Below are 56,320 nucleotides of genomic sequence, written 5' to 3'. Positions count from 1 at the left end.
GGCTGAACATCTTCTGAAATGCACCCTTGAGTCTTTTGCTGAAGTATTTGTAGGCAACAGCGGTTCAGGCCGTTATCCTGATAAGTTGGGGGCCAACCGCCTCAAACAGAGTGGAACCGCGCTAAAGCGTCTCTGTCATTTGACAGAGACGCTTTTTCTATTTTAAAACAATGAATTCTGATCGTATTAGTTGGATTTATACGCAAAATGGATAAAATGAAAGGAGTGAATGGTGTGTTCAAAAGGATTCGTGAAGATATTGATACTGTTTTTGATCAGGATCCCGCAGCCCGTTCTTCTTTTGAAATCATTCTGACTTATTCCGGGCTCCATGCGATATGGGCATATCGGATAGCCCATTGGTTTTATAAGCGAAAAATGTTTTTTATTGCCCGGGCAATATCTCAGATTGCTAAAGTGCTGACGGGGATCGAAATCCATCCTGCAGCTAAGATCGGGCGCCGCTTCTTCATTGATCATGGAATGGGTGTGGTCATCGGAGAGACATGCGAAATTGGTAATAATGTGACGGTATTTCAAGGGGTTACCCTTGGCGGGACTGGTAAAGAAAAAGGGAAGCGTCATCCGACACTTGAAGATAATGTACTGATTGCAACAGGTGCGAAAGTGCTCGGATCGATTATTGTTGGAGAAAATTCCAAAGTAGGTGCAGGTTCAGTCGTTTTAAAAGATGTACCCGCCAACTCAACAGTTGTCGGAATTCCGGGTAAAGTCGTGATCAGAGACGGCAAGAAAGTCCGCAGAGATCTGGATCATCAGGATATGCCAGACCCGATCTGGGAACGGATTCGAACACTTGAAACAGAACTGGCATTTGTGAAAGACCAGCTGAAGAAAGAACGCGAAAGGAGCTCACAACCATGAGCATTCAAATGTATAACACTGTAACAAGACAGAAAGAACCATTTAAACCAATTGAAGAAGGTAAGGTTTCGATGTATGTATGCGGACCAACCGTCTATAACTATATTCATATCGGGAATGCGCGTCCGCCGATCGTATTTGATACGGTACGCCGCCACTTGGAATACAGAGGGTACGACGTCAATTATGTCTCCAACTTTACAGATGTGGATGACAAACTGATCCGCGCAGCGAATGAGCTTGGTGAAGAAGTGCCTGCAGTCGCAGAGAGATTTATCGAAGCTTATTTTGAAGATGTTGGTGCGCTTGGGTGTGCACGTGGAACAGCTCACCCCCGTGTAACGGAAAACATTGAACTGATTGTAGAATTTATCCAGTCTTTGATTGAGAAGGATTTTGCTTATGAATCAGGTGGGGATGTTTACTACCGCACAAGAAAGTTTGATGGATATGGTAAGCTTTCTCACCAGTCGATTGATGAACTTCGGATTGGTGCAAGAATCGAATCAGATGAGCGTAAAGAAGATGAACTGGACTTCGTTTTATGGAAAGCGGCGAAAGAAGGGGAAATCTCATGGGAAAGTCCATGGGGACAGGGGCGTCCGGGTTGGCATATTGAATGCTCAGCGATGGCGAGAAAATATCTTGGGGATACAATTGATATCCATGCAGGCGGACAGGACCTGGCTTTTCCTCACCACGAAAATGAAATTGCCCAGTCAGAGGCATTAACGGGTAAAACGTTTGCGAATTACTGGCTCCATAACGGCTATATCAATATCGATAATGAAAAAATGTCGAAGTCACTCGGCAACTTTGTACTTGTGCATGACATTTTAAAAGAAGCGGATCCGCAGGTATTGCGATTCTTCATGTTGTCTGTCCATTACCGTCATCCGATTAACTATAATCGTGAGCTGCTCGAAGCTGCCGGAGCGGGACTTGACCGAATCCGTACTGCATATGAAAATCTGAAGCACCGCAAAAATGCCAGCTCAGGTTTAACTGACAATGATGCAGAGTGGATTGAGAGAGTAACTGCTAAGAAAGAAACGTTTATCAAAGAGATGGATGATGATTTCAATACAGCGAATGCGATCTCTGTATTATTCGATCTTTCAAGTGAAGCCAACCTTTATTTAAGAGAGAAGAATACATCTCCGGAAGTAATTGATGTATTTACTGATACATTGAAAGAACTTTCAGGGGTTCTTGGTATAGAGATGAAAGAGCAGGAAATGCTTGATGAAGAGATTGATGAATTAATCCGGAAGCGCGAAGCAGCACGGAAGGACCGTGATTTTGCTACGGCGGATGCGATTCGTGACCAGTTAAAAGAAATGAATATTATTCTTGAGGATACAAAGCAGGGTATCCGCTGGAGAAGAGGATAACAATGGATTATTCACCTCCACTGGACCCTAAACAGTTAAATGCATTAGCGCTTGCTTATATGGGGGATGGGGTCTATGAACAATACGTCAGACACCATCTTCTCGTGACGGGCACAATCCGCCCGAATGCACTGCAGCGTGAAGCGATCCGTTATGTGTCGGCAAAAGCCCAGGCTTCAGTATTGCATAAGATGTTTGCTGAGGAGTTGTTTTCTGAAGAAGAAATGGCGATTATCCGTCGTGGTCGCAATGCGAAATCCGGCAGTATTCCAAAAAATACGGATGTGGCAACCTATCGTTACAGTACAGCATTTGAAGCTGTGATTGGTTACTTATATTTAACAGAGAATAAAGAACGGATGGAACAAATTATATTGAAAGCCATTTCCATGATTGTGGAAGAGCAGAAAGGAGCCGGACAATGAGTGAAGAATTTATTGGCGGAAAGAATCCAGTGCTCGAGGCGCTGAGAGCTGGAAGGGAAATTAATAAAATCTGGATCGGTGAAGGTTCTCAAAAAGGGCAGATGCAGCAGGTGATTCAACTGGCCAAAGAAGCGAATGTACTCGTTCAGTTCGTACCGAAAAAGAAAATAGATCAGTTATTAGATGGGCAGCACCAGGGTGTAGTTGCATCAATTGCAGCGTATGAGTATTCGGAAATTGAAGATGTTTTCTCTTTTGCTGAAAAGAAGGGTGAAGATCCTTTCGTGCTGATTTTGGACGAGCTTGAAGATCCGCACAACCTCGGTTCAATTATGAGAACAGCCGATGCGGTTGGTGTGCATGGGATTATCATTCCGAAAAGACGCGCAGTCGGGCTTACAGCAACAGTAGCAAAAGCATCTACTGGTGCAATCGAGCACGTGCCGGTTGTGCGTGTAACGAACCTTTCGCGTACGCTTGATGAGTTGAAGGATAAAGGGTTATGGATTGCTGGAACTGACGCCAAAGGCAGTGAAGACTACCGGCGTTTTGACGGTACCATGCCTGTTGGTCTGATCATCGGCAGTGAAGGTAAAGGGATGAGCAGAATCTTACGGGAGAAGTGCGACTTTCTCATCCACTTACCAATGACCGGTCATGTGACTTCGCTGAATGCATCCGTTGCGGCAAGTATCTTAATGTATGAAATTTACCGTCGCCGTCATCCGCTGGAAGGATGACGGCGAATGAAAAACGTATTGCTCGTCGATGGCTATAACATCATTGGAGCATGGCCTGAGCTGACCGAATTAAAAAGCCACGACCTTGGTTCTGCACGTGACAGGCTGATCGAAATGATGGCGGATTACCAGGGTTACACGGGGCAACGCGTAATAATTGTTTTTGATGCGCAGTTTGTCGAAGGCATGTCTAAGAAAATGTATAACTACCGCGTGGAGATTATCTTTACGCGGAAAAATGAAACAGCTGATGAGCGGATCGAGAAACTTGCAATTGAACTGAATGACATACGGACCCAGGTCATCGTAGCGACGAGTGACTTTACGGAGCAGTGGGCTATTTTCGGCCAGGGAGCACTCAGAAAGTCAGCCCGCGAACTTTTAATTGAAATGAATCAGATTGAAAAGAAAATTTCTAAAAGAATTGAAAAAAACCAGTCAGACCGCCCTGTATCGAAGATTCCGATCAGTGATGAAATCGCCGAAATATTCGAAAAATGGAGACGCGGAAGCAAATGAGTGGTTGACGCTTAAAAATTCTGTAAAGTATAATATTTCTATCTATTTGTTTCACAGAGTCGGGGGGATCCATTTGAACGCACATACTCACGCGCCGGAACGGAACTTATTCAGCGGAATGGAAGACGACAAAATCATTGAACAGATCCACAGTGGTAACAGTGATGCGCTTGATTTTCTCATCAACAAGTATCGTCACTTTGTCAGAGTAAAAGCCCGTTCTTATTTTCTGATCGGTGCTGACAAGGAGGATATTATTCAGGAAGGAATGATTGGCCTTTATAAGGCGATACGGGATTATAAAGGTGATAAGCTTACTTCCTTCAAAGCATTTGCTGAGCTGTGTATTACCCGCCAGATTATCACTGCGATTAAAACAGCAACCCGCCAAAAACATATTCCACTCAACTCCTATGTTTCATTGGATAAGCCGATGCATGATGAGGAATCAGACAGGACGCTGATGGATATGATCTCACCGGCTAAGCCGACAGATCCGGAAGCACTGGTGATTCACCGGGAGGAATTCAGTAAGATCGAAAGCAAGGTGGCAGAATTGCTCAGTGATCTTGAAAGACAAGTGCTGTCTCTCTACCTGGATGGTCAATCTTATCAGGAAATCTCTGAAGAATTGGACCGTCACGTAAAATCAATTGATAACGCACTCCAGCGCGTGAAAAGAAAATTAGAACGCTATCTGGAGGCACGGGAATTGACTTTCTGACGTGAATGCTATATTGACATGGTTTCCAATGAGTGTTATTTTTTAAAGGATGTACATCCTGAAAAGGAATGAACAATATGACGACAAAAACGATTCTTGCCTGTACAGATTGCGGTTCCCGTAATTACTCGGTTCCTTCAAATGCAAACAGGCAGACCGATAGATTAGAAGTTAAAAAGTTTTGCCGCTACTGTAACGCCCATACTGTCCACAAGCAGACGGTATGATGGCCTGTCCCTGGCAGGCTGTTTGAAATAACACTGGTTGGAGGGTACGTCACCATGAGTAAAATCAGCAACTTCTTTCGTAATGTTGCTTCAGAAATGCGCAAGGTCAGCTGGCCGCGACGTAAAGAACTAACAAAATATACTGTTACAGTTTTATCGACAGTCATTTTTGTTGCAGTATTCTTTTTCGTTGTAGATATGGGCATTGATGCGATTATTAACTGGATTTTATAATCGCCTTTCCTTTCGCACCTGATCAACATTTCGTGTACAATAGCAGAAGACACGTAAAAGCCCGTATAACGGGTTTTTTCATTGTTTAAAACGATTTTGGCAGATAAGATGACAGTCAGATAGATGCGTTCAAATGAAAACAGGCAAGTGCCTTAAAAGAGGAGGAATTCCTTCGTGGAAAAGAATTGGTATGTAGTTCACACATATTCCGGTTATGAGAATAAGGTGAAAATGAACTTGGAAAAACGAGTTGAGACAATGGGAATGCAGGATAAGATATTCCGCGTTGTCGTGCCGGAAGAGGAAGAAACTGAAGTCAAAGATGGTAAAGTGAAAACGGTAAAGCGTAAAACATTCCCTGGTTATGTACTTGTAGAAATCGTCATGACTGATGATTCATGGTACGTCGTACGTAATACGCCGGGCGTAACCGGCTTTGTCGGGTCATCAGGCGGTGGCGCAAAGCCAACACCACTTTTACCGGAAGAGGTAACGCAGCTGCTCAAACAAATGGGCATGCAGGAACGCACAATGGACGTGGACTTCGAACTTGGTGAAAACGTAACGGTTAATGAAGGACCATTCGCTAACTTTGCCGGCGTGATCGAAGACATCGACGCAGATAAAGGGAAAGTAAAAGTACTTGTAAACATGTTCGGCCGTGAAACACCAGTTGAACTTGAGTTCACACAAATTACGAAGCTTGATTAGTAAAAATTAAAGTAGATTTTCTTTGGTAGCGGGACTGTTTTTTCGTAACTCAGCTGAACCTCTTTCGGGAGGGCGGAGTAGATAAGGGACGTTACTACTCACGAAAACATGTTTGATTGAGAGATTCTATAAAACCTATAGTTGTTTTTGCGCAGCTGATGATCGTAGCGTAAGGCGGCGACTCCTGTGGCAGGAAGGGACAGATGAGACAATCATGGCAAAGCCTGATGGCTCAGCGCCCGGCCACGGAAAGCGTCCGCCTGAAGTGGAGATCATCAGCCAAATTTACAGACCAGCACTAAAAGAAAACCCGCTTATTTAACGAATTTCCTTAAAATATAAAAAGAACGTCTTGAATTATGATTTGAAAGATGGTAACATCTTTTAAGTCAGTATGTCTCAATAGAGAGACTGAACTAACATTTTATATTCTTTATATAAAAGAATCAGTTTTGAGTGGGAGGGCAAAAACAACCGCCCTATTACCACATCACGGACTTAAGGAGGTGTGTCTCGTGGCTAAAAAAGTTATTAAAATGGTAAAGCTTCAAATCCCTGCTGGGAAAGCTAATCCAGCTCCGCCGGTAGGTCCTGCATTGGGTCAGGCTGGTGTAAACATTATGGGATTCTGTAAAGAGTTCAACGCTCGTACAGCTGATCAAGCTGGTCTTATCATCCCTGTTGAAATTACGGTTTTTGAAGACCGTTCATTTACATTCGTTACTAAAACTCCGCCAGCTGCAGTTCTACTTAAGAAAGCAGCAGGAATCGAGTCAGGTTCTGGTGAACCAAACCGCAACAAAGTAGCGGCTGTCAAACGTGACAAGGTACGTGAAATCGCGGAAACAAAAATGCCTGATCTAAACGCAGCTGATGTTGAATCAGCAATGCGCATGGTTGAAGGTACTGCTCGAAGCATGGGGATTACGATTGAAGACTAATTGATTGTTTGTCTTGGACAGGGTTGCGAAGCTGAAGAACTTTCACTCGCAACCCTTATTCGTGGGAGGTTATTCCGCTAAAACCACATTAGGAGGAACTTATAATGGCTAACAAAGGTAAAAAGTATCAAGAAGCTGCAAAGCTTGTTGACCGCTCTGTAAACTACACAGCAACTGAAGCAATTGAGCTTGCGCAAAAGACAAGCACTGTAAAATTCGATGCAACGGTGGAAGCAGCATTCCGTCTTGGTATCGACACTCGTAAAAACGATCAGCAGATCCGTGGAGCAGTTGTACTGCCAAACGGAACTGGTAAAACGCAAAGCGTTCTTGTTTTCGCTAAAGGCGAAAAAGCAAAAGAAGCTGAAGCGGCTGGCGCAGACTACGTTGGAGAAGGCGACCTTGTTCAAAAGATTCAAGGCGGCTGGTTTGATTTTGACGTAATCGTTGCAACACCTGACATGATGGGTGAAGTTGGTAAACTAGGACGAGTTCTGGGACCAAAAGGCCTTATGCCAAACCCTAAAACAGGCACAGTTACATTTGATGTTGAAAAAGCTGTTAATGAAATCAAGGCTGGTAAAGTTGAATACCGTGCTGAAAAGTCTGGTATCATTCACGTGCCAATCGGTAAAGTTTCATTTGACCAGGAAAAGCTTGTTGAAAACTTCAATGCAATTTTTGATGTTGTTCAGAAAGCTAAGCCATCTTCATCTAAGGGAACTTACATGAAGTCAGTAGCAGTAACAACTACTATGGGCCCTGGAATCAAAGTTGACCCATCATCTGTAACAGTAAAAAAATAATTCTTGAATTTTATTGACACAATATGAGAATGTCTGATATGATGTTCTCTGTTGTGAAATTATATATTCATTTGTACCGTAGACAGCAGGTGTCTGTAAGACTTAATTTCCTGCCGAGGTCATGACGATTAAAAGGATTCTCTTTTACTTGAAATGATACGCCTCTATGTCTACTTTCCGGCATAGAGGCTTTTTAGTGATCGGAACGGTATAGGTGACGCCTACAGCAAATAATACAGGAGGTGTTAGGATGAGCAGTATTATCGAGCAAAAGAAACAGCTTGTTACAGAAATCCAGGAAAAACTTCAATCAAGCGCAGCATCTGTGATTGTTGATTACCGCGGACTATCTGTTTCAGAAGTAACTGAGCTTCGTAAACAGCTTCGTGAAGCAGGCGTTGAGTTCAAGGTATACAAAAACTCAATGACTCGCCGTGCGGCAGAAGCTGCTGGTCTTGAAGGTCTTGATGAAAGCCTTACAGGTCCTAATGCAATTGCATTTTCTTCTGAAGATGTTGTTGCACCAGCGAAGATTCTTAACAACTTTGCGAAAGAGCACGAAGCACTTGAACTTAAAGCGGGTGTGATCGAAGGATCTGTTGCTTCACTTGAACAAGTGAAAGCTCTTGCGGAACTTCCATCACGCGAAGGTCTACTTTCAATGCTTGCAAACGTTCTTTCAGCGCCTATGCGCGGATTCGCAATTGCAACTCAAGCGGTTGCAGATCAAAAAGAAGAACAGGGCGCTTAATTCCCTGTTAACCGGATAGCAATATCCAACCCAAACAAAAACATTCCACGAGGAGGAACTATATCATGACTAAAGAACAAATGATCGACGCAATCAAAGAAATGACAGTTCTTGAACTTAACGACCTAGTAAAAGCAATCGAAGAAGAATTCGGCGTATCTGCTGCTGCTCCTGTAGCTGTAGCTGGTGGCGGAGCTGGAGAAGCTGCTGCTGAACAATCTGAATTCGATGTTGTTCTTACTGAAGCTGGAGCTCAGAAGATCAAGGTTATCAAAGTGGTTCGTGAAATCACTGGTCTTGGCCTGAAAGAAGCTAAAGAAATGGTAGACAACACGCCTAAAGCTGTTAAAGAAGGCGCTTCTAAGGAAGAAGCTGAAGAGCTTAAAGCTAAGCTTGAAGAAGTTGGCGCTGGCGTAGAAGTTAAGTAATTTTGTCCTAAGAGAAAGTCCGCTTGAAATATAGCGGGCTTTTTTTATCGAAAAAGAAGAAGGGTGGGGTGGTCGCGATGTCGGATCATTATTACTCAAAGAAGCCTGGAGTTGACAGTAACCCTAATTGGTGGGATTTCACACTCCGCGGGCACAAACTTAAATTTAAAACTGATCATGGTGTGTTTTCAAAAAAAGAAGTAGATTTCGGTTCAAGGGTGCTAATTGAAGCGTTCGAAGAGCCGGTGGTTGACGGTCCGGTACTGGATGTCGGCTGTGGCTACGGTCCAATTGGTTTATCACTGGCTAAAAGTATGCCTGGCAGAAACATTCAAATGGTAGATGTGAATGAACGGGCGCTTGAATTAGCAAAAGAAAATGCGGAGCAGAATCAAATTCGCAATATCTCAATTTATGAAAGTGATTGCCTTGATCAGGTGGAAGAGCAGTCTTTTGCCGGGATTTTGACAAACCCGCCGATCCGGGCTGGCAAAAAAACTGTTCACCGCATATTAGAGCAGAGCGCCGGTAAGCTTGTTTCCGGCGGTGAGCTTTGGGTTGTCATTCAAAAGAAGCAGGGAGCGCCGTCTGCTAAAGCAAAGCTTGAAGAAATGTTTTCGAGTGTGGAAGTTGCAGACAAGAAAAAAGGCTACTTCATCTTCAGAGCAAAAAAGGATTGACCGCCCAAAACGGTTGTGTTACTATTATAAGATGTAAAAATATTAATATCAGTAAGTATGTCCATTTTGTATAAATGGATTGTCCTTTGGGTAATAATGGTTTAAATAAAGTTTTAAAGAATAGAAAATGTGGAGATTTCCCGTTTTCTATTTGTGTTATGTTCGTTTTTTCTTTTTACGAGATTAGCGGACGCTAAAATGCTTGATTTGAGGGGTGAATCAGTTGACAGGTCAACTAGTTCAGTATGGACGACACCGCCAGCGCAGAAGCTATGCGCGTATTAGTGAGGTGCTGGATTTACCGAATCTGATAGAGATTCAGACAGCTTCTTACGACTGGTTTTTAGAAGAAGGACTTCGCGAAATGTTCCGCGATATTTCGCCGATCGAAGATTTTACAGGAAACTTGTCACTTGAGTTTATTGATTACAGCCTTGGTGAGCCTAAGTATTCTGTAGACGAATCAAAGGAGCGTGACGTTACTTATTCTGCGCCGCTGCGTGTAAAAGTTCGTCTATTGAATAAAGAAACCGGCGAAGTAAAAGACCAGGATGTATTTATGGGAGACTTCCCGCTGATGACAGAAACAGGCACATTCATCATTAATGGTGCAGAGCGTGTTATTGTTTCTCAGCTTGTGCGTTCTCCAAGTGTCTATTTCCATGGTAAAATGGATAAAAACGGTAAGAAAGGCTTTGGTGCAACGGTTATTCCTAACCGTGGTGCGTGGCTTGAATATGAGACAGATGCTAAAGACGTCGTACACGTTCGTATAGATCGTACACGAAAGCTTCCTGCGACTGTATTGCTGCGTGCACTTGGTTTTGGTTCGGATCAGGAAATTATTGATCTGATCGGAGACAATGAGTACATCCGCAATACGTTAGAAAAAGACAATACCGAAACTGTTGAAAAAGCGTTATTGGAAATCTATGAGCGTCTGCGTCCGGGTGAACCACCGACAGTAGAAAATGCTAAGAGCCTTCTGCAGTCTCGTTTCTTTGACCCTAAGCGTTATGATCTGGCTAATGTAGGCCGTTATAAAATGAATAAAAAGCTTCATATTAAGAATCGTCTTTTCGGACAAGTACTAGCTGAAACGTTGGCTGATCCTGAAACCGGTGAAATTTTGGCCGAAAAAGGAACGCTGCTTGACCGCCGAAACCTGGATAAGCTGATCCCTAACCTTGAAAACGGCGTAGGTTTCATTACTTTTAACCATGTAGGTGGAGTTGTTGAAGAAGACTTAACACTTCAGACGATTAAAATTCAAGTGCCTAACTCTGAAGAGGGTCAGGAAATCAATGTAATCAGCAATGCTTATGTTGATGACAGTGTGAAGAATATTACAATTGCTGATATTGTGTCTTCGGTCAGCTATTTCTTCAACCTGCTTCATGGCGTTGGATTGACTGATGATATTGACCACCTTGGTAACCGCCGACTGCGTTCGGTAGGGGAGCTTCTGCAAAACCAGTTCCGAATTGGTTTGTCACGTATGGAGCGTGTGGTTCGTGAAAGAATGTCAATTCAGGATACGAATACAATCACGCCTCAACAGCTGATTAACATTCGTCCTGTTATTGCTTCTATTAAAGAATTCTTTGGTAGTTCTCAGCTTTCACAGTTCATGGATCAGACAAACCCACTTGCAGAATTGACGCACAAACGTCGACTGTCTGCACTTGGACCCGGTGGTTTAACACGTGAACGTGCTGGCTTTGAAGTACGTGATGTTCACTACTCTCACTATGGCCGTATGTGTCCGATTGAAACACCTGAGGGTCCGAATATCGGGCTGATCAACTCACTGTCCAGCTTTGCAAAGGTTAACCGCTTTGGCTTTATTGAAACGCCATATCGCCGTGTTGACCCTGAAACTGGAAAAGTGACAGAGCAAATTGATTATCTGACAGCAGATGAAGAAGACAACTATGTAGTGGCGCAGGCGAATGCCCGTCTTGATGATGATGGTTCATTCCTTGATGAAGAAGTTGTTTCCCGTTTCCGCGGTGAAAACACAGTCTTCAAGCGTGACCGCATTGACTACATGGATGTATCTCCTAAGCAGGTAGTATCTGCTGCGACAGCATGCATTCCGTTCCTTGAAAACGATGACTCGAACCGTGCGTTAATGGGAGCAAACATGCAGCGTCAGGCAGTTCCGCTTATGAATCCGGAAGCGCCATTTGTAGGTACAGGAATGGAGCACGTTTCTGCGAAGGACTCAGGGGCTGCTGTTATTAACAAGCATGAAGGAATCGTCGAGCGCGTACAGGCAAATCAGATTTGGGTGCGCCGCTTAACAGATGTTGACGGTAAAGAAACTGAAGGCGACCTTGATAAATACAAACTGCAAAAATTCATCCGATCTAACCAGGGTACATGTTACAACCAGCGTCCAATCGTTGCTGTAGGTGACCGTGTTGATGTAGGTGAAATTCTTGCAGACGGACCATCAATGGAAGCAGGAGAGCTTGCGCTTGGTCGTAACGTTCTTGTTGGTTTCATGACGTGGGACGGTTTTAACTACGAGGATGCTGTAATCATGAGTGAGCGCCTTGTAAAAGATGATGTATATACTTCTATTCATATTGAAGAATATGAATCAGAATCACGTGATACAAAGCTTGGACCTGAAGAGATCACACGTGATATTCCAAACGTCGGTGAAGATGCACTGCGTCACCTCGACGACCGCGGAATCATTCGCGTGGGTGCTGAAGTAAAAGATGGAGATATTCTGGTTGGTAAAGTAACGCCTAAAGGTGTAACTGAACTGACTGCTGAAGAGCGTCTGCTTCATGCAATCTTCGGTGAAAAAGCACGTGAAGTTCGTGATACGTCACTTCGTGTACCACACGGAGCAGGCGGAATCATCCTTGATGTGAAAATCTTCAACCGTGAAGATGGCGATGAGCTGCCTCCTGGTGTGAATCAGCTGGTACGTTGTTATATCGTACAGAAGAGAAAGATCTCTGTAGGTGACAAAATGGCCGGACGTCACGGTAACAAAGGTGTTATCTCACGTATATTGCCAGAAGAAGATATGCCGTATCTTCCAGACGGCACACCAATTGACATCATGTTAAACCCACTTGGTGTACCATCCCGTATGAACATCGGTCAGGTTCTTGAGATGCACATGGGAATGGCTGCCCGCGCAATGGGTATTCATATTGCTACACCGGTATTTGATGGTGCCAATGAGGAAGACGTTTGGGAAACAATCGAAGAATCAGGTATGTCGCGTGATGGTAAGACGGTCCTTTATGATGGAAGAACCGGCGATCCATTCGACAACCGTGTATCAGTTGGGGTTATGTATATGATCAAACTGGCACACATGGTTGATGATAAGCTTCACGCACGTTCAACAGGACCATACTCACTTGTTACACAGCAGCCACTGGGCGGTAAAGCACAGTTCGGCGGACAGCGTTTCGGTGAAATGGAAGTTTGGGCACTTGAAGCATATGGTGCCGCATATACACTTCAGGAAATTTTAACTGTCAAATCAGATGACGTAGTCGGACGTGTAAAAACGTACGAAGCGATTGTTAAAGGTGACAGCGTTCCGGAACCGGGCGTTCCTGAATCATTTAAAGTATTAATTAAAGAACTTCAGAGTCTTGGTATGGACGTTAAGATGCTATCAATCGACGATGAAGAAATCGAAATGCGCGACCTCGATGACGATGACGACATCCATCAGGCTGATGCATTAAACATTGCGCCGGAAACAGAAAGTAAAACTTCTGAAACTGTCGGCACAAAGGAATAATTGTGACACCGGGAATCGACAATAGGGTGAAACCTTTAAACGAAAAGGGAGGTAGGCTCCTTGATAGATGTTAATAACTTTGAATATATGAAAATTGGTTTGGCCTCACCTGACAAGATCCGTTCTTGGTCATTTGGTGAAGTAAAGAAGCCTGAAACGATCAACTATCGTACACTGAAGCCTGAAAAAGACGGTCTTTTCTGCGAGCGAATCTTCGGCCCGCAAAAAGACTGGGAGTGTCATTGCGGTAAATACAAACGCGTCCGTTACAAGGGCGTCGTTTGTGACCGCTGTGGTGTTGAAGTAACACGTGCGAAAGTCCGCCGTGAACGTATGGGTCATATCGAGCTTGCAGCACCTGTTTCTCACATCTGGTACTTCAAAGGCATTCCGAGCCGCATGGGACTTGTTCTTGACATGTCACCACGTGCGCTTGAGGAAGTCATTTACTTTGCTTCTTATGTAGTAACAGAAGCAGGAGACACTGCGCTTGAAAAGAAACAGCTTCTTTCTGAGAAGGAATACCGCGCGTACCGTGAAAAGTACAGTGGAAAATTCCAGGCTGCTATGGGAGCCGAAGCAATCCGCAAGCTTCTTCAGGACATCGATCTTGATAAAGAAGCGGAATCACTGAAAGAAGAATTAAAAACTGCACAGGGACAGCGACGCACAAGAGCGATCAAGCGTCTTGAAGTAGTGGAATCTTTCCGTAATTCAGGAAACCTTCCTGACTGGATGATTCTCGATGTATTACCTGTCATTCCGCCGGAAATTCGTCCGATGGTTCAGCTTGATGGTGGACGTTTCGCTACATCTGACCTGAACGACCTTTACCGCCGTGTGATTAACCGTAATAACCGTCTGAAGCGTCTGTTAGACCTTGGTGCACCAGGCATCATCGTTCAAAATGAAAAGCGTATGCTGCAGGAAGCTGTAGATGCGTTAATCGATAACGGTCGTCGCGGACGCCCTGTTACAGGACCGGGTAACCGTCCACTAAAATCTCTTTCTCATATGCTGAAAGGGAAGCAGGGACGTTTCCGTCAAAACCTTCTTGGTAAGCGTGTTGACTACTCAGGCCGTTCCGTTATCGTTGTTGGACCTAGCCTGAAAATGTATCAGTGCGGTCTGCCGAAGGAAATGGCGCTTGAACTGTTCAAGCCTTTTGTTATGAAAGAGCTTGTAGAACGTGGCCTTGCCCATAACATTAAGAGTGCGAAGCGTAAGATTGAACGTGTTCATGATGAAGTTTGGGACGTTCTCGAAGATGTAATTAAGGAGCATCCGGTTCTTCTTAACCGGGCACCTACACTTCACCGTCTTGGTATCCAGGCTTTCGAACCAACATTGGTTGAAGGTCGCGCGATCCGTCTTCACCCGCTCGTATGTACAGCTTATAACGCTGACTTTGACGGTGACCAAATGGCGGTTCACGTACCGCTGTCATCTGAAGCGCAGGCTGAAGCCCGTCTTCTTATGCTTGCTGCACAGAACATTCTTAATCCGAAAGACGGGAAACCAGTTGTTACACCGTCTCAGGATATGGTACTCGGTAACTACTACCTGACATTAGAGCGTACAAATGGCGTAGGTGAAGGTACAGTATTCCACAATGCGGATGAAGTCCTTCTTGCATACCAGAATGGATATGTTCACCTGCACACGCGTATTGCAATTTATGCAGGCGCAGTGAACAAGCCATCATTTACGGAAGAACAGAGTAAGAAACTTCTTCTGACAACAGTCGGGAAAGTCATCTTTAATGAAATTCTTCCTGTAGAGTTCCCTTACATTAACGAACCGACAATGGAGAACCTTGAGGTGAACACACCTGATAAATACTTCGTTGATCCAACTGTAGATGTAAAAGAACACTTTAAAAAAGCTGAACTGGTAACACCGTTTAAGAAAGGTTTCCTTGGAAGCATCATTGCTGAAGTCTTCAAGCGATTCCACTTAACGGATACATCCAGGATGCTTGATAGCATGAAAAACCTTGGATTTAAGCACTCAACCCGTGCAGGTATTACAATCGGTATCGCTGATATCGTGGTACTTCCTGAGAAGCAGGGAATCCTTGACGATGCACAATCAAAAGTTGATAAAGTTCAGAAGCAATTCCGTCGTGGTCTGATTACAGAAGAAGAGCGCTATGAACGCGTCATTTCTATCTGGTCAGCAGCGAAGGATATTATTCAGGACAAACTGATGCTGACACTTGACAGTCTGAATCCGATCTATATGATGAGTGATTCAGGTGCCCGTGGTAACGCATCTAACTTTACGCAGCTTGCCGGTATGCGTGGTCTGATGGCCAACCCGGCTGGACGAATCATTGAGCTTCCGATCAAGTCAAGTTTCCGTGAAGGTCTGACAGTACTTGAGTACTTCATCTCCACGCACGGTGCACGTAAAGGTCTTGCCGATACTGCACTGAAGACAGCCGATTCAGGTTACCTGACTCGTCGACTTGTTGACGTAGCACAGGATGTAATCGTCCGTGAAGAAGATTGCGGTACTGACCGTGGTCTTCGAGTAAGCTCACTAAAAGACGGCACAGAGGTAATCGAAGCGCTTGAAGAGCGTCTAGAAGGCCGTTATTCAAACCAGACAGTCAAGCATCCTAAGACAGGTGAAATCTTCGTTCAGCGCAATGAGCTGATTACAGAAGATATTGGCCGTCAGATCATTGAAGCTGGTATTGAAGAAGTGTCAATCCGATCTGCATTCACTTGTAACACGCGTCATGGCGTATGTGAGAAGTGTTATGGTAAAAACCTTGCGACTGGTGAAAAAGTTGAAGTCGGCGAAGCAGTCGGCATCATCGCAGCCCAGTCAATCGGTGAGCCGGGTACACAGCTTACAATGCGTACATTCCACACAGGTGGTGTAGCAGGAGACGATATCACACAAGGTCTTCCACGTATCCAGGAAATTTTCGAAGCCCGTAATCCGAAAGGTCAGGCTACGATTTCTGAAATTGACGGTGTGATTACTGAAATCACTGAAGGAAAAGACCGACAGCAGGATATTACAGTAAAAGGTGAAGTAGAAACGAAAACTTATTCTGCTCCTTATACTGCACGTGTGAAAGTGACGGTTGACGAAGTGATCGAACGCGGCCAGGTTCTGACAGAAGGTTCAATTGACCCTAAAGAACTGATCAAGGTGCGTGACGTTGCAGCCGTTCAGGAATATCTACTGAAAGAAGTACAAAAAGTATACCGTATGCAGGGTGTTGAAATCGGTGATAAACACGTTGAAGTAATGGTTCGCCAGATGCTTCGTAAAGTACGTGTCATTGAAGCTGGTGAAACAGAACTGCTGCCGGGATCTCTGCTTGATGTACATCAGTTCATGGAAGCAAACGCTCAGGTTCTGCTTGATGGTAAGCAACCGGCCACTGGTCGTCCGCTTATCCTGGGGATCACAAAAGCATCTCTTGAAACAGAGTCATTCCTTTCTGCTGCATCATTCCAGGAGACAACTCGTGTCCTGACAGACGCAGCAATTAAAGGGAAGCGTGATGAACTGCTTGGACTGAAAGAAAATGTTATTATCGGTAAACTTGTTCCAGCCGGAACAGGTATGCAGCGCTATCGTCAGGCTGAAATTGTGAGTGAAAAACGCCCGGAAGCAGAACCAGTTTCCGTGGAATAGTTTCAAGTCTGTGAAAGCATAAAAGGTGGCGCCTGAATGGCGTCACCTTTTTATCTGCTAGATATTAAATGAAGCTTAGTATTTTTTGTTTAATATCGTAAGTTGATTGTAGTGGGGACGGAGGCTCACCGCCCGGGGCATGAAAGCGCAGTCCTCCACGCAAATCAACGGTGGTTCCCGGATACTTGATGATGACCATCTATCTTTATAAAACATCAGGATAATTTACAAACTTTGTTGACAACCTATCGTTGAGATGATAATATATTCAAGGTTGCTACTAATTAACAACCTGTTACTTTGGAGGATATGATTATGTCTTATGAAAAAGTATCACAGGCTAAACACATCGTTGTAGGATCCAAGCAAGTCGTAAAGGCACTCAAAGCAGGGTCAGTCAGGGAAGTCATCGTTGCAGACGATGTCGACTCTCATGTTGTTGACCGGGTGCTACTCACCGCTGAAGAGATGAACGTAAACGTAACCCATGTGGATTCAATGAAGAAGCTGGGCAAAGCGTGCGGGATCGAGGTTGGTGCTGCTGCGGTAGCCATTACTATGTAAACATGTTTTTGCAGCAGAAGTTGCAAGGACTTTGTTTTTACCCTAAAATGAACCACCTGGATGTGTGGGCTTAAAATATTAAGGAAGGGAGGACATAAACATGCCTACTATTAATCAATTAGTGCGTAAACCACGCCAATCAAAGGGCTCAAAGTCTGACTCACCAGCATTGAACAAAGGTTATAACAGCTTTAAGAAAAAAGCGACTAACCTTTCATCACCACAGAAGCGTGGTGTTTGTACTCGTGTTGGTACGATGACACCGAAGAAGCCGAACTCGGCACTTCGTAAATATGCTCGTGTGCGTCTTACAAACCAAATCGAGGTTACAGCATACATTCCTGGTATCGGGCACAACCTTCAAGAACACAGTGTTGTTCTTATTCGCGGAGGACGTGTAAAAGATTTACCAGGGGTACGTTACCACATCGTACGTGGTGCGCTTGATACTGCTGGTGTAGATGGACGTCGTCAAGGTCGTTCACTATACGGAACTAAGAGACCAAAAGACAAAAAGTAATCAACTGATAATAAAGAAATTATTTTCCTATGAAAGGAGGAAATCACATGCCTCGTAAAGGTGCAGTTACAAAACGTGATGTTTTACCGGATCCGATTCATAACTCGAAGCTGGTAACTCGTCTAGTAAACAAAATCATGATTGACGGAAAGAAAGGTACAGCTCAGCGTATCTTATATTCTGCTTTCGATATCGTTCAGGAACGTTCTGGGAAAGATGCTCTAGAAGTATTCGACCAGGCGCTTAAGAACATTATGCCAGTTCTTGAAGTACGTGCTCGCCGTGTCGGCGGTGCGAACTATCAGGTACCGGTTGAGGTGCGTCCGGAACGTCGTACTACACTTGGACTTCGCTGGTTAGTTAACTATGCACGTCTTCGTGGAGAAAAGACTATGGAAGAGCGTCTTGCTAATGAAATTCTTGATGCAGCAAACAACACTGGCGCTTCAGTTAAGAAGCGTGAAGATATGCATAAAATGGCTGAAGCAAATAAAGCATTTGCTCACTACCGCTGGTAGGATTCAGCTTTTTGTTACACAAATCTCATTTATTAGTAGGAAGGAGAAAGACCAATGCCTAGAGAGTTCTCCTTAAACAACACTCGTAATATCGGTATCATGGCACACATCGATGCCGGTAAGACGACTGCTACGGAGCGTATCCTTTACTACACAGGTCGTATCCATAAGATCGGTGAAACGCACGAAGGTGCATCACAGATGGACTGGATGGAGCAGGAGCAGGAGCGTGGGATCACGATCACATCTGCTGCAACAACTGCTTCTTGGAAAGGCCACCGTGTAAACATTATCGATACACCTGGACACGTAGACTTCACTGTTGAAGTTGAACGTTCACTTCGTGTACTTGATGGTGCTGTAGGTGTTCTTGATGCCCAGTCGGGTGTTGAGCCACAGACAGAAACTGTATGGCGTCAAGCGACAACGTATGGTGTTCCTCGTATCGTATTCGTTAATAAAATGGATAAGATCGGGGCAGACTTCCTATATTCTGTAGGAACACTGCATGACCGTCTTCAAGCTAATGCTCATCCAATTCAGTTGCCAATCGGTGCGGAAGATGAATTCGAAGGAATCATCGACCTTGTTGAAAACGTAGCATACTTCTATGAAGATGATCTTGGAACTCGTACTGATCAGCGTGAAATTCCTGAAGAGTACAAGGAGCAAGCTGAAGAATACCGCGCTAAGCTGGTTGAAGCAGCTGCGGATCTTGATGAAGAGCTAATGATGAAATATCTTGAAGGTGAAGAAATCACTGTAGATGAACTTAAAGCAGCAATCCGTAAAGGAACTTGTGATGTTGAGTTTTATCCGGTTATCTGTGGTTCTGCTTTCAAAAATAAAGGCGTTCAGCTTCTGCTTGATGCAGTACTTGAATACCTTCCATCACCACTTGATGTTAAGCCAATCACTGGACACGTTCCAGAGACTGAAGAAGAAATCGTTCGTCCAGCTAGCGACGACGAGCCATTCTCAGCGCTTGCATTCAAAGTAATGACGGATCCTTATGTAGGTAAACTTACATTCTTCCGTGTATATTCTGGTGTGCTCCAGTCTGGTTCATACGTTCAGAATGCAACGAAAGGTAAGCGTGAGCGTGTAGGACGTATCCTGCAAATGCACGCAAACTCTCGTGAAGAAATCGCGGAAGTATATGCTGGAGATATCGCTGCTGCAGTTGGTCTTAAAGATACAACTACAGGGGACACGCTATGTGATGAAAAGAGTCTTGTTATTCTTGAATCAATGGAATTCCCTGAGCCGGTTATCTCTGTTGCGATCGAACCTAAGTCTAAAGCTGACCAGGACAAGATGTCTCAGGCGCTTCAGAAGCTTCAGGAAGAAGATCCAACATTCCACGCACACACTGACCAGGAAACTGGACAGACAATCATCGCGGGTATGGGTGAGCTTCACCTTGATATCCTAGTTGATCGTATGAAGCGTGAATTCAAAGTAGAAGCTAACGTGGGTGCTCCACAGGTATCTTACCGTGAAACATTCCGCGGCTCTGCTCAAGTTGAAGGGAAGTTCGTCCGCCAGTCTGGTGGTCGTGGACAGTTCGGTCACGTTAAGATCGAATTCTCTCCTAACGAAGAGGGAGCAGGCTTTGAATTTGAAAACGGCATCGTAGGGGGTTCTGTTCCACGTGAATACATTCCGGCTGTTCAGCAGGGTCTTGAAGACTCTCTTGACAACGGTGTACTAGCTGGTTACCCTCTAATCGACATCAAAGCGAGACTATACGATGGTTCATACCATGACGTTGACTCCTCTGAGATGGCGTTTAAGATTGCTGCTTCAATGGCATTGAAAAATGCGGTTGCTAAGTGTAACCCGGTTCTTCTTGAGCCGCTAATGCGCGTAGAAGTGATGATTCCTGAAGAATATATGGGAGACATCATGGGAGACGTTACAGCTCGCCGTGGACGTGTTGAAGGAATGTCTGCTCGCGGTAACACACAAATCGTAAAAGCATTTGTACCGCTGGCTGAAATGTTCGGATACGCAACTTCACTTCGTTCTAACACGCAGGGACGTGGAACATTCTCAATGTTCTTCGATCACTACGAGGAAGTACCGAAGTCTGTGAGTGAAGAAATCATCAAAAAAAATAAAGGTGAATAATTGATTTCACCCTTACATTAAAGTATAACTACTTATGTAAGCTATGGTGTACTGGGGGCAGCTGCCCCCGAAAAGCCATATTTAAAAATAAAACTAATTAATTTTTTATAATTTGAAGGAGGAATTCCGTAATGGCTAAGGAAAAATTCGACCGTTCGAAAACCCATGCTAACATTGGTACAATCGGACACGTTGACCATGGTAAAACAACTCTAACTGCTGCAATCACAACTGTACTTCACAAGAAATATGGTCGTGGATCTGCAATGGCTTATGATCAAATTGATGGTGCTCCAGAAGAGCGCGAGCGCGGAATCACAATCTCAACTGCACACGTTGAGTACGAAACTGACACTCGTCACTATGCACACGTTGACTGCCCAGGACACGCTGACTATGTTAAAAACATGATCACTGGTGCTGCTCAAATGGACGGCGGTATTCTTGTAGTATCTGCTGCTGATGGCCCAATGCCACAGACTCGTGAGCACATCCTTCTTTCTCGTCAGGTAGGCGTACCTTACCTTGTAGTATTCATGAACAAATGCGACATGGTAGACGACGAAGAGCTTCTTGAACTAGTTGAAATGGAAATCCGTGACCTTCTTTCTGAGTACGATTTCCCAGGCGACGATATCCCTGTAATCAAAGGTTCTGCTCTTAAAGCACTTGAAGGAGAAGAAGAGTGGGAAGAGAAAATCTTCGAACTTATGGAAGCTGTAGATAGCTACATTCCAACTCCTGAGCGTGACACTGAAAAGCCATTCATGATGCCAATTGAGGATGTATTCTCAATCACTGGCCGTGGTACAGTTGCTACTGGACGTGTTGAGCGTGGACAAGTTAAAGTTGGTGACGAAGTAGAAATCATCGGTCTTTCTGAAGATCCGAAGAAAACTACTGTTACTGGTGTTGAAATGTTCCGTAAGCTTCTTGACTATGCAGAAGCTGGCGACAACATTGGCGCACTTCTTCGTGGGGTTGCTCGTGAAGACATCAACCGTGGACAGGTTCTTGCTAAGCCAGGAACAATCACTCCACACACTAACTTCAAAGCTGAAGTTTATGTTCTATCTAAAGAAGAAGGTGGACGTCACACTCCATTCTTCACTAACTACCGCCCACAGTTCTACTTCCGTACTACGGACGTAACTGGCGTATGTAACCTTCCTGATGGAGTAGAAATGGTTATGCCTGGCGACAACATCGAAATGACTGTTGAGCTAATCTCTCCTATCGCAATCGAAGAAGGAACTAAGTTCTCAATTCGTGAAGGTGGCCGTACAGTAGGCGCTGGCGTTGTTGCTACTATCCAGAAGTAATTTCTGAATGTGTAGATCCTGCATCCTTATGGGTGCAGGATTTTTTTATTGGGTTTGCCGGTTTTGAGTAAAGGAGGCTGAGAACGGAAGCATTGACAGCGTTGATCCTGCAATCTTAGAAAAAGACTTCAAATAGATTTTAATGACCCTGATTCCTCGCTATAAAAATTAATGGGAGTGAATGATAAAAAAATGATCCAACTAGAACAAGATAGAACCGGGAAAACCAAATTTGACTTCAAGTACCTCAAAAATCAATCTGCATTTTACCACTTAGACAATCATTCCTCCAAAACTACTTCTCATAATCACTCAAAGTCGCTAAACTACTATAGAAGAAACTCACCAATAAGACCGTCCCGCTGAAAGGGGAAATGACACGTGGAGCCCATTCATCTATGGCTATCTATCTACGATAAACAAACTAAAAAACCACTTCGTCAAATACAGCCAATTCTTCCGGCAGTTATTCTGGCGTATCAACAATCTTTTAAGCTGTCAGCCATCACGGCAGAAGAAGCAACTGACAAGCTTGGCATCCTGTTAAATAATCATAAATATCTATCCCTGATAAAAGACTGGGAACAAGAAGGTTACTTTACTATAGAAGAAAGACGTTTTGGATCAATGGTGTCGAGATTATATCACTTAAAAAAACTGTCTTCAGCTGCATACAAAGATCTGGATGAATTGAAAAATCGGACAGAACTTCATATGATGACAAACGAAGATCTTCACTATTTAGCATTCGGCTCATTACTAAGCAGTAAACATGCAGCTTACCGAACGAACTCACCATGGCTAATAGCTGCTGAAAGTGTGATTCAACAGCAGAAAACCCTATGAATTTTCTGCCTATTTACTTATCACTTGAAAGACAGCTGCATGGGTCTTATAATAGAAAAAGTGTAACAGAAAGTATTTTTGCAACAGGGGTTGCACAAACAAAATATTTTCTGTATAATATTTAATGTTGGTCTTTGACTTGCGATGAAGCAGGAGGTTGCCGACACACCCGGCCGCTTTGCCATGGCTAGTGTGTGGGAAATTTCTGCGGAGAATGTCTATTCCTAAATAGGCGATAAAGGAGGGAAAATAATGGCAAAACAAAAAATCCGTATCCGCTTGAAAGCATATGATCACAGAATTCTTGATCAGTCTGCTGAAAAGATTGTTGAAACTGCAAAACGTTCAGGTGCTAGTGTTTCGGGTCCAATCCCGCTTCCAACTGAAAAGTCAATTTACACAATTCTTCGTGCGGTCCACAAATACAAAGATGCTCGTGAGCAGTTTGAAATGCGCACGCACAAACGTCTTGTAGACATTGTGAACCCAACACCGCAAACGGTAGATGCGCTTATGCGTCTTGATTTACCGTCTGGCGTTGACATCGAAATCAAACTTTAATCAACAAAAAATAAAATTAAATTAAATTAAATTATAGGAGGTGTGACTAATGACCAAAGGAATCTTAGGTAGAAAGATTGGAATGACTCAGGTTTTTGCTGAGAACGGCGATCTTATCCCAGTAACAGTAATCGAAGCTACACCAAACGTAGTTCTTCAAAAGAAAGCTGTTGATACTGATGGATACGAATCAATCCAGATCGGTTTTGAAGACAAGCGCGAAAAGCTTGCTAACAAACCATCAAAAGGACATGCCGCTAAAGCTGAAACGGCTCCTAAGCGCTTCGTCCGTGAAATCCGCGGTGTTGAGCTTGGCGAGTATGAGATTGGTCAAGAAGTCAAGGTTGATATTTTCGCAGAAGGCGATGTAGTAGATGTGAGTGGAATTTCTAAGGGTAAAGGTTTTCAAGGTGCAATCAAGCGTCATAACCAATCCCGCGGACCAATGACTCACGGTTCACGTTATCACCGTCGTCCTGGTTCAATGGGTCCTGTTGATCCGAACCGCGTATTCAAAGGTAAATTGCTACCTGGACGCATGGGCGGAGAAAAAATTACAGTTCAGAACCTTTCAATCGTAAAGGTAGACGCTGAACGTAATCTGTTACTTGTTAAAGGTAATGTTCCAGGCCCTAACAAGACACTTATCACTGTGAAAAGTGCAATTAAAACGAAATAATAAACGTTAATTGGAAAGGAGGAAACAGGAATGCCTAAAGTATCCGTATTTAAACAGGATGGTTCACAAGCTGGTGATATCGAGCTTAACGAATCTATCTTCGGCATTGAGCCAAACAACGCAGTGATGTTCGAAACTGTACTGATGCAGCGTGCTGCACAGCGTCAGGGAACTCACAAAGTAAAAAATCGTTCTGAAGTAGCCGGCGGTGGTCGTAAGCCATGGCGTCAGAAGGGAACTGGACGTGCCCGTCAAGGTTCGATCCGTTCACCACAATGGCGCGGCGGTGGAGTCGTATTCGGCCCAACACCACGTAGCTATAGCTATAAGCTTCCTAAAAAAGTTCGTCGTCTGGCGATCAAATCAGCTCTTTCAAGCAAAGTGGCTGAAGAAAACATTTTAGTTCTAGAGGCGCTTTCATTCGAATCGCCAAAAACGAAGGAATTTGCTTCAGTATTGAGCAGCCTTTCATTAGACAAGAAGGTCCTAGTTGTGACTGAAGGTCTTGATGAAAACGTAACTCTATCTGGACGTAATCTTCCAGGCGTAACTGTTGTATCTGCTACTGGTGTCAACGTACTTGATGTACTGGGTCACGACAAGCTGATCATGACAAAAGGTGCAGTTCAAAAAGTAGAGGAGGTGCTTGCATAATGGATGCTCGCGATATTATTAAGCGCCCCGTAATTACTGAGCGTTCTTCAGACCTTATGGGTGAGAAGAAATATACGTTCGAAGTCAACACTCGTGCTAACAAAACACAAGTGAAAGACGCAGTCCAGGAAATCTTTGGTGTAAATGTTGAGAAAGTTAACATCATGAACTACAAAGGTAAATTCAAGCGCATGGGACGTTATACAGGTTTTACTAACAAGCGTCGCAAAGCGATTGTAACCCTGACAGAAGATAGCAAAGAAATCGAATTTTTTGAGGTTTAAATAAACCGATAACTAGAAGAGGAGGGAACAGACATGGCGATTAAAAAGTACAAACCTACCTCCAACGGTCGTCGCGGCATGACAACTTCTGATTTTGCTGAAATTACAACTAGCAAACCGGAAAAATCACTTCTTGCGCCAATTAAGCGTAAAGGTGGCCGTAACAACCAGGGTAAGTTAACAGTTCGTCACCAAGGTGGAGGCCATAAGCGCCAATACCGTGTCATCGATTTCGCTCGTACGAAAGATGGCATTCCAGGACGCGTTGCTACGATCGAATACGATCCGAACCGTTCTGCAAACATTGCACTAATCAACTACGTTGATGGTGAAAAGCGTTATATCCTAGCTCCTAAGGGACTTGTAGTAGGCATGGAAATCGTGTCAGGCCCTGAAGCGGATATTAAAACAGGAAATGCACTTCCACTAGTAAACATTCCAGTGGGTACTGTAATCCACAACATCGAGCTTAAGCCTGGTAAAGGTGGTCAGCTTGTACGTTCAGCTGGTACATCAGCACAGGTATTAGGTAAAGAAGGTAAATATGTTCTTGTGCGTCTGAACTCAGGCGAAACTCGTATGATCCTTGCAACTTGCCGTGCAACGGTAGGACAAGTTGGTAACGAGCAACACGAACTAATCAACATTGGTAAAGCAGGACGTTCACGCTGGTTAGGCAAACGCCCAACTGTACGTGGTTCTGTAATGAACCCGAATGATCACCCACACGGTGGTGGTGAAGGTAAAGCGCCAATCGGCCGTAAATCACCAATGTCACCATGGGGTAAACCAACTCTTGGTTACAAGACTCGTAAGAAGACAAACAAGTCCGATAAGTTTATCGTACGCCGTCGTAAAAAATAACGAGATTGAGCTACGGTTCATTAATAGAGCCGTAGGGCAATCACGAAGGGAGGTTCCAGTATGGGGCGCAGCTTGAAAAAAGGACCTTTTGTAGACGATCATTTAATGACAAAAGTTGAGAAGCTTAATGAATCAGACAAGAAGCAGGTTATTAAAACTTGGTCTCGTCGTTCAACAATCTTCCCTACCTTCATCGGTCATACAATCGCTGTATATGATGGACGCAAACACGTACCAGTTTACGTGACTGAAGATATGGTTGGTCATAAACTTGGTGAATTCGCACCAAGCCGTACGTACAAAGGTCACGCAAGTGATGATAAGAAAACAAGACGCTAATTGAGAGGAGGCTATCCTAATGCAAGCAAAAGCTGTTGCAAACACAGTTCGTATTGCTCCTCGTAAAGTACGCCTAGTAGCAGATTTAATCCGCGGTAAGCAGGTTGGCGAAGCGGTGGCTATATTAAACCATACACCACGCTCGGCATCACCAGTAATCGAGAAAGTATTAAAATCTGCTGTAGCGAACGCTGAGCATAATTACGACATGGACATTAACAACCTTGTGATTTCTGAAGCATATGTAAACGAAGGGCCAACACTTAAACGTTTCCGTCCTCGTGCACAAGGTCGTGCAAGTGCCATTAATAAACGTACAAGCCACATCACAATCGTGGTATCTGAAAAAAAGGAGGGATAACACGTGGGTCAAAAAGTACATCCAATAGGATTAAGAATCGGAATCATCCGTGACTGGGAATCAAAATGGTTCGCAGGCAAAGATTACGCAGACTTACTACATGAAGACCTTAGAGTGCGTGACTACATCGAAGGTCGTCTGAAAGAAGCATCAGTTTCTAAAGTAGAAATCGAGCGAGCGGCTAACCGCGTTAACATTACAATTCACACTGCTAAGCCAGGTATGGTTATCGGTAAAGGTGGTACTGAAGTCGAAGCACTTCGTAAAGACCTTAACAAGATTACTGGCAAACGAGTTCACATCAACATCGTTGAAATCAAACGCGCTGATCTTGATGCGAAACTTGTAGGTGAAAACATTGCACGTCAATTGGAAAACCGTGTGTCTTTCCGTCGTGCTCAAAAACAAGCAATCCAACGCACAATGCGTTCTGGCGCTAAAGGGATCAAAACAATGGTTTCTGGTCGTCTTGGCGGAGCAGACATCGCACGTGCTGAACATTACAGTGAAGGTACTGTTCCACTTCATACTCTTCGTGCTGACATCGATTACGCTCACGTTGAAGCGGATACTACGTATGGTAAGCTCGGAGTTAAAGTATGGATCTATCGTGGAGAAGTTCTTCCTACCAAGAATCACAAGAAATCCGAGGAAGGAGGAAACTAATCATGTTATTACCTAAACGCGTTAAATATCGTCGTGTACACCGTGGAAAAATGCGCGGACAGGCAAAAGGCGGTACTGAAGTAAGTTTTGGTGAATACGGCCTGCAAGCTCTTGAAGCTAGCTGGATCACTAACCGTCAGATCGAGTCTGCTCGTATCGCGATGACACGTTACATGAAACGTGGCGGTAAAGTATGGATTAAAATCTTCCCACACAAGCCTTACACTAAGAAACCTCTAGAAGTCCGAATGGGTTCCGGTAAAGGGGCACCTGAAGGATGGGTAGCAGTTGTAAAGCCGGGTAAGATTATGTTCGAAATCGCTGGAGTACCAGAAGAAGTTGCTCGTGAAGCACTTCGACTAGCATCACACAAACTTCCGATTAAGACTAAGTTTGTAAAACGAGAAGAAATTGGTGGTGAATCAAATGAAAGCTAATGAAATTCGTGACCTAACCACTGCCGAAATTGAACAAAAAGTTAAATCTTTGAAGGAAGAGCTATTCAATCTTCGTTTCCAACTGGCTACTGGTCAGCTTGAAAACACTGCTCGTATCCGTCAAGTACGAAAAGCCATTGCTCGCATGAAAACCGTGATTCGTGAAAGAGAAATTGGCGCTAACAACTGATAACTGAGAGGAGGTTTGCAGCATGAGTGAACGCAATCAGCGTAAGGTTTATACCGGCCGTGTTGTTTCGGACAAAATGGACAAAACAATCACAGTTGTGGTAGAAACACAAAAGAAACATTCACTTTATGGCAAACGAGTAAAGTACTCTAAGAAGTACAAAGCTCACGATGAACAAAACCAAGCCAAAACTGGCGACATTGTTCGCATTATGGAAACTCGTCCGCTTTCAGCAACAAAACGTTTCCGTCTAGTGGAAGTCGTAGAAGAAGCGGTTATTATCTAATATATTGTTCGGGAATGTTAATTCCGAAGGGAGGTAACCTACATGATTCAACAGGAATCACGTTTAAAAGTAGCTGACAATTCTGGCGCACGTGAAGTGTTAACCATTAAAGTTCTTGGAGGCTCAGGCCGTAAGACTGCTAATATTGGTGATGTGATCGTCTGCACAGTGAAACAAGCAACACCAGGAGGCGTTGTTAAAAAAGGTGAAGTTGTGAGAGCAGTAGTTGTTCGCACAAAGAGCGGTGTTCGTCGTAAAGATGGTACGTATATCAAGTTCGATGAGAACGCTTGTGTCATCATTCGTGACGACAAAGGCCCTCGTGGAACTCGTATCTTCGGACCGGTTGCTCGTGAGCTTCGTGACAGCAACTTCATGAAGATCGTTTCTCTAGCACCAGAAGTTCTTTAATTGATAATCAACCACCGTATCAAGGAGGTGCGACAGGATGCACGTTAAAAAAGGCGACAAAGTAATGGTTATTTCCGGAAAAGACAAAGGTAAGACTGGTACAATTCTTGCTACTTCTCCAAAGAGTGACCGCGTAGTTGTTGAAGGTGTGAACATTGTAAAGAAACATTCGAAACCTTCACAAATGAATCCACAAGGTGGAATCTCCAACATGGAGGCAGCTATTCACGTATCAAACGTGATGCTGATCGATCCGAAAACAAACGAACCGACACGTGTTGGTTATAAAGTTGAGGACGGTAAGAAAGTACGTATTGCTAAAAAATCAGGTGAATCTTTAGATAAATAGTTAATGAAGAGGGGAGGTACTCAAGCATGAACCGCCTAAAAGAAAAGTTCAACAGTGAAATCACACCTGCTCTAGTTAAGAAGTTTGATTATACTTCAGTAATGCAGGTGCCAAAAATCGAAAAAATCGTAATCAACATGGGTGTTGGTGAAGCAGTTCAAAACACTAAATCACTAGATACAGCAGTTGAGGAGCTTACAACAATCACTGGTCAAAAGCCTTTGATTACTAAAGCTAAGAAATCTATCGCAGGCTTCCGTCTTCGTGAAGGTATGCCAATCGGTGCGAAAGTTACACTTCGCGGCGAGCGTATGTACGACTTCCTAGACAAGCTAATCTCTGTTTCTCTACCACGTGTACGTGACTTCCGCGGTGTATCTAAAAAGTCTTTCGACGGTCGCGGTAACTACACTCTTGGTGTTAAAGAGCAGCTTATCTTCCCAGAGATCGATTATGACAAAGTGAACAAAGTACGTGGCATGGACATCGTAATTGTAACGACAGCTAACTCAGACGAAGAGTCTCGTGAGCTTCTGACACAATTCGGTATGCCATTCCAAAAGTAATCTCTACAAAAGGGAGGCGTAAACGTGGCTAAAAAATCAATGATTGCGAAACAAAAACGCAAGCAAAAATTCCAAGTACAAGAGTATACACGTTGCGAACGTTGCGGACGTCCACACTCAGTACTACGCAAATTTAAGCTTTGCCGTATTTGTTTCCGTGAACTAGCATACAAGGGTCAAATTCCTGGCGTTAAGAAAGCCAGCTGGTAATACCCGATTTTGGGAAGGAGGTAAATTAATATGACAATGACAGATCCAATCGCAGATCTTCTGACTCGCATCCGTAATGCGAATCAAGTTCGTCACGAGAAGCTAGAGGTACCTGCTTCTAACATGAAGAAAGAAATCGCAGAAATCCTTAAGCGTGAAGGTTTCATCCGTGACGTTGAATATATCGAGGACAGCAAGCAGGGTATCATTCGCATCTTCCTCAAGTATGGTGCAAACAATGAGCGTGTTATCACTGGCCTTAAGCGTATTTCAAAACCTGGTCTTCGCGTATACGCAAAAGCTGATGAGCTTCCGCGCGTACTGAACGGCCTTGGAATTGCAATCGTATCTACTTCAACTGGCGTTGTAACTGACAAAGAAGCTCGCGCTAAGCAAGTTGGCGGAGAAGTTCTAGCATACGTCTGGTAATATCTTTTAATCGAAAGAGAGGTGCAACAAAATGTCTCGTGTAGGAAAAAAACCAATTGAGGTACCTGCTGACGTAACGTTAAACTTTGATGGTTCAACTGTTACTGCAAAAGGACCTAAAGGTGAACTTTCATTCACTTTTAACTCAGAAATGAAATTCGAGCAAGAAGGCAGCACTTTAACAGTTGTCCGCCCTTCAGACTCTAAAGAACACCGTACAATCCACGGTACAACTCGTGCGATCCTGAACAACATGATCCAGGGTGTATCTACAGGATTTGAACGTACACTTGAACTTATCGGGGTTGGTTATCGTGCACAAAAACAAGGTAACAAACTTGTTCTTAACGTAGGATACTCTCACCCAGTTGAGATTACACCTGAAGAAGGAATCGAAATCGAAGTTCCTTCTAATACGAAGGTTACAATCAAAGGCGCAAGCAAAGAGCGCGTAGGCGCACTAGCTGCAAACATCCGTGACGTACGTCCACCAGAGCCTTACAAAGGTAAAGGGATCCGTTATGAAGGCGAATATGTTCGTCGTAAAGAAGGTAAAACAGGTAAATAATGCCGCTTAGGCGCATGAAAGGAGTGACCTTGATTGATTACTAAAGTTGACAAGAATGCGGTACGTAAAAAACGTCATGCGCGTGTTCGTACAACGATCACGGGAACTGAATCTCGTCCGCGTTTGAATGTTTACCGTTCAAACAAGCACATCTATGCTCAGCTTATCGATGATGCAAATGGCGTAACACTAGCTGCAGCATCTTCGAAAGAGCTTGGGATTGAAAGTGGCGGAAACGTCGAGGCTGCACAAAAAGTTGGCGAATCTATCGCTACACGCGCAGTAGAAAAAGGAATGAAATCAGTCGTATTTGACCGTGGAGGATATCTTTACCACGGCCGCGTGAAAGCTCTTGCTGAAGCTGCACGTGAAAATGGACTTGAATTTTAATAGAAAAAGGAGGGACAATCCAGATGCGTCGCATTGATCCAAACAAACTTGAACTTGAAGAACGCGTAGTTACGATTAACCGTGTCGCTAAGGTTGTTAAAGGTGGTCGCCGCTTCCGTTTCACTGCTCTAGTAGTAGTAGGAGACAAGAATGGCCATGTAGGTTTCGGTACAGGTAAAGCCCAAGAGGTTCCTGACGCAATCCGTAAAGCAATCGAAGACGCTAAGAAAAACCTGATTGAAGTACCAATGGTTGAAGGAACAACTCCTCACCTTGTTACAGGCCGCTTCGGAGCAGGCTCAATCTTAATCAAACCAGCATCTCCTGGTACAGGAATCATCGCTGGTGGACCAGTTCGTGCGGTACTAGAACTTGCAGGTGTCCACGACATTCTTTCAAAATCACTAGGTTCTAACACACCAATCAATATGGTTCGCGCCACTCTTGACGGCCTTAAGCAGCTTAAGCGTGCGGAAGACGTTGCTAAGCTACGTGGTAAGTCAGTGGAAGAACTGTTAGGATAAGGAGGGATAAGTGATGGCAAATAAACTAGCAATTACCCTCACTCGCAGCGTGATCGGACGCAGTAAAGATCAGCGCGCAACAGTACAGGCTCTTGGTCTTCGTAAGACTAACCAGACTGTTGAGCAGCAGGATAACGAAGCTATCCGCGGCATGATCAATAAAGTGTCTCACCTGTTATCAGTTAAAGAAATCTAATTTGATGTTTATCAACAAGGAGGTGCCACTATGAAACTTCATGAGTTAAAACCTGCAGAAGGATCTCGCAAAGAGCGCAATCGCGTTGGACGCGGAATCGGTTCTGGTAATGGTAAGACTTCAGGTAAAGGCCACAAAGGTCAAAACGCTCGTTCAGGCGGAGGCGTAAGACCAGGCTTTGAAGGTGGTCAGAACCCATTAGCACGTCGTCTTCCAAAGCGTGGATTTACAAACATCCACCGCAAGGAATTTGCGATTGTTAATCTGGACACACTTAATCGTTTTGACGAAGGTACGGAAGTAACACCGGAACTTCTAATCGAAACTGGTGTAGTAAGCAAGGAATTAGCAGGAATCAAAATTCTTGCTAAAGGTAACGTAGAGAAGAAGCTGACTGTTAAAGCTCACAAATTCTCTTCTGCTGCTAAAGAAGCAATTGAAGCTGCCGGCGGAACAACTGAGGTGGTTTAATGTTTCGGACAATCTCCAATTTTATGCGCGTGGGTGATATAAGAAATAAAATTATTTTCACCCTTTTAATGTTGGTGGTCTTTAGGATCGGAACTTTCATCCCGGTACCGGGTGTAGATGCACAAGTTCTTCAGGCACAGGATGAAATGGCCGGCCTGATCGGATTTATGAATACATTCGGCGGTGGAGCATTAATTAACTTCTCGATCCTGGCGATGGGCATTATGCCGTATATCACGGCCTCCATCATTGTACAGCTTTTGCAAATGGACGTTGTTCCGAAATTTGCTGAGTGGTCCAAACAGGGAGATGTTGGACGTCGTAAGCTGACTCAGTTTACACGTTACTTTACGATTGTTCTGGCATTTATCCAGGCAATCGGAATGTCTTATGGCTTCAATCGAATGTATGGCGGATCATTGATTCCTGATACTTCGATTACAACGTACATGCTTATTGCAATCGTACTGACAGCCGGGACAGCCTTTTTAATGTGGTTAGGAGAGCAGATCACAGCAAAGGGTGTTGGAAATGGTATTTCTATCATTATCTTTGCGGGTATCGTGGCCGCTATTCCTAATGGCGTTAATCAGTTATATGCACAGCAGATTGAGGGTGCCGGGGAACAGCTTTTCCTTAACATCGTCGTTCTGTTATTACTGGCATTGGCGATTGTTGCAATTACAGTTGGCGTAATTTTCGTCCAGCAGGCATTGCGTAAGATCCCAGTTCAGTATGCAAAACGTGTAGGCGGCAAGAATGCACCGGCAACGGGCGGACAGTCGTCACACATTCCATTGAAAGTGAATGCTGCAGGGGTAATTCCGGTCATCTTCGCGATTTCCTTTATTATCACACCGCAGACACTCGTTACTTTCTTTGGTCAGAACAACATTACAACAACGATTCAGGAAGTGTTTGATTACACACAACCAATCGGTATGACGATTTACGTTGGACTGATCGTTGCGTTCACGTATTTCTACGCATTCATTCAGGTGAATCCGGAGAATATGGCAGAAAACCTTAAAAAACAAGGTGGTTATATTCCAGGAATCCGTCCTGGACAAGCGACTCAGGATTACCTGACAAGCGTTCTTTACCGTTTAACATTCGTAGGTGCGATTTTCCTTTCAGTAATTTCAATCCTGCCGATTTTCTTCATTAATCTAGCAGGCCTTCCACAATCGGTTCAAATCGGCGGTACTAGCCTATTGATCGTTGTAGGGGTTGCGCTTGAAACAATGAAGCAGCTTGAAGCACAGCTGGTGAAACGGAACTATAAAGGGTTCATGAGATAATCACATGGTTTTGGGGTGCGAGCCCTGAAGCCCATCGTAAATGAGGGGGCTTACTTGTGAATATTGTTTTAATGGGATTACCTGGTGCTGGTAAAGGCACTCAGGCTGAAAGAATTATTGAAAAATATAATATCCCCCACATTTCAACAGGGGATATGTTCCGTGCAGCAATCAAAAACGGTACGGAACTTGGATTGAAGGCGAAATCGTACATGGATCAGGGAGACCTGGTACCGGACGAAGTAACGATCGGTATTGTTCGTGAACGATTAAGCAAAGATGATTGCCAAGAAGGGTTTCTGTTAGATGGATTCCCGAGAACAGTGGCACAGGCCGATGCGCTTGATGCATTACTCAAAGATCTTGGCAAAGAACTTGACTATGTTCTAAACATTAAGGTGGAAAAAGAAGAACTGATGACGCGTCTTACCGGCCGCTGGATTTGTAAGACCTGCGGTTCGACGTATCACACAGTATTCAATCCTCCTGCAGTTGAAGGCGTATGTGATAAAGACGGTGGAGAACTATACCAGCGTGAAGATGACAAGCCTGAAACTGTACAAAATCGTTTAGATGTTAATATGAAGCAAACTCAGCCGCTTCTCGACTTTTACAGTCAAAAAGGTGTGTTGAAAGACATTGACGGCCAGCAGGATATCAATAAGGTATTCACTGACGTTGATGAATTGCTTGGGGGCCTTCGCTAATGATCATTTGCAAGACTCCTCGCGAGATTGAGATCATGCGCGAAGCAGGCAAGATCGTTGCGTTAACCCATCAGGAGCTGCAAAAGCATATAGTGCCTGGTATCACAACGAAGGAACTTGATGAGATTGCTGACCGGTTTATCCGTCAGCATGACGCGGTTCCATCCTTCAAAGGATACAACGGTTTTAGTGGAAGCATTTGTGCATCTGTTAACGATGAGCTCGTACACGGAATCCCAGGTAGCCGAAAGCTGAAAGACGGCGACATTATCAGTATTGATATTGGCGCAAAGTACAAAGGCTATCACGGTGACTCAGCCTGGACTTATCCTGTAGGAACGATTCCGTCAGAGATACAGAAGCTGCTTGAGGTTACGGAAGAATCACTCTACCGTGGCCTGGAAGAAGCTAAACCGGGTGTTCGTCTATCGAACATCTCTCATGCTGTTCAAACGTATGCTGAAGAAAACGGTTTTTCAATCGTACGGGAGTATGTGGGGCACGGTGTAGGGCAAGACTTACATGAGGCACCGCAAATTCCTCATTTTGGTCCACCTGATAAAGGACCTCGCCTGAAGCCCGGCATGGTACTAGCGATTGAACCGATGGTGAATGCAGGAAGTCGCTATGTCAAGACACTTGCTGATAACTGGACAGTCGTAACAGTTGATGGTAAAATGTGTGCGCACTTTGAACACACAATTGCGATCACGGAAGATGGTTACGAAATCCTGACAAGAACCTGATTGAAGGTGATCCTTTTTGTTTGAATCCGATTCGCCCCCCGGGATAGGGCAAATTGTGCAGGTGAACAAGGGCCGCGATACCGGTGTATATGCGGTTGTCATTCATCGGTTAGATGAAAAGTTTGTTTTAATTGCGGACGGTGAAAACCGGAAGTTTGACCGGCCGAAAAAGAAAAACATCCATCATTTGACTTCATGCGACTATGTATCCCCTGAAGTTCAAAATAGTATATCCGAAACAGGGCGTGTGACGAACGGCAAGCTGCGTCATGCAGTTACTGCATTTGTCGGCACTCTGTAAGATTGATAAAGAAGGGAGATTTGTTCGATGGCGAAAGACGATGTTATCGAAATTGAAGGCACCGTTGCTGAAACTTTGCCTAATGCAATGTTTAAGGTAGAATTAGAAAATGGTCACACGGTGCTAGCACATGTGTCCGGCAAAATTCGTATGCACTTCATTCGAATCCTGCCAGGCGACAGAGTCACAGTGGAGTTATCTCCATATGACCTTACTCGCGGCCGTATCACTTACCGTTACAAATAATCTTTTGCACTCCGAACCACTAAGGAGGTTTAGATAAGATGAAAGTCAGACCATCTGTTAAGCCAATCTGCGAAAAGTGCAAAGTCATCCGCAGAAAAGGTAAAGTAATGGTGATTTGCGAAAATCCTAAACACAAACAAAAACAAGGCTAATAAAGAAGGAGGTGCTCATGTAAATGGCACGTATTGCTGGAGTAGATATCCCTCGCGATAAGCGCGTTGTGATTTCTCTAACGTATATCTTTGGTATCGGTAAATCAACTGCAGGTCAAATCCTTAAAGAAGCTGGTGTTTCTGAAAACACTCGCGTTCGCGATCTGACTGAAGATGAACTTAACAAAATCCGTGAAACACTTGACAGCTATAAAGTGGAAGGTGACCTTCGTCGTGAAACGTCACTTAACATTAAGCGTCTAATGGAAATCGGTTCATACCGTGGTCTTCGCCACCGTCGCGGTCTTCCTGTAAGAGGACAGCACACGAAGAATAACGCACGTACTCGTAAAGGTCCTCGTAAGACTGTAGCGAACAAGAAAAAATAATTAGGTAAAGGAGGTTACTTCCTACAATGGCACGTAAACAACAAACTCGTAAGCGTCGTGTGAAAAAGAATATCGAATCTGGTATCGCACACATCCGCTCAACTTTTAACAACACAATCGTGATGATTACAGATACACAGGGTAATGCAATTGCATGGTCAAGTGCTGGTTCACTTGGATTCCGTGGATCTCGTAAATCAACTCCATTCGCAGCTCAAATGGCAGCAGAAACTGCAGCTAAAGCTTCAATGGAACACGGACTAAGAACGCTAGAAGTAACAGTAAAAGGTCCTGGTGCAGGTCGTGAAGCGGCTATCCGCGCACTTCAAGCTGCAGGTCTTGACGTAACGGCAATCAGAGACGTGACGCCAGTGCCTCACAATGGCTGCCGCCCGCCAAAACGTCGTCGTGTTTAATTTTTCTGTATAAGATCAGCTGATTCTGGTCAATACTGGAAGAGGCAGTTTCCTTCTTACAGAAAAGATAAATCCAGTTGTAAAGTACAATGGGAACCGTAAACATGGGGAATTTCGGAATACCTTTCCGGGGTTTCGACGTTTTGAAGGAGGGTAAATTTGAATGATCGAAATTGAAAAGCCAAAAATTGAAACTGTTGAGATCAGCGATGATGCCAAGTACGGAAAATTCGTTGTAGAGCCACTTGAACGTGGATATGGGACAACTTTGGGTAACTCCTTGCGTCGTATCCTGTTATCTTCACTTCCTGGTGCAGGCGTAACGTCAATTCAGATTGATAGTGTACTGCATGAATTTTCAACGATCGAAGGCGTCGTAGAAGATGTTACAACAGTTGTAATGAATATCAAGAAACTGGCATTGAAGATCTATTCAGATGAAGAAAAAACATTGGAAATCGATGTTCAGGGTGATGGTCAGGTAACAGCAGCCGATATTACTCACGACAGCGATGTAGAGATTCTTAACCCGGATCTATACCTTGCAACAGTTGGGAAAAACGGTCACCTTCGCATGCGTTTAACTGCATCAAGAGGACGCGGTTACACACCAGCAGTCCAGAACAAACGTGAAGACTTACCAATTGGTGTGATTCCAGTTGATTCAATCTACACACCTGTTTCCCGTGTAAACTATCAAGTTGAAAACACTCGTGTTGGTCAGCTGACTAACTTTGATAAACTTTCACTTGATGTCTGGACAGACGGAAGCATTGGCCCGAAAGAAGCTGTTGCTCTGGGTGCTAAGATTCTGACTGAACACCTTAATATATTCGTTGGATTAACCAATGAAGCGCAAAATGCAGAAATCATGGTAGAAAAAGAAGAAGATCAGAAAGAGAAAGTATTGGAGATGACAATCGAAGAGCTTGATCTGTCTGTGAGATCTTATAACTGCCTGAAACGTGCAGGAATCAACACAGTCCAGGAGCTGGCTAACAAGTCAGAAGAGGATATGATGAAAGTGCGTAACCTTGGACGTAAATCCCTTGAAGAAGTTAAGGCTAAATTAGATGAACTTGGGTTAGGCCTTCGTAAAGAAGACTGATTGACCAATAGAACAGAATTTTAATAAAGGAGGGAACCCTTCATGGCTTACAGAAAGTTAGGACGTACAAGCTCTCAGCGTAAAGCACTTCTACGTGACCTTACAACGGACCTTATCGTCAACGAACGTATTGAAACAACTGAAGCTCGCGCTAAAGAACTTCGCTCTACAGTAGAAAAAATGATCACTCTCGGTAAACGTGGTGACCTGCACGCACGTCGTCAGGCAGCTGCTTACATCCGTCGTGACCAGGCAACTGTTAAGAACGAAGAAGGCGAAGAGTCAACAGTATATGCTCTTCAAAAGCTTTTCAACGATGTAGCACCTCGTTACACTGAGCGTCAAGGTGGATACACTCGTATCATGAAAGTTGGTCCTCGTCGTGGAGACGGCGCGCCAATGGTAATCATCGAATTAGTATAATTCGATCTACACACTGAGAGGGCGGAGCCTAACTGCTCTCGCCCTCTTTGTTTAACGATTCATACGACACGCAAAAAGCAGAGCGCTACGATGGGCAGGTTCGCCTGTCCCGTCTAGCTCTAAGCACCTCATTCATCCATCGTCACAATGGATACGGAAATCTATAAGTTTGAAAAAACATGCGCATTTCCTTGAATGAGGTGCGCGCTTTTTTTGTATTAAGCTATGTTAAACTCCAGGAGAGTTTGATGAAGTTTAGTATAAAAATTTTATCAGTGAAAATAAACGAGAATTGATCTTCGCTCCAGGCGGATGCTTTCCGCGCAGCCAGCGGTGAGCCTCCTTGCGCTGGAGTCACCGCCATCCGCTACGATCAATTTTCTGAATATGATTTTTAATAATCTATATAACTGTCTTAGCTATTTCATTTTAAAAGCAAGTACCCTTTAATTAAAACTCAGCTGCTGATTGGAGTGCAGTGGTCTTCTGCCCGAGGAGGCTCGAACGTTCGTCCGCGGAAAGCGAAGCCCTGCACGGAAATCAGCAGCGATTCTTAAATGAAAACCTTTTTAACCATCCGGCAGAGCAGAGAATAGTTGAAAGGAGTTCCGGTATCATGCGCAATATGATTTCACTGCAAAATATTACTTTTAAATATCCCGGAACCGAGATAGAAGTATTAAAGAATGTGTCTATTTCAGTTAAAGAAGGAGAGTGGACAGCCATTGTCGGCCATAATGGATCAGGCAAATCTACGCTCGCTAAGCTGATGAATGGCCTTTATTTTCCGGAACAGGGGTATGTAACGATTGCAGATATTGAATTAAATAAGGATACAGTCTGGGATACGCGCCGGCATATTGGAATGGTGTTCCAAAACCCTGATAATCAGTTTGTCGGGACGACTGTTCAGGACGACGTAGCATTTGGGCTTGAAAATCACGGGATTCCACAGGAAGTCATGGTGGAGCGTGTGCAGACTGCCTTGAAGCAAGTAAAGATGGATGACTTTTTGGATCAGGAACCGCACCATTTGTCTGGCGGACAGAAGCAACGTGTAGCCATGGCGAGCGTCCTTGCGCTGAGGCCGGACATCATTATTCTTGATGAGGCAACATCTATGCTTGATCCTGCAGGCCGTGCTGAAGTGATTGAGCTTGTCAGAGAGCTTAAAAGAGAAGAAGATATGACGGTGCTGTCGATTACACATGACCTTGAAGAAGCTGCAAAAGCAGATCGTATCATTGTCATGAACCAGGGAGAAGTCTACCGTGAAGGAACCCCTGAGGAAATCTTCGCACTTGGCCAGGAGCTTGTGGCACTTGGGTTAGACCTGCCATTCCCTTTAAAAATGGCGCACGTACTAAACGAAAAAGGAATTCCGCTTGAGCGAAAGCCTTTGACGGAAGAAGAGTTGGTGAATGAACTATGGACATCCTTCTTGAGCAAGTAGAATACCGCTATGCGGCGAATTCTCCATTTGAAAAAAAAGCAGTGGAAGAAGTGAGCTTTAAGATTCCTGAAGGTCAATGTACTGCAATTATCGGTCACACAGGCTCAGGGAAATCTACATTACTATTACATTTGAATGCGTTGTTAAAGCCGACGTCAGGCAGCGTAAAGATTGGCGACCGGACTGTTAAATCGGGTCGTAAAGAAAAAGATTTAAAGCCAATCCGTGAAAAAGTTGGGATCGTGTTTCAATTCCCTGAACAGCAGCTGTTTGAAGAAACGGTTATGAAGGATATTTGCTATGGGCCGATGAATTTCGGCGTCTCAGAAAAAGAAGCGAAGAAGCGTGCAGCATACTGGTTAAAGGAAGTTGGCATGCCTGAAGATGTGCTTGAAAAATCTCCATTCGATTTATCAGGAGGGCAGATGCGACGTGTAGCGATTGCAGGCGTGCTTGCAATGGAGCCTGAAGTCCTTGTGCTGGATGAACCTACTGCGGGTCTTGACCCCCGCGGCAGACGCGAAATGATGGAGATGTTTTACCGGCTTCACAAAGAGCGCGGCATTACACTTGTTCTTGTTACACACAGCATGGAAGACGCTGCACGCTATGCAGATAAAGTAGTTGTCATGCATAAAGGAAGAAAAGTACATGAAGCGCCTCCGCGTGAATTATTCAGTGATGCAGAAAGACTCAGTGAGTGGGGGCTTGGTATTCCTGAAGTTGTTAAATTCCAGCGGATGCTTGAAGCGAAAAGCGGGAAAACGTTCCCGAAAGTCTGTCTCACAATGGATGAGCTTGCCGAGATGCTGAAGCAGGGAGGCGGCCTGTCATGATGGAAAAAATGATTTTCGGTCGATACATTCCGGCTGATTCAATTGCTCACAGAATGGACCCGAGAGCAAAGCTGATCTTTGTTTTTGCATTTATTGCGATCATTTTTATCGCAGACGATGTGTGGGGATACTTGATTGCGGCAGTGTTTACTTATGCCAGCATCAAACTGTCCGGTCTTTCACTAAGGTTTTTAATTAGCGGGTTAAAACCCGTTATGATCTTAATCGCATTTACATTCCTCTTACAGCTGTTTTTTGCCCGTGAAGGGAATATCGTGCTGGAGTTAGGATTTATTAAGATCTATGAGGAAGGGATCCGTCAGGCATTCTTTATTTCAATGAGATTTACATTGCTGGTCTTTATGACATCACTACTGACACTGACAACAACACCAATTTCAATTACAGACGGTCTTGAAAGTCTGCTGAATCCGTTGAAAAAAATAAAGTTTCCGGCACATGAGCTGGCACTGATGATGTCAATTGCACTGCGCTTTATTCCGACTTTAATGGATGAGACGGATAAAATTATGAAAGCACAAATGGCACGCGGATCGGATATGTCGAGCGGACCGCTTAAGGATCGTGTGAAAGCGATTGTGCCGCTGATGATTCCGCTCTTTGTCAATGCATTCAAGCGTGCAGAGGATTTGGCTACTGCCATGGAAGTTCGCGGATATCGTGGTGGAGAAGGCAGAACGAAGTATCGTCTGCTGGTCTGGCAGGCGCGTGATACACTTGCGCTGCTGTCACTTATCATCCTGGCAGGAGCACTCACAGCATTCCGTTTTTGGATTTAAGGAGAGAAAGCGATGCGTATTAAATGTACAGTTTCATATGACGGCTCACAGTTTTATGGTTATCAGGTACAACCGGGGCAGCGATCGGTTCAGGGTGAGCTTGAACAGGCGCTTCAGGAAGTGCATAAGGGTGAATTTGTCCGTATTACCGCCAGTGGGCGCACCGATGCGGGTGTTCATGCGATGGAACAGGTTTTTCATTTCGATACAGCACTTCAAATACCAGTTGATAAATGGCCTGTAATCTTAAACCAGAAGATCGGGCGTGATGTCGCTGTATTAAGCGCTGAGAGAGTGTCTGAAGCGTTTCATGCGCGTTTTGATGTAAACACCAAAGAGTACCGTTATATCGTTGACAGAAGCGCTATAGCAATGCCATTCAGACGTCATTACACTGTTCACTATCCACACCGGATGAATATAGAAGCAATGCGCGAAGCAGCGGTTCATTTAGAAGGAGAGCACGACTTCACCAGCTTCTCCTCAGCCAAAACAGAAGTCGTTGACCGTGTAAGGATCATAGATTTTATTAAAATTGAAGAGCTGGAGAACGAACTGATTTTTCGTGTGAGAGGCAACGGTTTCCTGTATAACATGGTCCGGATTATCGCCGGCACGCTGCTGGAAGTCGGAAATGGCAAGTATCAGCCGGAAGAAATCGTTGAAATGATTGAAGCGAAAGATCGAAATGCAGCAGGAAAAACGGCTCCGGCTCATGGATTGTACTTGTGGGAAGTAAACTATTAAAAGTCTTTCAATGCCCGTCAACGGAAAACATCAGCGTTTTTTCGAAAAGTTTTATTAAAGCTCATTAATATTTCTGCACAGCTGATGACTGGAGCGAATGTGACGGCCCAGCGCCCGGCTACAGAAAGCATCCGGCCGAAGCGGAAATCAGCAGACAACTTTAAAAGAATCATTAAAAACCAAAAAAAATTACTAAAACAACTAATCCGGGTGTAACATCCCCTTGACATCAGACACCAAACGTTATAAGATATCCTATGGTATGTATTTCACCCTCATGTGAGACCCGGACCTTACAACGAGTGAAGTGTTATAAATACGGCTAATTAATTGAAGTGATTCATAACGATATAATCTTATTTAGGAGGTAAACTCATGCGTACAACATTTATGGCTAAAGGCCACGAAGTAGAACGCAAGTGGCTAATTGTAGATGCTGAGGGCCAGACTCTTGGACGTCTATCAAGCGAAGTAGCTGCGATTCTACGCGGTAAAAATAAACCGACATTCACACCTAACGTTGACACTGGTGATCACGTGATCATCATCAACGCTGACAAAATTCAACTTACAGGTAAGAAGCTGACTGACAAGATCTACTACCGTCACAGCATGCACCCAGGTGGACTTAAGCAGCGTACAGCACTAGAAATGCGCACTAAGTACCCACGTCAAATGCTTGAGCTTGCGATCAAAGGTATGCTTCCAAAGAATTCTCTTGGACGCCAGACGATCAAAAAGCTTCACGTATACCCAGGCGCTGAGCACCCGCACCAGGCTCAAAAACCAGAAGCGTACGAACTACGCGGTTAATTTAATTTAAGAGGAGGTAACTATCTTGGCACAAGTTCAATATATCGGCACAGGCCGTCGTAAGAGCTCTACTGCTCGTGTACGTCTAGTACCTGGTAACGGAACAATCGTTATCAACGGACGCGACGTTGAAAACTATATCCCATTCGCAACTCTACGCGAAGTAATCAAGCAGCCACTTAACATTACTGAAACACTTGGAAGCTACGACATCCACGTAAATGTTAACGGTGGTGGTTACACTGGACAAGCTGGAGCAATCCGTCACGGAATCTCCCGCGCACTTCTTACTGTAGATCCAGAATTCCGCGGCTCACTTAAGCGCGCAGGTCTTCTGACTCGTGATTCTCGTATGAAAGAGCGTAAGAAGCCAGGTCTTAAAGGCGCACGTCGTGCACCTCAGTTCTCAAAGCGTTAATTTTCTTTTTCGCTTACACAAACCCTCAGGCAGCTGCCTGGGGGTTTTTCTGTGTGAGTTTGTGAGTTTGCGTGGTGAATTTGTCAGTTCAGCTGTCTAATTCGTCAGTTCAAGCCACACTTTGTCAGCTTAGTACCATTTGACCTACTCACCGTTCAAACCAAAAAACCCCACACACCTGGGTGTATGGGGCACAAAATCATTGAAGTTTGCTTAAGTCATGAAATGTTGGCTTCAATGCATCATAGACATTTTGAAATATCGGATAGATCTCCTGGTAACGCTTATGTTTCTCCAGATCCGGATAAACCGCATCAGTCATTGGGATTTTATCTTTAATGCCGGTCAGATTAGCTGCTTCCCCAACAGCATGCAGACTGATCCAGGCAGCTCCCCATGAAGAGCTTTGATGCGAGAGTGGCAGTTTAATTTCCTTGCCGAAAATGTCAGCCATCATCTGCACCCACTCTTTAGAACGGGCAAAGCCGCCGCTAGCATAGATGCTTTTCGTATCGCCTGTTAGTCTTTCCAGAGAGTTTTTGATCGTTAAGATGTTAAAAAGCACACCTTCCAATCCCGCTTTCACCATATGTTGATGTGTATGATTTACGGTAAGTCCCACAAAAGCGCCTTTTGCATTGGCATCCCAGTGTGGTGCACGTTCCCCGCTTAGATAAGGTAAAAACAACAGTTTTCCTGCGCCTGGTTCGATTTCTTCAAGTGATTGAATCAGTAGAGCAGAAGGATCTTCTCCATTCTGAAGCGCATTGGCTGCTGCCTCATGACCAAGGACGTCCTTCAGCCACTTCAGCACATTTCCACCATTGTTTGTTGGACCACCAAGCACCCATAGATCATCTGTGAATGCGTAACAGAATGTTTCCTGATGACGATCAGTGTGTGGAGCCTTTGACATTTGTCTGATGGCTCCGCTTGTCCCGATTGTAATGGCAGCTTCTCCAGGTTCAATGGCACCAATTCCGAGATTAGCGAGCGGTCCGTCACTTCCCCCGGCTGCAAAAGGTGTATCACAGTTAAGACCCATCGCTTCAGCAATTTGAGGTTTTAGTCCATTAAATATATAAGAAGCAGGTACAGGCTTTGAAAGCTGGGATTCTTCAATTGAAGCAAGCTTGAGTGCTTCGTGATTCCAGCTTCGCGTATGAATATTAAAAAGGCCTGTAGCTGAAGCGATTGAGTAATCGACTGCATCGATTCCAAACCAGCGCGAAGTTAAAAACTCTTTTATTGATAAAAATTTTGCAGCATTTAAATAAGGAGTGTACTGATTTTCCTTCATCCAGATCAGCTTTATTAAGGGAGACATAGGATGAATGGGGGTACCGCTTTTCAAATAAATATTTTCGCCTTCGGGAGACGCTTTCAATTCATCAGCCTGCTTGATGCTGCGGCGATCAGCCCATGTAATGAGGGGTGAAATCGGCTCATTATGTTCGTCTGCACAAATTAACGAATGCATGGCTGAAGATAATCCAACTGAAATGATCTCATCTGGTGAAATATGTTTGTATTGAAGCGCCAGCCGGATCGAAGTGATGGCGGCTTGTTCAATGCTGAGCGGATCCTGTTCAGACCAGGATGGTTGCTCATGTAAAGTCGGATAACCTTCTTCATGTTCTGATATGACATGTCCACTTCTATCAAAAACCACCGCTTTTGCACTGGTTGTTCCAATATCCAATCCGATTACAAATCTCTTATTCATTTTATGCACATCCTTCACGATTCTCATATTCGAAATCATAACATAACCTGAGATCAGAGGGTGCAGGACTCATTCTAATATCCCGGCAGCTTGCATATACTCCTCTAGAAAATAAGGAGGACAGGACATGCTTAGGAAATCGATGATCATCACAGCTACCGTGTTATTGATTGGCATGGCAGCAGGGGCGCTGCTTTATGCTGTGGAAGAGTGGAGTCTGCCGTTGACAGGTGAAGTGATTGTACTGGATCCGGGTCATGGCGGGCTGGACGGTGGAGCATCCTATGAAACGATTCTTGAAAAAAACCTGACACTGTCGATTGCAAAAAAGCTTCAGGCATATTTAGAGGAGCAGGGGGCCATTGTCATTCTTTCGAGGGAGACAGACCGTGATTTGGCTGCTGAAGGTACGAAAGGGTACAGAGATCGTAAAAGAGAGGATCTCAAAAACAGACTTGACCTGATTAATAACAAAGATAACGACTTATTTATCAGCATTCATTTAAATGCGATTCCTGAAGCAAGGTGGAAGGGTCCGCAGACATTTTATACCGAATACAATGATCAGAATGAGCGGCTGGCGAGGTTTGTGCAGCACGAATTGAACAGGCACATCCCGGATAGCAAAAGGAAATCCAAGCCGATTGACGGGATCTATGTGCTGAGTCATGCGGAGACACCTGGTGTGCTGGTGGAAGCAGGGTTTCTCTCTAATCCTGAAGAGCGCTACTGGCTTCTGCAGGACGATTACCAGCAACAGTTAGCGGCTGCCATTTACATTGGTATTCTGAGACATTATTCCAAAGAAGATGAGCCTCCTGAGTGAACTTGAGCGTTTCACCTATGTTATACTTGCGTAGATGAAAACGAATTCAAAAGGAGTGTCTTGTTTTGGTAACTGAACAGCAGGTAAGAGAATTGCTCGGTTCAATGAATGATCCGATTTTACATACAACGCTTGCGGAAACGGAAGGAATTGTAGAAGTAACTATTAAGGAAGAAAAGAATCACGTCAGCGTGAAAATCGCGCTTGCGAAGACAGGAACTGCTGAACAGATGCAGCTTCAGATGGCGGTAGTAGAAGCGCTTAAAGGAGCGGGAGCAGAAACGGTTGGTATCCGTTTTACAGAGCTTGAGCCTGAAAAACTGGAGAAATTCCGTGGCCAAAAAGGTGATGCAGTGGAAGATAACCTGCTTGCGCCAGGCAACAAAGTACAGTTTATCGCAATCGCCAGCGGTAAAGGCGGCGTAGGTAAATCTACAGTATCTGTAAACCTAGCTGTGGCACTTGCACGTCAGGGTAAAAAAGTTGGGCTGATCGATGCTGATATCTACGGCTTCAGCGTGCCTGATATGATGGGTATTAACAAACGTCCGGTTGTACGCGGCGAGCGTATTATCCCGGTTGACCGTAAAGGTGTTAAAGTCATTTCGATGGCATTTTTCGTTGAAGATAATGCACCAGTCATCTGGAGAGGACCGATGCTTGGTAAGATGCTGAACAGCTTCTTTACTGAAGTGGAGTGGGGCGAGCTGGATTACCTGCTGCTTGACTTGCCACCAGGTACGGGCGATGTAGCGCTTGACGTTCACGCGATGCTGCCATCAAGTAAGGAAATTATCGTTACAACACCTCACCCGACAGCTGCATTCGTTGCTGCGCGTGCAGGGGCGATGGCGCTCCAGACAGAGCACTCAATCCTTGGTGTAGTAGAGAACATGTCTTACTATGAAAGCAAGAAAACCGGCGAGCGTGAGTATGTATTTGGCACGGGCGGCGGAGAAAAGCTTGCAGATGAACTGCGTACAGAGCTGTTAGGTAAATTACCGCTTCAGCAGCCTGATTGGGATGAAGACGATTTCGCTCCATCTGTATATGCAGAAGACCATAAGCTTGGTAAGATTTATGATCAGATTGCTGAAGAAGTGATTGATAAGACAACGGAATGATTGATGTGAAACGACCTCATTTGATGGGGTCGTTTTTTATGCTTTATAACTAAAGTACAGTATGGGATCTTTTTGGAAAATGGTATCCCAAGAGGATATAATAAAATAATTAACTACGTAAGCCCGATTGTCTCAGGGGAGTTAAAGGAGGGAAACAAGTGATTGAGCAGGAATGGGAGAAAGCTAAAAAAACTGCAAAAAAATATAAAAAGCTTTTTGAGGATATGATTGTACACCCTAACTATGTAAAGTTGAATGGTGCCTATTACTTTGATGTGGCATACCTGAAAAAGGGTAGCGATCGTACTAACGGGAAAGCGATTATTCCGGGTAACAGCGGCAATGAAAAAGATGCAATGGAAATTCATGATTTAATCGTGGGTTTTCATCATACGATTATTGGAATATTCACCTCTTCTGATGAAAGGTCCAGAGTCTCACCTGTTTTTTACGAGGAAGCTTTGCAGGTATCTGAAAAAGGGACGGGTGAAAAAATAGAAAAAGGGAAAGGTGTTATTGCGGAGCTCGGTGACTTGCTAAAGTATTTGAAAGTAGAATATCAAAAAGTCACGGATTTTATCAATGGTTCTGTTGAAGTTACAGAAGAAGTAAACCGCTTTTTAACGGACCAGGCTGCTAAATTGACAGCCTGCCAGATCAATATGATCCGTCTTTCTTCAGATTTTGATGGCGTACTTGCGGATTGGAAGGAAGAGATGGAGAATCAGGGGCTTTGGGATCAATTAACCCGTGAAACACAGAAATACTACATTGGCACACTGATGGCTTCGGGGATCAAAAATAGCAGAGCACAATTCAATGAACAGCCTGTACTACCAGACGGCAGTCTTGAGAAGCAGGCAGCTTCTCTCGAAAATACATTAAAAGAAAAACAGGCGGAATGGATAGATGATTCAAGAAGTAAGTTGAGATGGCCAAAGCATTAAATCATTTTAGCTGTGCTCGAAGTAACTTACAAAATATCGTTGGGAGGGGGATATCTTATTTGATATGATATCCCTGCTTTTTTCTGTTCACAAATGATAAGCACTCATCACTGCCCCATCTCACCGCCACCTTCACTCTCACTGCCGCCGCCACTACCGCCGCCATTTCCACCACCACTGCTTTCTTCTCCACCGTCGCCAGACGCTTCCTGCTGTCCGCCTTCTTCACCCATTTCCTTAGCAGCTTCAAGCAGCAAATCCTGCATTTCCTTCTTCACAAGGGGACTCTCCATCATCTCAAGCATCAGCTTTTTCGTTTCTTCTTTATAAGCCTGGCTGTTCAGGACAGACATCGTCTGCTCATGCATGGCAGGGTCCTGCATAATGGTCAAAATCATTTTCTGATAGTCAGGGTCCTTCATCAGATCCTTTAACAGCTGTTCATGTTCAGTTTTCATGCTTTTCGCGAGCGTTTCTGCAAACTCCGGGTCTGCGAACGTTTTTTTCCAGAAATCCTGTCCTTCTTTAGACAGAAGTGTGGTCTGGATCGACTCTTTGACAATCGGCTGATCAATGACGAGCTCTTTTTTTATTTCCTCATCAGCAAGCAGCTCTTTCACTGCTTCTTTCCCGTCATCAGTTTTTAACAGGTCGGTTACCATCTGCTTTGTTTCCTCATAGCTGGTTTTTTCTTCCGCACATCCTGTTAAAAGGAGAATCAGTGCTGAACTCACTAACAATTCCTTCTTCATGTCGACACCTCCCGTACAGGCATTTTTCATAGCTTTTGCGTAAAAGGCTGAAATATACACGTTCACATCGCAGTCATGGATTTTTCACATAACGACTGGTACAATCGAATGAGAATGTGTATTTAAAGATGTGGAGGATATAGACGTGACCATACGAAATTGGATCCGTTTCTTTATGATGACACTGCTTGTCGGCGGGGTCACCACAGGGATCGTAGGCATTGCAGTCCGCTGGAGTGAGTTAACGACTCAGTTCGCGGGTGAAGATAGTATAGAGATTTTATCAGTCGTTTTATGGATGATTGGTGTCGGTATGACGTTCAGTGTGTTGAGTCAAATGGGGTACTTTGCCTACCTGACGATTCATCAGTTCGGCCTTAGTATTTTCCGATCGTTGAAGCTGTGGAACTGGGTACAGATGGTGCTGGTCGCATTTGTGCTGTTTGACTTAGTGTATTTCCGTTTTGATGCCTTTGCAGAAGAAGGAGATTCGCTGCTTCCATACTTTTCGCTGGCTGCATTTTTACTTGCAGTCGGAATCATTGTTTCATTGCTAAAAGCTAAACAGGCCAAGAGCAAAATGATTTTCCCTTCAACACTGTTCTTTATGGTCGTTGTTACAACGCTTGAATGGCTGCCGGTGCTGAGAAGTAATGAAAACTATTGGCTGATCACAATCATGTTCACGCTGATTGCAACAAACGCTTATCAAATGCTTGCGTTACCTAAATATAATGAGCGGTCTAAAAAAGATCGTGAAGCGCGTCTGGCGCGGAAAGCTGCACGTGAACAAGAAGTAAAAGCGAAGTAAAGCATGCCTGCGGGCGTGCTTTTTTCGTGTTTAGGGTGGGGTGGTGCCTGGTAGCTGCGTTCAAATCATTTGAGAGGTGATCCAATTACAGCTGGAGCTGAACCGATTGCCTGGAGAGGTGTTGCAATAATGATACCTGCAACCGTCGCTGAACCAATTAACCGGTAGGTTGTACCGAAAACCGTCAGAGGTGAACCATAAATTCCAGGAGATGAACCAATTAACCTGCTATCCACCTAATTGGGCTGCAAAACCGCCCGGCCATCACACCCCAAAAATTTCCCCATTAAAAAAAGCCCTTAAATCAGGCTTCTTTTAACTCCGTATACACAACCAGCCGCTGATTATAATTATTCGAACCACGATCATAATCACCCGTACACGTAATCAGATTTAAAGACCGGTCCGTTGTATAACCGAAGATCTCTTCAACTGGTGCATCATCCCACGGATATTCCACCATGTCAGTCACGACGAAAACGAGCTGACTGCCTTCTTCATCGCTCACAATGATTTCATCTCCGACAGAAAGAAACTGCAGGTCATAGAAAATCGCTGCACCCTCATAGCTGTCGACATGTCCACCAATCACAGCATTACCCTGACTGCCTGGTTTATAGCCTTTTTCATACCAGCCTGTTGTCTCAAAGCTTTCTGTAACAGCCATTTCACCTGCTTCAGTCAGTCCGACTTTTTCAACCGGCGCTGACAATCCAATAGAAGGAATCTCAAGCTTTGACGGGATCAGACTTTTCGGAGGGTCCCAGTTTGCTGCAGGCGCCTTATCGTCCTCTTCAGCAGCAGGAGATTCTTCAACCACTTCATCAGCTGAATCTGACAGCACGTCTTCAACAGGCGGGGCAGATTCACTGGCCTCAGCGGGTTGCTCCTGTTTTGAAAACTGGTCCATCACAGATTCAACACTGCAAGCAGAAAGAAGCAGGGTGAATCCGATTAATAGTGCAAATTTTTTAATCACATCTCTCACTCCTGATGAAAAAGGGCAGGCTTCTCAGCGCTGCCCTCAATTAAAATATTTGATTACTGCTTATCAGATGCATATTTTCTGACAGCTAGTGCTGATCCACCAATCATGACGAACAATAGTGCCATCATGTAGCCAACAGGGAAGCCGTTTTCTTCAGCGGCCATACCACCCATACCAGTACTTGGCATACCAGGCATCTCGCCACCGAACTGATCCGGGAACTGATCAACAATCGCTGCTGATAGTCCTGCAGCTGGCATTGTCATATGTGCCCATGCTTCACGGATTGAGCTGTAAGCTGTTTCGTAATCACCTGCAACATAAGCATCAAATGCAGCTAGCAGCTGGCTTACGTGCTCTGTTAAACCTGCTTCAAGATCAGCAGCCGGGATACGACCTTCAGTTGCTGTGTCGAGGAATGCAGCCTGCTCAACAATGTAACCATCAAGTTCAGCTTTCGCAGCTTCCTGACCTTCAGTATCGCCTTCACCAGTTGCTACTACATAATCAACGAAGTAGCCGATATGAGATTTCCAGATCTCAGAGAACTGAGCACCAGCTTCTTCTCCATAGACAGATCCGACAGCAGCTGACAGGTCATCAGCGTTTGCATTTAATGCAGCAGCAGCCTGGTCAAAGCTTTCGGCACCATCAGCACCGTCCTGCATAGCCATTGCAGCTAATCCAGCGTGCTCAGTGAATACATAGTTTAACTGTGAACGAAGGTCTACTGCAGGTGTATCAGGATTTGAGTTTTCAAACTGATCCGGGAACTGGTCAGCGATTGCCACTGACAACTGTTCAGCAAATCCACTCATATGCATGATTGCTTCACGTTCATGTGTATAAGCTGTTTCGAAATCACCCTCTGCATAAGCGTCAAAAGCCATTAACAGCATATCAATGTGCATTTGAAGTCCTTCTTCAAGTGCAGCAGCAGGTAGGCGATCTTCTGTAGCAGTTGCAAAGAATGCAGCCTGTTCTACTTTGTATTCCTCAAGTTCAGCAAGTGCCTGATCAATGCCTTCCTGGTTTCCTTCAGCAGTTGCTGTGACATAATCAACAAAGTAACCAATATGAGAGTTCCAGATCTCAAGGAACGCAGCACCGTTTTCTTCACCATATACAGAAGATACAGCAGCAGCGATATCATCTGAATTAGATGTTAATGCAGCAGCAGCCTGATCGAAATCTTCAGCACCGTCTACACCTTTACGCATTGCTTCGATTGCAAGAAACGCGTGCTCAGTTAGAGCAGTATCGAGTGTGATGCGAAGTTCAGCAGCTGGTGTTGCTGTGCCCATTTCCATTCCTGACTCAGCACTGCCTGAATGATCTCCGTGATCCTCTGCAAGTGCAGCTGTTGGCATTAATAACATAAGACTCATTGGGACAACTAACATACTTTTTTTCAACTTCATGTGTAAAATCTCTCCCTTTTCCAACTTAATTTCCAGCGTGAAAATTAAATGTGCTTATTTTTAAATGTGATAGCAGGTTATTTCAAAGAAGTGTGTCTGACTTCTTTACAATTACACAGCCGGGAGAGACTCATCTAAAGTTGAAAAGTCGTCCGTATGTACAGGAGCAAAGAGTGATGTTGGACCGCATATAAAATAAAAACATTTAGAACTTTTTCGCTGGTTATTTCTTTACTTCCCTAAAGGATTTTGAATTAAACATTTTTTATAAATAATAAAGAATAATTTCTTTATTTTAAATATTAAGTGCTTTGTACCTAAAAAACGTTTATAAAAACACTTGTTTCAACAAGTTTTAGGTATAAAGATAGATTATATAATAATATTAAAATAATATTAAAATATCTCGTGACACGAAAAAGAGCGGGCTGTGTAAGCGCCGCTCTTTTTTAATCAGTATTATTTATTATCAGAAGCAAACTTTCTAACCGCGATTGCTGATCCGCCAACCATGACAAATAGTAGTGCGATCAGGTAACCAATCGGGAAGCCGTTTTCATCAGCTGCTCCGCCCATACCTGTGTTTGGCATCTCAGCAGGCATTTCATGACCGAACTGCTCAGGGAACTGATCTGTGATTGCTGCTGATAGTCCTGCAGCCGGCATTGTCATATGTGCCCAGGCATCACGAATTGAGTTGTAAGCAGTATCATAATCACCTGCCACATAAGAGTCAAATGCAGTCAATAACTGATCAACGTGTGCAGTCAAACCTTCTTCAAGAGCTGGAGCTGGTGTGCGTCCTTCAGTTGCAGTATCAAGGAATGCAGCCTGTTCAACGATATAACCATCAAGCTCTGCTTTCGCAGCTTCCTGACCTTCAGTATCGCCTTCACCAGTTGCTACTACATAATCAACGAAGTAGCCGATATGTGAGTTCCAGGTTTCAGCGAACTGAGCGCCAGCTTCTTCGCCATAGACAGAAGCCACAGCAGCCGACAGGTCATCTGCGTTAGCAGTCAAAGCGCCCGCAGCCTGATCAAAGCTTTCTGCACCATCAGCACCATCCTGCATCGCCATTGCAGCAAGACCAGCATGTTCAGTAAAAACATAATTTAATTGTGCGCGAAGGTCTACAGCTGGTGTATCAGGGTTTGTACCTTCAAACTGATCCGGGAACTGGTCAGCGATTGCCACTGACAACTGTTCAGCAAATCCACTCATATGCATGATTGCTTCACGTTCATGTGTATAAGCTGTTTCGAAATCACCTTCTGCATAAGCGTCAAAAGTCATTAATAGCATATCGATATGCATTTGAAGTCCTTCTTCAAGTGCAGCAGCAGGGAGGCGATCCTCTGTAGCTGTTGCGAAAAATGCAGCCTGTTCTACTTTATATTCCTCTAATTGAGCTAAAGCCTGATCAATGCCTTCCTGATCTTCTTCAGCAGTAGCCGTTACATAATCAACAAAGTAACCGATGTGAGAATTCCAGATCTCAAGAAAAGCAGCACCGTTTTCTTCACCATATACAGAAGATACAGCAGCAGCGATATCATCTGAATTAGCTGTTAAAGCGGCAGCAGCCTGATCAAAGTCTTCTGCGCCGTCAACGCCTTTACGCATTGCTTCAATTGCAAGGAATGCGTGCTCAGTTAATGCAGTATCGAGTGTAATACGCAGTTCAGCGGCTGGTGTGGCAGTGCCCATTTCCATTCCGGATTCAGCGTGTTCTGAGTGATCTCCGTGATCATCTGCAAGTGCGGCGGTTGGCATAAGTAACATAAGGCTCATAGGGACAACGAACATACTCTTTTTCAATTTCATGATTAAATCTCTCCTTTTTTGTTTTTTAATTTGAATCTGTAAAGCTAACGACGAGAGATCAGATTTGGATCACTTTTTTAAAAACTTTTTTTAAAAACAAATGCACATAATTGGATGGAGGTTGATATAAAAGGGTTTTGAGTGGTTTATTTTTTCTGAAATTTAAACTTTTTAATTAAAAATCTATGATTTCAAAAGAGATCTTGCGGAAAGTAGATGTAGAAAGAGAAGCGGGGGAGTGACCTGAACAACATAAAAAAGAAGCATCAAAATGGTTAATCATCCATTTGATGCTTCCTTCTATTTTAAACTCTAAAGTTCTGAGGCAAGAATAATGTCGCCCTCAGGAAGCTCGCTATTCGCATCCGGCTCCAGTGTGACGGCAACTGTATCCCAGTCACGTTCAGCAAACTCTTCATTCATTGAGAAGATCACAGAACCTCTTCCCTCATTATCAATGACGAAAGTTCCGGCACGTTCCGGCTGCCCATCCTGCAATAACCAAACCTGATAGACTTCTTCTGCTGAGAGTGCAGAAAGATTGGATGCCTGCACAACCAGTCTCTTTTCTTCGCCCTGATCGATAATACTCGCTGTTCCGCTTGCATCTCCCTCAGTCGGGGCAAGTTCAGCATATTGAAGAACCTGATCAATTGTCGCCTGTTCAACGATATCTGCATTATCCGAGAGTTGAGTAAACAGATAAGCATTTCCGAAAAGGGAAATCGCCAACAAAGCTGCAACCGATGGCATCATCCACTGTCTCTTCTTTTTGGAAGGACGCATAGGAGTGGATTCAGCCGGTCTGCTGCTATCCTGAGTTTCAATATGCGCAAAAATCCGTTCTTCCATTCCTGAAGGTGGTTCAACTGGCTCTGCCGCAAAAGGAAGGGCATCTTCCAGAGATCGCAAGTCGCTGAGCATCTCCTGGCAATCTGCACACTCAGACAGATGCTTTTCAAAAGCTGCTTTTTCAATATCATTTAGATGCTGGTTATAGTAATCCAGCACGCGGTCGCACTGCTGAGTCATTCTTCATGCCCTCCTTTCCCTTTAAGGCAAGCTTTCAAATGCTTAAGCGCCAGGCGGATACGTCCTTTAATCGTACCTAATGGTGTATCTGTTTCTTTAGAAATCGCCTGCTGTGTTAAACCGTTGAAATAAAACAGCTGAACAATATGCTGCTGCTCTTCTTTCAAACCGCTCATGCATTCCTGTATAGCTGAGCCCTGTTCTTTCCATTCTAAAATATCCGCCGGGGTTTCTTCTGTTACCCGCAGCGTATCTTTCTCAATATATTCAACCGTTTCATGACGATTGCGCTTGCGAAGGGCATCAAGACAAGTATTTCTTGTCATCGTTAATAGCCACGAAGAGAATTTCCCTTTCGACTCATCGTAAGGCGCGTGTTTTTTCCAAAGCTTAAGAAAGACTTCCTGGATGGCTTCCTCAGAAACTTCCTGATCCTGCGTCATTTTATATGAGAAAGAATAGATGAGCTTCTCATATTTCTGATACAGCTGACGCAAAGCTGCAGCATCCTGCTCGTGCACAACCTTCTGATACAAATCAATATCCGGCAATTGCTGTGACATGGCATACTCCTTTAAAATGACGTTTGTTCGTTAATCGTACTAAACAACCGCCATGAAAACAATTCTCTGCATAGATAACGAAAAAGAACTTCATTTGGATCACTTTTTTGTTTAAAAAATATTAGGAGAGGGAATTTAAAATATCTGCTATTCAAGAAGTTTAATTTTACTGTCTGACGAAGCCAGTAATTCAAGGATTGAAACATACTTTAAGTTTTTCGTTTTTGCCATCACCCGATACCATTTATCCCAGTCCTCTTTCATCTCTTCATCTTTATTCACTAACTCAAGCGCAACTACAGCACCTTCTATCGATTGATCAGAATCCTCCAGCGTTCCTTCATCAATAAGATAATCTACAACTAACAGCTCGTGTTCCCTTAATCTTTTCACCACAGGAGGCTGAAGAAGTTGACCTTTTGTACGATAATACGCAGGTTTAAGCTCATATTCATTGAAAAATGAAATCAGAGATAGAATGTGATTGTCCATTTCCTTTTCAGTCATCTTGTCATAACGGCCAGGATGAAGATCATAAATACCGATATCAAAGCCGGATTCAATCAACTCCTCCACAATATCGGAGTGGCGGTCCACCCATGCTGGATCAAGAAAGAAAGCAGCCTTTTGAATACCCCTTCTATTTAACTCTTCAATCAGCCAGCTGACAGAAGAATCACCGATAGTCACATTAAAAGTTAATGCAGTACCCTTATCACCCTTATAAATGATACCGGGTGAAGGCCAGACACCACTTACTTCCATGACCCTTGAAGTACCTGGAGCTAAAATAAGAAAGAAAACCATGACCATCATGATCAGTGCAGAATAAAAACGGAAAGATAAGCTCCTCAAACCAGACACCTCCATAAAAAAATCCTTGTAAAAGCTTATGAAGCAAGGGGGAGGAATAGAAGTGAATCACGCATTTCATATAAAAATTAATAACTTTCTTATTTTCTTTTTAAAAAAGTATTGACCATACCTTAAAACGATGGTAAATTAATAAGCGTCGCTTTTGAAGCGCCACACAAAATCTCATCAAAAACTTTTTCAAAAAAGTATTTGACATAATATTTTGAAAGATGTTATGATAGATTGGTCGCTTGAGAGAGCAACGCCGTATTTCTTCCTTATAAAGAAGGGAAGCGGAAAGAAGTACTTGAACCTTGAAAACTAAACAACCAAACGTCAACGTTT

At 44.1% G+C, this 56,320-nt stretch carries 72 protein-coding genes and 2 other annotated features (1 of these 74 cut by a window edge); of the genes, 63 read left to right on the top strand and 9 right to left on the bottom strand.

The window, feature by feature from the left end; all coding sequences use genetic code 11:
• Positions 1–137: a binding site (T-box leader), on the top strand; it begins 77 nt to the left of the window's first position.
• Between the two features lie 97 nt (positions 138–234).
• The 59 genes from cysE (at position 235) to rpsI (ending at position 43,103) form a co-directional block, all read left to right on the top strand.
• Positions 235–885, top strand: coding sequence for a serine O-acetyltransferase (gene cysE, locus E2626_RS15485; RefSeq protein WP_244094354.1), 651 nt, complete (start codon positions 235–237; stop codon positions 883–885).
• Positions 882–2,279, top strand: coding sequence for a cysteine--tRNA ligase (gene cysS, locus E2626_RS15480; protein WP_134382797.1), 1,398 nt, complete (start codon positions 882–884; stop codon positions 2,277–2,279). The genes cysE and cysS overlap by 4 nt, the downstream gene beginning before the upstream one ends.
• A 2-nt stretch (positions 2,280–2,281) precedes the next feature.
• Positions 2,282–2,704, top strand: a complete 423-nt coding sequence (locus tag E2626_RS15475; protein WP_134382795.1) for a Mini-ribonuclease 3 — start codon at positions 2,282–2,284, stop codon at positions 2,702–2,704.
• Positions 2,701–3,444: a 23S rRNA (guanosine(2251)-2'-O)-methyltransferase RlmB gene (gene rlmB, locus E2626_RS15470; protein ID WP_134382793.1), complete on the top strand. Its 744-nt coding sequence runs from the start codon at positions 2,701–2,703 to the stop codon at positions 3,442–3,444. The genes E2626_RS15475 and rlmB overlap by 4 nt, the downstream gene beginning before the upstream one ends.
• Positions 3,445–3,450: 6 nt before the next feature.
• Positions 3,451–3,963 (top strand): NYN domain-containing protein, encoded by a 513-nt coding sequence (locus E2626_RS15465; protein WP_134382791.1) that lies wholly within the window; start codon positions 3,451–3,453, stop codon positions 3,961–3,963.
• A 73-nt stretch (positions 3,964–4,036) separates the two neighbouring features.
• Positions 4,037–4,687: an RNA polymerase sporulation sigma factor SigH gene (sigH, locus tag E2626_RS15460; RefSeq protein WP_424955143.1), complete on the top strand. Its 651-nt coding sequence runs from the start codon at positions 4,037–4,039 to the stop codon at positions 4,685–4,687.
• 77 nt (positions 4,688–4,764) lie between these two features.
• Positions 4,765–4,914 carry a 50S ribosomal protein L33 gene (rpmG, locus tag E2626_RS15455; protein ID WP_134382787.1) on the top strand — a complete coding sequence of 50 codons (150 nt, stop codon included), beginning with the start codon at positions 4,765–4,767 and terminating at the stop codon, positions 4,912–4,914.
• 54 nt (positions 4,915–4,968) lie between these two features.
• Positions 4,969–5,148 carry a preprotein translocase subunit SecE gene (secE, locus tag E2626_RS15450; RefSeq protein ID WP_134382785.1) on the top strand — a complete coding sequence of 60 codons (180 nt, stop codon included), beginning with the start codon at positions 4,969–4,971 and terminating at the stop codon, positions 5,146–5,148.
• Positions 5,149–5,322: 174 nt separating this feature from the next.
• Positions 5,323–5,859 (top strand): transcription termination/antitermination protein NusG, encoded by a 537-nt coding sequence (nusG, locus tag E2626_RS15445; protein ID WP_134382783.1) that lies wholly within the window; start codon positions 5,323–5,325, stop codon positions 5,857–5,859.
• Between the two features lie 515 nt (positions 5,860–6,374).
• Positions 6,375–6,800, top strand: coding sequence for a 50S ribosomal protein L11 (gene rplK / locus E2626_RS15440; RefSeq protein ID WP_166786850.1), 426 nt, complete (start codon positions 6,375–6,377; stop codon positions 6,798–6,800).
• 104 nt (positions 6,801–6,904) lie between these two features.
• The gene (rplA, locus tag E2626_RS15435; protein ID WP_134382779.1) at positions 6,905–7,606 is read left to right on the top strand and encodes a 50S ribosomal protein L1; all 702 of its coding nucleotides are present in this window, start codon (positions 6,905–6,907) and stop codon (positions 7,604–7,606) included.
• A gap of 58 nt (positions 7,607–7,664) precedes the next feature.
• Positions 7,665–7,810 (top strand) — a sequence feature (ribosomal protein L10 leader region).
• 46 nt (positions 7,811–7,856) lie between these two features.
• Positions 7,857–8,357 (top strand): 50S ribosomal protein L10, encoded by a 501-nt coding sequence (gene rplJ / locus E2626_RS15430; RefSeq protein WP_134382777.1) that lies wholly within the window; start codon positions 7,857–7,859, stop codon positions 8,355–8,357.
• Between the two features lie 65 nt (positions 8,358–8,422).
• Positions 8,423–8,785 (top strand): 50S ribosomal protein L7/L12, encoded by a 363-nt coding sequence (rplL, locus tag E2626_RS15425; protein ID WP_134382775.1) that lies wholly within the window; start codon positions 8,423–8,425, stop codon positions 8,783–8,785.
• Between the two features lie 77 nt (positions 8,786–8,862).
• Positions 8,863–9,465, top strand: coding sequence for a class I SAM-dependent methyltransferase (locus E2626_RS15420; RefSeq protein ID WP_134382773.1), 603 nt, complete (start codon positions 8,863–8,865; stop codon positions 9,463–9,465).
• A gap of 223 nt (positions 9,466–9,688) precedes the next feature.
• Complete coding sequence (gene rpoB, locus E2626_RS15415; protein WP_134382771.1) at positions 9,689–13,249, top strand: DNA-directed RNA polymerase subunit beta; 3,561 nt, start codon at positions 9,689–9,691, stop codon at positions 13,247–13,249.
• A 60-nt stretch (positions 13,250–13,309) separates the two neighbouring features.
• Complete coding sequence (gene rpoC / locus E2626_RS15410; RefSeq protein WP_134382769.1) at positions 13,310–16,909, top strand: DNA-directed RNA polymerase subunit beta'; 3,600 nt, start codon at positions 13,310–13,312, stop codon at positions 16,907–16,909.
• Positions 16,910–17,224: 315 nt separating this feature from the next.
• Positions 17,225–17,473: a 50S ribosomal protein L7ae-like protein gene (locus tag E2626_RS15405; protein ID WP_039806264.1), complete on the top strand. Its 249-nt coding sequence runs from the start codon at positions 17,225–17,227 to the stop codon at positions 17,471–17,473.
• A 100-nt stretch (positions 17,474–17,573) separates the two neighbouring features.
• Positions 17,574–17,993, top strand: a complete 420-nt coding sequence (rpsL, locus tag E2626_RS15400) for a 30S ribosomal protein S12 (protein ID WP_134382767.1) — start codon at positions 17,574–17,576, stop codon at positions 17,991–17,993.
• Between the two features lie 47 nt (positions 17,994–18,040).
• Positions 18,041–18,511, top strand: a complete 471-nt coding sequence (rpsG, locus tag E2626_RS15395; RefSeq protein WP_134382765.1) for a 30S ribosomal protein S7 — start codon at positions 18,041–18,043, stop codon at positions 18,509–18,511.
• 54 nt (positions 18,512–18,565) lie between these two features.
• Entirely contained in the window at positions 18,566–20,644 is a 2,079-nt protein-coding gene (gene fusA, locus E2626_RS15390; RefSeq protein ID WP_134382763.1) for an elongation factor G, read from the top strand.
• A 131-nt stretch (positions 20,645–20,775) separates the two neighbouring features.
• Positions 20,776–21,966 (top strand): elongation factor Tu, encoded by a 1,191-nt coding sequence (gene tuf / locus E2626_RS15385; RefSeq protein WP_134382761.1) that lies wholly within the window; start codon positions 20,776–20,778, stop codon positions 21,964–21,966.
• A gap of 381 nt (positions 21,967–22,347) precedes the next feature.
• A complete protein-coding gene (locus E2626_RS15380) occupies positions 22,348–22,812 on the top strand; it encodes a hypothetical protein (protein WP_134382759.1) in 465 nt (154 codons plus the stop codon).
• Between the two features lie 252 nt (positions 22,813–23,064).
• The gene (rpsJ, locus tag E2626_RS15375) at positions 23,065–23,373 is read left to right on the top strand and encodes a 30S ribosomal protein S10 (protein ID WP_104059792.1); all 309 of its coding nucleotides are present in this window, start codon (positions 23,065–23,067) and stop codon (positions 23,371–23,373) included.
• A 49-nt stretch (positions 23,374–23,422) separates the two neighbouring features.
• Entirely contained in the window at positions 23,423–24,052 is a 630-nt protein-coding gene (rplC, locus tag E2626_RS15370; protein WP_134382757.1) for a 50S ribosomal protein L3, read from the top strand.
• Between the two features lie 30 nt (positions 24,053–24,082).
• Entirely contained in the window at positions 24,083–24,706 is a 624-nt protein-coding gene (rplD, locus tag E2626_RS15365; protein ID WP_134382755.1) for a 50S ribosomal protein L4, read from the top strand.
• Entirely contained in the window at positions 24,706–24,990 is a 285-nt protein-coding gene (rplW, locus tag E2626_RS15360; protein WP_134382753.1) for a 50S ribosomal protein L23, read from the top strand. The genes rplD and rplW overlap by 1 nt, the downstream gene beginning before the upstream one ends.
• Positions 24,991–25,023: 33 nt before the next feature.
• Complete coding sequence (gene rplB, locus E2626_RS15355; protein ID WP_134382751.1) at positions 25,024–25,854, top strand: 50S ribosomal protein L2; 831 nt, start codon at positions 25,024–25,026, stop codon at positions 25,852–25,854.
• A gap of 60 nt (positions 25,855–25,914) precedes the next feature.
• A complete protein-coding gene (gene rpsS, locus E2626_RS15350; RefSeq protein ID WP_134382749.1) occupies positions 25,915–26,193 on the top strand; it encodes a 30S ribosomal protein S19 in 279 nt (92 codons plus the stop codon).
• Between the two features lie 19 nt (positions 26,194–26,212).
• Entirely contained in the window at positions 26,213–26,554 is a 342-nt protein-coding gene (rplV, locus tag E2626_RS15345) for a 50S ribosomal protein L22 (RefSeq protein WP_134382747.1), read from the top strand.
• Positions 26,555–26,557: 3 nt separating this feature from the next.
• Positions 26,558–27,220, top strand: coding sequence for a 30S ribosomal protein S3 (rpsC, locus tag E2626_RS15340; RefSeq protein WP_134382745.1), 663 nt, complete (start codon positions 26,558–26,560; stop codon positions 27,218–27,220).
• 2 nt (positions 27,221–27,222) lie between these two features.
• The gene (gene rplP, locus E2626_RS15335) at positions 27,223–27,657 is read left to right on the top strand and encodes a 50S ribosomal protein L16 (protein ID WP_134382743.1); all 435 of its coding nucleotides are present in this window, start codon (positions 27,223–27,225) and stop codon (positions 27,655–27,657) included.
• Entirely contained in the window at positions 27,647–27,847 is a 201-nt protein-coding gene (rpmC, locus tag E2626_RS15330; RefSeq protein ID WP_039806292.1) for a 50S ribosomal protein L29, read from the top strand. Before rplP ends, rpmC begins: the two co-directional genes overlap by 11 nt.
• Positions 27,848–27,869: 22 nt before the next feature.
• The gene (gene rpsQ, locus E2626_RS15325) at positions 27,870–28,133 is read left to right on the top strand and encodes a 30S ribosomal protein S17 (RefSeq protein ID WP_134382741.1); all 264 of its coding nucleotides are present in this window, start codon (positions 27,870–27,872) and stop codon (positions 28,131–28,133) included.
• 42 nt (positions 28,134–28,175) lie between these two features.
• Positions 28,176–28,544: a 50S ribosomal protein L14 gene (rplN, locus tag E2626_RS15320; RefSeq protein ID WP_134382739.1), complete on the top strand. Its 369-nt coding sequence runs from the start codon at positions 28,176–28,178 to the stop codon at positions 28,542–28,544.
• A gap of 37 nt (positions 28,545–28,581) precedes the next feature.
• The gene (rplX, locus tag E2626_RS15315; protein WP_134382737.1) at positions 28,582–28,893 is read left to right on the top strand and encodes a 50S ribosomal protein L24; all 312 of its coding nucleotides are present in this window, start codon (positions 28,582–28,584) and stop codon (positions 28,891–28,893) included.
• A 26-nt stretch (positions 28,894–28,919) separates the two neighbouring features.
• A complete protein-coding gene (rplE, locus tag E2626_RS15310) occupies positions 28,920–29,459 on the top strand; it encodes a 50S ribosomal protein L5 (protein ID WP_041120842.1) in 540 nt (179 codons plus the stop codon).
• Between the two features lie 24 nt (positions 29,460–29,483).
• Positions 29,484–29,669, top strand: a complete 186-nt coding sequence (locus E2626_RS15305) for a type Z 30S ribosomal protein S14 (protein ID WP_053217608.1) — start codon at positions 29,484–29,486, stop codon at positions 29,667–29,669.
• Positions 29,670–29,699: 30 nt separating this feature from the next.
• Positions 29,700–30,098 carry a 30S ribosomal protein S8 gene (gene rpsH / locus E2626_RS15300; protein ID WP_039806304.1) on the top strand — a complete coding sequence of 133 codons (399 nt, stop codon included), beginning with the start codon at positions 29,700–29,702 and terminating at the stop codon, positions 30,096–30,098.
• Positions 30,099–30,129: 31 nt separating this feature from the next.
• A complete protein-coding gene (gene rplF, locus E2626_RS15295) occupies positions 30,130–30,666 on the top strand; it encodes a 50S ribosomal protein L6 (protein WP_134382735.1) in 537 nt (178 codons plus the stop codon).
• A 33-nt stretch (positions 30,667–30,699) separates the two neighbouring features.
• Positions 30,700–31,056 (top strand): 50S ribosomal protein L18, encoded by a 357-nt coding sequence (rplR, locus tag E2626_RS15290; RefSeq protein ID WP_134382733.1) that lies wholly within the window; start codon positions 30,700–30,702, stop codon positions 31,054–31,056.
• Between the two features lie 23 nt (positions 31,057–31,079).
• Complete coding sequence (rpsE, locus tag E2626_RS15285; RefSeq protein ID WP_134382731.1) at positions 31,080–31,580, top strand: 30S ribosomal protein S5; 501 nt, start codon at positions 31,080–31,082, stop codon at positions 31,578–31,580.
• Positions 31,581–31,593: 13 nt separating this feature from the next.
• The gene (rpmD, locus tag E2626_RS15280; RefSeq protein WP_134382729.1) at positions 31,594–31,776 is read left to right on the top strand and encodes a 50S ribosomal protein L30; all 183 of its coding nucleotides are present in this window, start codon (positions 31,594–31,596) and stop codon (positions 31,774–31,776) included.
• Positions 31,777–31,806: 30 nt separating this feature from the next.
• Positions 31,807–32,247, top strand: coding sequence for a 50S ribosomal protein L15 (gene rplO, locus E2626_RS15275; protein ID WP_134382727.1), 441 nt, complete (start codon positions 31,807–31,809; stop codon positions 32,245–32,247).
• The gene (secY, locus tag E2626_RS15270) at positions 32,247–33,548 is read left to right on the top strand and encodes a preprotein translocase subunit SecY (protein ID WP_134382725.1); all 1,302 of its coding nucleotides are present in this window, start codon (positions 32,247–32,249) and stop codon (positions 33,546–33,548) included. Before rplO ends, secY begins: the two co-directional genes overlap by 1 nt.
• Before the next feature lie 56 nt (positions 33,549–33,604).
• Positions 33,605–34,255, top strand: a complete 651-nt coding sequence (locus E2626_RS15265; RefSeq protein ID WP_134382723.1) for an adenylate kinase — start codon at positions 33,605–33,607, stop codon at positions 34,253–34,255.
• Positions 34,255–35,001: a type I methionyl aminopeptidase gene (map, locus tag E2626_RS15260; protein WP_134382721.1), complete on the top strand. Its 747-nt coding sequence runs from the start codon at positions 34,255–34,257 to the stop codon at positions 34,999–35,001. The genes E2626_RS15265 and map overlap by 1 nt, the downstream gene beginning before the upstream one ends.
• A gap of 55 nt (positions 35,002–35,056) precedes the next feature.
• On the top strand, positions 35,057–35,302 hold the full coding sequence (locus E2626_RS15255; RefSeq protein WP_341785747.1) for a KOW domain-containing RNA-binding protein: 246 nt from the start codon (positions 35,057–35,059) through the stop codon (positions 35,300–35,302).
• A gap of 27 nt (positions 35,303–35,329) precedes the next feature.
• Entirely contained in the window at positions 35,330–35,548 is a 219-nt protein-coding gene (infA, locus tag E2626_RS15250; RefSeq protein WP_039806323.1) for a translation initiation factor IF-1, read from the top strand.
• Positions 35,549–35,586: 38 nt separating this feature from the next.
• Positions 35,587–35,700 carry a 50S ribosomal protein L36 gene (rpmJ, locus tag E2626_RS15245; RefSeq protein WP_003156543.1) on the top strand — a complete coding sequence of 38 codons (114 nt, stop codon included), beginning with the start codon at positions 35,587–35,589 and terminating at the stop codon, positions 35,698–35,700.
• 23 nt (positions 35,701–35,723) lie between these two features.
• Positions 35,724–36,089, top strand: coding sequence for a 30S ribosomal protein S13 (rpsM, locus tag E2626_RS15240; RefSeq protein WP_134382719.1), 366 nt, complete (start codon positions 35,724–35,726; stop codon positions 36,087–36,089).
• A 26-nt stretch (positions 36,090–36,115) separates the two neighbouring features.
• The gene (gene rpsK, locus E2626_RS15235) at positions 36,116–36,505 is read left to right on the top strand and encodes a 30S ribosomal protein S11 (protein ID WP_134382717.1); all 390 of its coding nucleotides are present in this window, start codon (positions 36,116–36,118) and stop codon (positions 36,503–36,505) included.
• 163 nt (positions 36,506–36,668) lie between these two features.
• Positions 36,669–37,613 carry a DNA-directed RNA polymerase subunit alpha gene (locus tag E2626_RS15230; RefSeq protein WP_134382715.1) on the top strand — a complete coding sequence of 315 codons (945 nt, stop codon included), beginning with the start codon at positions 36,669–36,671 and terminating at the stop codon, positions 37,611–37,613.
• Positions 37,614–37,655: 42 nt separating this feature from the next.
• On the top strand, positions 37,656–38,036 hold the full coding sequence (gene rplQ, locus E2626_RS15225; RefSeq protein ID WP_134382713.1) for a 50S ribosomal protein L17: 381 nt from the start codon (positions 37,656–37,658) through the stop codon (positions 38,034–38,036).
• 616 nt (positions 38,037–38,652) lie between these two features.
• Positions 38,653–39,489: an energy-coupling factor ABC transporter ATP-binding protein gene (locus tag E2626_RS15220; protein WP_424955142.1), complete on the top strand. Its 837-nt coding sequence runs from the start codon at positions 38,653–38,655 to the stop codon at positions 39,487–39,489.
• Positions 39,465–40,325, top strand: a complete 861-nt coding sequence (locus E2626_RS15215; RefSeq protein WP_134382711.1) for an energy-coupling factor ABC transporter ATP-binding protein — start codon at positions 39,465–39,467, stop codon at positions 40,323–40,325. The genes E2626_RS15220 and E2626_RS15215 overlap by 25 nt, the downstream gene beginning before the upstream one ends.
• Positions 40,322–41,125: an energy-coupling factor transporter transmembrane component T family protein gene (locus E2626_RS15210; protein WP_134382709.1), complete on the top strand. Its 804-nt coding sequence runs from the start codon at positions 40,322–40,324 to the stop codon at positions 41,123–41,125. The genes E2626_RS15215 and E2626_RS15210 overlap by 4 nt, the downstream gene beginning before the upstream one ends.
• A 12-nt stretch (positions 41,126–41,137) precedes the next feature.
• On the top strand, positions 41,138–41,872 hold the full coding sequence (truA, locus tag E2626_RS15205; protein WP_134382707.1) for a tRNA pseudouridine(38-40) synthase TruA: 735 nt from the start codon (positions 41,138–41,140) through the stop codon (positions 41,870–41,872).
• Positions 41,873–42,247: 375 nt separating this feature from the next.
• Entirely contained in the window at positions 42,248–42,685 is a 438-nt protein-coding gene (rplM, locus tag E2626_RS15200) for a 50S ribosomal protein L13 (RefSeq protein WP_134382705.1), read from the top strand.
• 25 nt (positions 42,686–42,710) lie between these two features.
• On the top strand, positions 42,711–43,103 hold the full coding sequence (gene rpsI, locus E2626_RS15195; protein WP_134382703.1) for a 30S ribosomal protein S9: 393 nt from the start codon (positions 42,711–42,713) through the stop codon (positions 43,101–43,103).
• Positions 43,104–43,302: 199 nt separating this feature from the next.
• On the opposite strand, the gene E2626_RS15190 is transcribed toward rpsI, so the two are convergent.
• Positions 43,303–44,829, bottom strand: coding sequence for a gluconokinase (locus E2626_RS15190; RefSeq protein ID WP_134382701.1), 1,527 nt, complete (start codon positions 44,827–44,829; stop codon positions 43,303–43,305).
• A 127-nt stretch (positions 44,830–44,956) separates the two neighbouring features.
• Here E2626_RS15190 and cwlD point away from each other — a divergent pair, with 127 nt between their 5' ends.
• The 3 genes from cwlD to E2626_RS15175 all read left to right on the top strand — a co-directional run bounded on the left by cwlD (position 44,957) and on the right by E2626_RS15175 (position 47,726).
• On the top strand, positions 44,957–45,655 hold the full coding sequence (gene cwlD / locus E2626_RS15185) for an N-acetylmuramoyl-L-alanine amidase CwlD (RefSeq protein ID WP_244094353.1): 699 nt from the start codon (positions 44,957–44,959) through the stop codon (positions 45,653–45,655).
• 65 nt (positions 45,656–45,720) lie between these two features.
• Positions 45,721–46,779: a P-loop NTPase gene (locus E2626_RS15180; RefSeq protein ID WP_134382699.1), complete on the top strand. Its 1,059-nt coding sequence runs from the start codon at positions 45,721–45,723 to the stop codon at positions 46,777–46,779.
• 158 nt (positions 46,780–46,937) lie between these two features.
• Positions 46,938–47,726, top strand: a complete 789-nt coding sequence (locus E2626_RS15175; RefSeq protein ID WP_134382697.1) for a hypothetical protein — start codon at positions 46,938–46,940, stop codon at positions 47,724–47,726.
• 107 nt (positions 47,727–47,833) lie between these two features.
• Here the strand turns inward: E2626_RS15175 and gerD are convergent, their stop codons facing one another.
• Positions 47,834–48,478, bottom strand: a complete 645-nt coding sequence (gene gerD, locus E2626_RS15170; protein ID WP_134382695.1) for a spore germination lipoprotein GerD — start codon at positions 48,476–48,478, stop codon at positions 47,834–47,836.
• A 145-nt stretch (positions 48,479–48,623) separates the two neighbouring features.
• Here gerD and E2626_RS15165 point away from each other — a divergent pair, with 145 nt between their 5' ends.
• Positions 48,624–49,289 carry a KinB-signaling pathway activation protein gene (locus E2626_RS15165; protein ID WP_134382693.1) on the top strand — a complete coding sequence of 222 codons (666 nt, stop codon included), beginning with the start codon at positions 48,624–48,626 and terminating at the stop codon, positions 49,287–49,289.
• Between the two features lie 65 nt (positions 49,290–49,354).
• On the opposite strand, the gene E2626_RS17290 is transcribed toward E2626_RS15165, so the two are convergent.
• From E2626_RS17290 to E2626_RS15135, 7 genes are all read right to left on the bottom strand, one after another.
• Positions 49,355–49,525, bottom strand: coding sequence for a hypothetical protein (locus E2626_RS17290; protein WP_166786848.1), 171 nt, complete (start codon positions 49,523–49,525; stop codon positions 49,355–49,357).
• Between the two features lie 68 nt (positions 49,526–49,593).
• On the bottom strand, positions 49,594–50,268 hold the full coding sequence (locus tag E2626_RS15160) for a class F sortase (RefSeq protein ID WP_134382691.1): 675 nt from the start codon (positions 50,266–50,268) through the stop codon (positions 49,594–49,596).
• A 62-nt stretch (positions 50,269–50,330) separates the two neighbouring features.
• Positions 50,331–51,698 carry a copper amine oxidase gene (locus tag E2626_RS15155; protein WP_134382689.1) on the bottom strand — a complete coding sequence of 456 codons (1,368 nt, stop codon included), beginning with the start codon at positions 51,696–51,698 and terminating at the stop codon, positions 50,331–50,333.
• Between the two features lie 459 nt (positions 51,699–52,157).
• Entirely contained in the window at positions 52,158–53,525 is a 1,368-nt protein-coding gene (locus E2626_RS15150; protein WP_134382687.1) for a copper amine oxidase, read from the bottom strand.
• A gap of 312 nt (positions 53,526–53,837) precedes the next feature.
• Positions 53,838–54,557: an anti-sigma factor gene (locus E2626_RS15145; RefSeq protein WP_134382685.1), complete on the bottom strand. Its 720-nt coding sequence runs from the start codon at positions 54,555–54,557 to the stop codon at positions 53,838–53,840.
• Entirely contained in the window at positions 54,554–55,120 is a 567-nt protein-coding gene (locus tag E2626_RS15140) for an RNA polymerase sigma factor (RefSeq protein WP_134382683.1), read from the bottom strand. The genes E2626_RS15145 and E2626_RS15140 overlap by 4 nt, the downstream gene beginning before the upstream one ends.
• A gap of 147 nt (positions 55,121–55,267) precedes the next feature.
• On the bottom strand, positions 55,268–55,975 hold the full coding sequence (locus E2626_RS15135; RefSeq protein ID WP_134382681.1) for a polysaccharide deacetylase family protein: 708 nt from the start codon (positions 55,973–55,975) through the stop codon (positions 55,268–55,270).
• Between the last annotated feature and the right edge of the window lie 345 nt (positions 55,976–56,320).

The organism is Jeotgalibacillus salarius (genome assembly GCF_004405125.1).
Taxonomy (GTDB): domain Bacteria; phylum Bacillota; class Bacilli; order Bacillales; family Jeotgalibacillaceae; genus Jeotgalibacillus; species Jeotgalibacillus salarius.
Note: the sequence above shows the minus strand (reverse complement) of the source record. Positions and strands in the feature narration are given on the sequence as shown.

Bases quoted from the DNA above. Each gene is read 5' to 3' on its own strand.
- cysS (WP_134382797.1), top strand. From the start codon at position 882: ATGAGCATTCAAATGTATAACACTGTAACAAGACAGAAAGAACCATTT.
- E2626_RS15475 (WP_134382795.1), top strand. From the start codon at position 2,282: ATGGATTATTCACCTCCACTGGACCCTAAACAGTTAAATGCATTAGCG.
- rlmB (WP_134382793.1), top strand. From the start codon at position 2,701: ATGAGTGAAGAATTTATTGGCGGAAAGAATCCAGTGCTCGAGGCGCTG.
- E2626_RS15465 (WP_134382791.1), top strand. From the start codon at position 3,451: ATGAAAAACGTATTGCTCGTCGATGGCTATAACATCATTGGAGCATGG.
- rpmG (WP_134382787.1), top strand. From the start codon at position 4,765: ATGACGACAAAAACGATTCTTGCCTGTACAGATTGCGGTTCCCGTAAT.
- secE (WP_134382785.1), top strand. From the start codon at position 4,969: ATGAGTAAAATCAGCAACTTCTTTCGTAATGTTGCTTCAGAAATGCGC.
- rplA (WP_134382779.1), top strand. From the start codon at position 6,905: ATGGCTAACAAAGGTAAAAAGTATCAAGAAGCTGCAAAGCTTGTTGAC.
- rplJ (WP_134382777.1), top strand. From the start codon at position 7,857: ATGAGCAGTATTATCGAGCAAAAGAAACAGCTTGTTACAGAAATCCAG.
- rplL (WP_134382775.1), top strand. From the start codon at position 8,423: ATGACTAAAGAACAAATGATCGACGCAATCAAAGAAATGACAGTTCTT.
- E2626_RS15420 (WP_134382773.1), top strand. From the start codon at position 8,863: ATGTCGGATCATTATTACTCAAAGAAGCCTGGAGTTGACAGTAACCCT.
- E2626_RS15405 (WP_039806264.1), top strand. From the start codon at position 17,225: ATGTCTTATGAAAAAGTATCACAGGCTAAACACATCGTTGTAGGATCC.
- rpsL (WP_134382767.1), top strand. From the start codon at position 17,574: ATGCCTACTATTAATCAATTAGTGCGTAAACCACGCCAATCAAAGGGC.
- rpsG (WP_134382765.1), top strand. From the start codon at position 18,041: ATGCCTCGTAAAGGTGCAGTTACAAAACGTGATGTTTTACCGGATCCG.
- fusA (WP_134382763.1), top strand. From the start codon at position 18,566: ATGCCTAGAGAGTTCTCCTTAAACAACACTCGTAATATCGGTATCATG.
- tuf (WP_134382761.1), top strand. From the start codon at position 20,776: ATGGCTAAGGAAAAATTCGACCGTTCGAAAACCCATGCTAACATTGGT.
- rpsJ (WP_104059792.1), top strand. From the start codon at position 23,065: ATGGCAAAACAAAAAATCCGTATCCGCTTGAAAGCATATGATCACAGA.
- rplC (WP_134382757.1), top strand. From the start codon at position 23,423: ATGACCAAAGGAATCTTAGGTAGAAAGATTGGAATGACTCAGGTTTTT.
- rplD (WP_134382755.1), top strand. From the start codon at position 24,083: ATGCCTAAAGTATCCGTATTTAAACAGGATGGTTCACAAGCTGGTGAT.
- rplW (WP_134382753.1), top strand. From the start codon at position 24,706: ATGGATGCTCGCGATATTATTAAGCGCCCCGTAATTACTGAGCGTTCT.
- rplB (WP_134382751.1), top strand. From the start codon at position 25,024: ATGGCGATTAAAAAGTACAAACCTACCTCCAACGGTCGTCGCGGCATG.
- rpsS (WP_134382749.1), top strand. From the start codon at position 25,915: ATGGGGCGCAGCTTGAAAAAAGGACCTTTTGTAGACGATCATTTAATG.
- rplV (WP_134382747.1), top strand. From the start codon at position 26,213: ATGCAAGCAAAAGCTGTTGCAAACACAGTTCGTATTGCTCCTCGTAAA.
- rplP (WP_134382743.1), top strand. From the start codon at position 27,223: ATGTTATTACCTAAACGCGTTAAATATCGTCGTGTACACCGTGGAAAA.
- rpmC (WP_039806292.1), top strand. From the start codon at position 27,647: ATGAAAGCTAATGAAATTCGTGACCTAACCACTGCCGAAATTGAACAA.
- rpsQ (WP_134382741.1), top strand. From the start codon at position 27,870: ATGAGTGAACGCAATCAGCGTAAGGTTTATACCGGCCGTGTTGTTTCG.
- rplN (WP_134382739.1), top strand. From the start codon at position 28,176: ATGATTCAACAGGAATCACGTTTAAAAGTAGCTGACAATTCTGGCGCA.
- rplX (WP_134382737.1), top strand. From the start codon at position 28,582: ATGCACGTTAAAAAAGGCGACAAAGTAATGGTTATTTCCGGAAAAGAC.
- rplE (WP_041120842.1), top strand. From the start codon at position 28,920: ATGAACCGCCTAAAAGAAAAGTTCAACAGTGAAATCACACCTGCTCTA.
- rpsH (WP_039806304.1), top strand. From the start codon at position 29,700: ATGACAATGACAGATCCAATCGCAGATCTTCTGACTCGCATCCGTAAT.
- rplF (WP_134382735.1), top strand. From the start codon at position 30,130: ATGTCTCGTGTAGGAAAAAAACCAATTGAGGTACCTGCTGACGTAACG.
- rpsE (WP_134382731.1), top strand. From the start codon at position 31,080: ATGCGTCGCATTGATCCAAACAAACTTGAACTTGAAGAACGCGTAGTT.
- rpmD (WP_134382729.1), top strand. From the start codon at position 31,594: ATGGCAAATAAACTAGCAATTACCCTCACTCGCAGCGTGATCGGACGC.
- rplO (WP_134382727.1), top strand. From the start codon at position 31,807: ATGAAACTTCATGAGTTAAAACCTGCAGAAGGATCTCGCAAAGAGCGC.
- secY (WP_134382725.1), top strand. From the start codon at position 32,247: ATGTTTCGGACAATCTCCAATTTTATGCGCGTGGGTGATATAAGAAAT.
- map (WP_134382721.1), top strand. From the start codon at position 34,255: ATGATCATTTGCAAGACTCCTCGCGAGATTGAGATCATGCGCGAAGCA.
- infA (WP_039806323.1), top strand. From the start codon at position 35,330: ATGGCGAAAGACGATGTTATCGAAATTGAAGGCACCGTTGCTGAAACT.
- rpmJ (WP_003156543.1), top strand. From the start codon at position 35,587: ATGAAAGTCAGACCATCTGTTAAGCCAATCTGCGAAAAGTGCAAAGTC.
- rpsM (WP_134382719.1), top strand. From the start codon at position 35,724: ATGGCACGTATTGCTGGAGTAGATATCCCTCGCGATAAGCGCGTTGTG.
- rpsK (WP_134382717.1), top strand. From the start codon at position 36,116: ATGGCACGTAAACAACAAACTCGTAAGCGTCGTGTGAAAAAGAATATC.
- E2626_RS15230 (WP_134382715.1), top strand. From the start codon at position 36,669: ATGATCGAAATTGAAAAGCCAAAAATTGAAACTGTTGAGATCAGCGAT.
- rplQ (WP_134382713.1), top strand. From the start codon at position 37,656: ATGGCTTACAGAAAGTTAGGACGTACAAGCTCTCAGCGTAAAGCACTT.
- E2626_RS15220 (WP_424955142.1), top strand. From the start codon at position 38,653: ATGCGCAATATGATTTCACTGCAAAATATTACTTTTAAATATCCCGGA.
- E2626_RS15215 (WP_134382711.1), top strand. From the start codon at position 39,465: ATGGACATCCTTCTTGAGCAAGTAGAATACCGCTATGCGGCGAATTCT.
- E2626_RS15210 (WP_134382709.1), top strand. From the start codon at position 40,322: ATGATGGAAAAAATGATTTTCGGTCGATACATTCCGGCTGATTCAATT.
- truA (WP_134382707.1), top strand. From the start codon at position 41,138: ATGCGTATTAAATGTACAGTTTCATATGACGGCTCACAGTTTTATGGT.
- rplM (WP_134382705.1), top strand. From the start codon at position 42,248: ATGCGTACAACATTTATGGCTAAAGGCCACGAAGTAGAACGCAAGTGG.
- E2626_RS15190 (WP_134382701.1), bottom strand. From the start codon at position 44,829: ATGAATAAGAGATTTGTAATCGGATTGGATATTGGAACAACCAGTGCA.
- cwlD (WP_244094353.1), top strand. From the start codon at position 44,957: ATGCTTAGGAAATCGATGATCATCACAGCTACCGTGTTATTGATTGGC.
- gerD (WP_134382695.1), bottom strand. From the start codon at position 48,478: ATGAAGAAGGAATTGTTAGTGAGTTCAGCACTGATTCTCCTTTTAACA.
- E2626_RS15155 (WP_134382689.1), bottom strand. From the start codon at position 51,698: ATGAAGTTGAAAAAAAGTATGTTAGTTGTCCCAATGAGTCTTATGTTA.
- E2626_RS15150 (WP_134382687.1), bottom strand. From the start codon at position 53,525: ATGAAATTGAAAAAGAGTATGTTCGTTGTCCCTATGAGCCTTATGTTA.
- E2626_RS15145 (WP_134382685.1), bottom strand. From the start codon at position 54,557: ATGACTCAGCAGTGCGACCGCGTGCTGGATTACTATAACCAGCATCTA.
- E2626_RS15140 (WP_134382683.1), bottom strand. From the start codon at position 55,120: ATGTCACAGCAATTGCCGGATATTGATTTGTATCAGAAGGTTGTGCAC.